Consider the following 57,671-nt stretch of genomic DNA (forward strand, 5'->3'; position numbering starts at 1 on the left):
CACGCGAGGCCATCCCCGCCCTCATCCAGCTCCTGCAGGACGAGAATGAAGACGTGCGCCGGGCCACCGCCGAGGCCCTGGGGAAGCTGAAGGCACGCGAGGCCATCCCCACCCTCATCCAGCTCCTGCAGGACGAAGCGTGGCCCGTGCGCCAGGCCGCCGCCGAGGCCCTGGGGAAGCTAGAGGCACGCGAGGCCATCCCCGCCCTCATCCAGCTCCTGCAGGACGAAGCAGGATTCGTGCGCCGGGCCACCGCCGAGGCCCTGGGGAAGCTGAAGGCACGCGAGGCCATCCCCACCCTCATCCAGCTCCTGCAAGACGAGGATAGAGACGTGCGCTGGGCCGCCGCACAGGCCCTGACTGCTCTGCCGCCGGAAATGGTTCTGTCAGCCCTGCGCCCTCTGTGGGCCCATCCGGACCCATGGGTGCGCCGGGAAGTCATCCCGCTCTACGAGAGAGTGCGCCGAAATGCCGGATGGCCCCGAGAGGGTGAGGCATCTGGCCCCTATCTGGCGCGAGGTGCGCTGCAGGCAATGGTTACGCTAGCGGATGAGACGCTGACGCGGATTCCCAGCTGGCTCCTGGCCATCCGCCGCAAGGCGGAGGCGCTGCGAAGGCTGGGGCACGCGGAAGCGGCGTTGAAGGCTCTGGAGGGGGTGGAGAGCTTAGAAAGAGCGAGCGTGAGCGTAAGCGACGGGGAGCGTGGAGCGTGGGGCGTGGAACGAGCGCTATGTCTGGCTGCACTTGGCCGAAGAGATGAGGCGCTGACGGTGGTCCGCCAGGTGGCGGCCGAGGCCGGCAACGAGCCAGCTATCCTGGCCGACTGTGCAGACCTGTTGGAGAAGCTGGATGTCCTCGAGGAGGCCAAGGCGCTCTATACCCGGGTTATCGAACTCGAGGATTGGGCGAGCTATTACCGCAATCGGGCGGACTTTTACATTCGCCGGGGCCGCCATGCCGAGGCGAAGGCGGACCTGGCCCGCGCCGCCGAGAAGGAGCCGTGGCATCCGGATACCTACGGCCTGCAGGGGCAGCTCATGCTGGCTCAAGGGCAATTCGCTGAGGCTCACTCGGCTCTTGAGCAGGCTGCTCGTCGGGACCCTCACGACGTTTCGTGGCAATACGGCATCGCCTTCGCCCACCTGGGGCTGGGACAGACGGAACAGGGCATGGCCGCACTGGAGGAGGCGCTGGACCGCACGGAGTTGCACGAGGACGTGGAGGATGCGTTGCAACTGCTGGCATTATTGGAACGGGCGCAACCAGAGTTACCGGACATCGCGACGGCCCGAGAGCGCATCCTGGCCCGTAAAGCGTTGCTGGATCAACTGGCGGCCCAGGGTGACTGACGCGAGGCTGCGAACAACTCGACGAAAAGGATCGGGAAGATATCCATGCCGCGTTAGTGTACGCGGTGGAGGTAGCCGGTCGACGACAACATGACGTCGCCACCCGCTGGAACAAGCTCTTCCCGGCAAAACCATAGCGGCAGCATGGGAGCTGCCGCTGCTGTAGTCAAAGGACACGTATCGCCCAAGTTAGCAGGCTGAGCTCCCATGCTCAGCCTAGCGGCAGCATGGGAGCCGCCGCTGCAGTCGAAGGTCACGTATACCCAAGCCAACAGGCTGGGCTCTCACGCTTAGCCTAGCAGCGGCATGGGAGCTGCCGCCGCTGTAGTCAAAGGACACGTATCGCCCAAGTTAGCAGGCTGAGCTCCCATGCTCAGCCTAGCAGCGGCAGGGGAGCTGCCGCCCTAGGATCGAGGATATGCACAGCATGTTCGATGACGTCAATCTGTTCTACGAGCTGGCGGGGGAGCTGTTCCGCCGCCTCATCGCCCGGCCGGGCGTGATCGAGCAGGTCCGGCAGGCCGGGCAGGTGTTCCGCTTCGTCAGCCGCAAGCCGGCCACCCAGATCACCGTGGACGTGCGGGACACGGAACCCCGCCTGATCCTGGGCCCCTCCGACCTGCCCGCGGATATCACGGTCACGGCTGACGCCCGGACGCTTCATCGCGTCTGGCTGGGCGAGGAACGGCTGCGGGACGTCCTGTTCTCCGGCCGGGTGAGCGTGGAAGGCCCCTTCCTCAAGGCGCTGGCACTGGTGGACCTGTTCCGCCAGGCCGAGGCGCTGTATCCGGAGATCCTGCGCGAGCGCGGGTTGCTAGGCGAGACGACGGACGACGAAAGACAATAGACGAATGACAAAGGTCTTCGTCTATCGTCCATCGTCGATACTGCGAACGTACTCCCCAAACGCCTCCCCTAACGGGGTGATGGCTCGCGTCTTCGGGTCGAACAGGTTGGACGTGGGGTAAACGGTGTCCGCCAGCGAGTACCAGCACCACCGCTGCACCAGCCGGTAGTCATCCCCCGGGTAGCCCAGCTCCTCATCCCGGGCGCTCAGGAAGAAATCGAAGGTCCCCCACATGAAGTCCCGCACGGCCTCGGGCGGGAACCCGTACTCCGGCGGCATCAGGATGCCGTATTCCGATACGATCAGCGGTTTGTCCTGCTGACCGCGCATCCACATCCAGTAGCGAAAGCCCCAAATCTGACGCTGGAAGATCTCCAGATCGTCGTGATCCTCGATCTCATACAATTCCCCCTGCGTGTCATCGAACCCGGGCGGGATGCCCACGCCCCATGAGTCCGCCTCCTCGCGCAGGATGAAGCCGTGGACGTTCCATACATCCACCGGCATGGGCTCGCCATACATCTCCTCGTAGGCCGCCAGCACCCGATCGAGATAGCGTAGCCGCAACGCGGTGGGCTGCGACACCCCGGCGATGGCGATACGCGCCGTCGGGTCGCGCCCCTTGATGAGCGTATACAGCGTATGGTAGTGACGGGCGTAGGCCTCCGGCGTGGTGTTATCCTGCCAGCGCACGTCCGGCTCGTTCCCCAACAGCCACAAGGCCCCAGGCATGGCGTCCACCGCGGCCAGGATCGTCTCCGGATCGGGCCGGAAGCCGTCCTCCTGCACGCGCACCATCGGCGCGTACTCGATCCCGGATACCTCCGACGGCGGGCTGTTCACCTGCCAATCCAGATACCACCCGGGCAACAGCAGGCTCAAATCATAGCGGGCGACATCCCCCAACGCCGCCCCCACGCCAAAACGCCATCGCTCCGGCAGGGCCTCGTCCAGGGGCATGGGCGTCAGCCGGACGGGACGGGTAGGCGCGGGCGTGAGGGATCGGGCCGCGAGCGGCGTAGGCACCAGCGGCTCGGGCGTGGGCGTCGGCCGCGGCGTAGCCACCGGATACGGCGTGGGAGGATAGCACCCGGCCAAAAGCAAGAGCGCCATCAGTAAGGTCATTAGTAGGGGCGACGCATGCGTCGCCCGATGTTGCGCCTTCCACCTATTCTGCAACGGCTCTAACATCAAAGCGGTAGGGGCGCGTGGCCTCCTATGTGGTATCGACATGTTCATTGCCTCACCAAAGTGCCGGGCTGGCATCGCCGGCAAAAGGATGTGATACGGTTGCGCGCCGTGATCTGGGAGATAGGCGTACCACAGCGAGGACACGGAGCGCCCCCCTTGTTGTGCACCGCCAGGAACTCCCGCGGCTTCAGATGGATCTCATCGCCGATCTGAGCACGCACCTGCTCGATGGCCTTTGCGAGCGTGTCACGCATGGCATGATAGAGCCGGGCGAGCTCCTCGTCGCTCAGCTCCGGGCGGCGGCGGAAGGGGTACAACCGGGCGTGCCAGCAGATCTCGTCCGCGTAGGCGTTGCCGATGCCCGCCACGAAGCGATGATTGACCAGGATGCCCTTGATCTCGCCCCGGTGTCGACGCAGTCGCTCGCGAAAGACATCCGGCGTCAGGGCCGGGTCCAGCGCGTCGGGCCCCATCTCGTCCCAGGTGGGAACGGCATGCAGATCATCGGTCAGATAGACCTTGCCCATGTCCCGGCGATCGGCATAGCGCAGCTCCCGCCCGTCGTCCAGGCGCAGGATCCACGCCGTCCGGGGCAGCCGCCTGTCGCTCGGCGCGGCCAGTTGCAGCCGTCCGGCCAGCATGGGATTGACGGCCAGGTGACGCCCGACTCCCAGGTCCAACACGATGAACTTCCCCCGCCGCCACACGCCCGAGATAATCCGCTCGCGCAATCCCTCGACGAAGCCCACCCGCGTCAGGTCCCGCACCACCGTGGGGCGCAGGACCTCCACTCCCATGATACGCCTCCGCGTGATCTCCCGCCCCAGGACCTCGCGCACGACCTCCAGCTCGGGTAGCTCCGGCATGAGCCGCTACCCCCTCTCCAGCTTGCGACGCAGCCGGCCAATGCGATGGTCCAATTCGCCCAGGGTGGCGTCGCGACGATAGCCGGGCGGCCATCCCTCGACGATCCGGCGCGCCCACTGGCTCCACATCAGCGCCGTCTCCAGGTCCCGCTCGTGCCACTCATAATGCTTGGCCAGCTCCACGAAGGGGGTCACATCGTCCCCAGGCGCGCGGTTGATCCACTCCTGCCACAGCTCGGCCGCCTCCCGGCGCCGCCCCTGACGCTTGAGCAGGGTACCCAGCCGAGCAAGGGCATAGTCGCGCACGTCATCGGGCAGAGGATCAGCCAGCGCCCGCCGATACGCCCGCTCGGCCTGGGGCCAGTCACCCGCCCGCTCCAGGGCCCACCCCAATGCTGTGTAATCGATGGGATGCAGCGCGTCATCCTCCTCGGGCACGCTACAGGCCCGACACAGGATCGTCGCCAACGCCACCATGGAGAGCACATCCTCCCGGTTGTGGTAGAACACGCGGGCCATGGGAGTGACTTCGCCCTCCCACAGGTACCGCTGATAGAGCGTGGGGATGAGCCAGCCTGGCACATCGTCCACCGAGCGGGAGAACCGCAGGACCTCGCGCTCGAGGTTCGTGAGCGTGCACGAGTTCAAGCGGCGACGCCACACCCGGCGGGCGGCGGTCAGCAGATCGAAATGGGGAACGCCGATCAGCGACATCTCCAGCCGGGCCAGGCGGAAGCGCGTGGTCAGTAGCGGCAGGTCAAAACTCCGACCGTTGAAGGTGACCATCGCGGCGGCATCGGCCATCGCGTCCAGCACCTGATCCAGGAGGGCCCGTTCCTCATCGGGCCGGCGCATGAAGAACTGGCGTACCACGAAATGATCGCCCTCAAAGCGGCCGACGCCCACCATGAAGACCAGGGTGCCGGTCCCACCGGACAGCCCCGTGGTCTCCGTATCGATGAAAGCCGCGGAGCGGAAGTCGAACGCATCCAAATCGGGGTACGGGTTGAGCCGGGTCACGGCCGCGCCGGGGAGGTGAAGCAGATCGCCCAGGCGCACATGGCCGCGCCGCTCCTCCAGGGGATAGCGCCGCTCGACGGTCAGACAAGAGCCGTGGGGGGTGGCCACGATCCGCCCGCCGACCAACCGCTCCAGAGGTGCCCCCTCAGCCGAGATCGAGACAGGCGGAATCGCCAGGGCACGCGGCCGGCGCGCCTGGTGGGGACGCAAGACCCGGTTGAGCCGCTCACGATCCAGTTTCATCGTCCCAAGAGCACCCCTCTCACGCGGCGTTCACCTCGCGCGCCATGAAGGACCGCCAAGCCACGGGGAGCGCCGCGGGAAAGTTCACATCCAAAATATCCGCGCCCCCGGCGTCTTCGCGGTGCCCTCCCGGCATACCCCTAGGCGATCCAGATGGGCGACCCCCACGCCCACTGATCGTTCTTCTGGCGAACGCGCACGTAGTAGCAGTCGTACCCCTCCGTCCTCTCCGCCGTATCCTGGAGCGAGATGCGCCATTCATACTCCTCGGGCAAAGGGCATCGGTGGAAGCGATACGCGGGGGTGAGGAACCCGCCCAGGTAACCCGCCCGGCTGCCGACGAGCAGGTCGCGAAGCGCGTAGGCAATCGTCCTCCCGTTGATCTCCGCGATGACCTCGCCGTCGGCCGGCATCTCGACCTCCAGCGCCATCCCCTGATTGGCGTTGGTGGAGCTGGTGGGATTGCCACGAGTTCGAGTCCTGAACCGGAGAGCCCGGTCACCCTCTCGCCACCACGAGCTGTAGTGATGCTCGCCCTCGGTCTGCCCTCGGGGGGCTACGATATGCCCGCCGCGAAATCGTGGCTCGATCGAGAGGATCCTACCCCGATCGATTCCCAGATACACCTCCCAGGGATGCTCGACCCTCTCCCCCCAGCCGAGCTCCAGGAAGATCCTGGTTCTGACGATCTCGCCCGGCTCCGGCACCACCCGATCCGTCGCATCCACCCGATGGATGACGCGATTATTCCGCACCAGCTCCACATAGTCGATCGGAGCGCCGCCCCTGACGAACAGCTCGATATACCGCTCCGGCGCGCGCTCCGTGAGGACGGACCCCATGGGATGGCCGTTGATTGCGAACTGGAGCTCGATCCGGTCCCCAGTCAGGGCATAGGTCCGGCGCGACTGGAAGGCCTCCCATATTCCATCGCGGGTGAGCGAATCCGCCCAAACGGCAGTCCGCCCGCCCCCGTAGCTGCCGGGATGGGCGCCATGGTGATCGGTGTTGCCCACAAACCCGAAGATATGGCCCAGCGCCAACCCGCGCTGAGCCGTGCTGTCATGATCGCGTGGGCCCATGGTGTGAAGCGGCGGATACGGGGCGTCATCGCTCTCGCTGCAGCCGTGCAGCGAGACGATCTCGACGATGGGGGTAAAGTCCGGGGTGAAATCCGCCCAGTTGATGCCGCGATACCCGGCCGGATAACTGATGTGGTGGGGCATGGCGATGGCATCGACGCCCCTGCGTTTCCACTCGGCCAGGGCCCGCTTCAACTCGACCAGGGTCGCCGCGGGGATGATGTCCCCCTCGCTGCCCTTGTAGACGATGGTGTAATCCCCCGAGCGCATGCAATGCCACTCGTAGCTGAGGAACGTGACGAACTCGCCGTCCCGGTTGTTCGCCTCCGTGACCTCCCTCGTGTGCTCCCAATTCTCGCGGAGTTTGGCGAACCCTTTCTCGTGATAAGCGACCAGGTATTCCAACCGCTCCTCGCCGCGCGGCATGTCGGGCCAATGCCCATGCCCGGTGACGGAGCAGAAATCGAGCTGCAGCCGGGCGTTGGCGAACGCATCCTCGATGGTCCCATGCCCATAGGAGATTCCACAGTGATTATGGATATCGCCGTAGTAAACCTGAAGGCCCTCATATCCACGAAGCATGAATCACCTACCCCCTTGCGAGTGCGCTTCAGCATGGGTTCTCGGCTTCAGAAGGCACAAGACGTCCGTGCAGACATGCGAATTCTACAGAGCCTTGCTCGACGATCAGACATCCAACCCTAGGAGATCCACATTCGGAGGACCCTCATCCCCCCGTCCCCCTTCTCCCAAATCTAGGAGCGTGTCTGAAAATTCACCGGCACGATGTTCTGAGGGATCTCCCTCAACGACCAGTTCCACAGGGGGGGGTGTGGAGGGGGCCTCCCCTCCACGAAAATCCCACTTTTCCGGCCTGTACCTGCCTCTCTCGGCCCTTTCCGAAGGCCCCAGGCCGAGGCCAGGCAGGTCGAGGGCAAAAGAAGGGCTTTTTCCGGAGGGGCTCCCCCTAGCATAAGCAACATCTCAGACACACTCTTAGGCCAACAACCGGGCGGCCGTCAGCGCGTAAACCGCCGTACAGGAGTAGATATCCTCAATCCGGACGAACTCGTCGGGCCCGTGGGAGACGGAGAGAAGCCCCGGGCCGTAGGCGAAGGCCGGGATGCCCTGCCGGGCGTAGAAGCGGATCTCCAGAAGCCCGGGACACATCACGAACGAGGGGGAATTCCCGGTCACCTCCCGGATACTCTCCACCAGCGCCCGCGCCACGGGCTCGTCCTCCGAGAGGCCCGCGGATTCGCCCTCCTGAAAGATCTCGACTTCCAGATCGATCCCGCCCTCCCGAAGCCTATCGAAGAGGGCAAGTAACCTTCCCTTCTCCGTCTCCAGATCTTCCTCGGGATTGAGCCGCCGGTCCACCGTGAAGGAACACTCGGCAGGAACGAGGTTGAAGTTCGTGCCTCCTTCGCATCGCCCACCCAGCAGGAGGATGGAGTTTCGGGCCGCATCCGGCTCGATCCGAAAGCTCGTCCTCCTGGATTCCACCTCGGCCTTCAACTCGAGCAGCGCGTTCGCCACGACGAGCATGTGCTCAAAGGCGTTGACGCCCTGATAGTGCAGACCGACGTGGGCGGGCCTGCCCCGCACGATCACGCGCAGCGAGATGGCCCCACGATTGGCGTTCCAGATTACCCCGCCCGTCGGCTCCGGCATGAGCATCCCGATGCCACCGACCCCCAGCAGCCCCGCGTCGGCAAGGTATTGCGATCCCAGGGCGCCGCCGGTCTCCTCGTCCGGCACGAACGTCAAACCGATCCGCCCATCAAGCTTGATCCCACACTCCTGGATGGCCCTGACGGCGTAGATCATGGCCGCCAGGCCGCTCTTCATATCCGAAGCACCGCGCCCAAAGAGCTTCCCATCCTGCACGTACGGGTGGAACTGCACATCGTCCGACGCAGGCACGACATCATAGTGCCCATGAAAGTACAGCGTCCTCTCGCCCTCGCCATAGAAGCTCTCGAGGCAATAACGCGGATAAAGCCCCTCATGGCGGCTCGACGCCTCCGCAGCCCGCCCCGCGCCGTCGGGGACCTCGAGCATCGTGTAATCCAACCCGATCTCGCTCAATTTCCTCGCGATCGCCTCAACGCACGCCTGATAGAGGGTCCCCGGAGGATTCTCCGTCCGTATGGCCACCAGCTCCTGGGTGAAATCGAGGATCTCCTCGCGATAGGACGCGATCGCCTCCTCGACCCGGGACTTCATCGATCGAAAAACACGGCGGGAGTCAGACATCGTCTTTTCGCTCCTTGGGTGAGCCACATCGCTTGCGCGAGCCGCCCCAGCCCTCTTCCAAAGCCGGCAGGCAACCACGACGGATCCCGACCGGCCCTATTTCGGCGGCAGGAGGAGCAGGTTCAGCGTATTGTAGCCGAAATGGATCAGCATGCACGCGGTCAGGCCATAATGTCGCCGGATCACCCCCAACGCCAACCCGATCACGAACACCTCCAGGACAGCGGGAGAGAAGCCATACTGCACGTGCGAGACGGCGAAGAGCGCCGCGGTGAGCACCAACCCGAAGCGCGGCTGCAACGCGCCGCGGTAGATGATCTCCTCGCTGATGGCGGCCGTGATCCCGATGGACAACGCCCCAGGCACGTTCATCATATCCGCGAAGAGCACCTTGGACACGCGGCTGACCGCCTCCATCCCCTGCGGATCCAGCCACTCCCATGCGCGCGTCCAGGCCAGATCGAGCCCCATGAACAGCGCGATGGACACGGCGGACACGAGCCATACCCGGCCGGTCGGCGGCCTCAGCCCCAGACGCTGGGCCGTCTCGCGCAGGCTGCGCCGCGTCCACAGCCCGATCCCGGCCAGCCCCACCAGCGTCAACCCAATGCCCTGCGCCCACACCTCCGCCAGGCTCAGCCGCACGCCCTGGTCCGCCAGGCGCTCCAGGTCCCCCAGCAAGGCCAACTGCGTGGTCGTCAGCCCCACGAGGAAAGCGGCGAAACTGAGGCTGACCGCGTGAAGCGGGTTCTGGGCATCAAAGGATGGCAGCAACCTCTCCGCCCACATCCGCACGGGGCGACTCAAAGCCAACAGGGCGCCGATCCCGGTGACGATCCCCCATATCCCCAGCCAGAGCCAGTTGGGAGTCACGCCCACCCCCAGGCCCAACATCTGTCCGGTGGCTCCCGGCGTCCAGGCGAGGCCCAGCCCCACCAGCCCCAACAACAGAAAGCTGCCGCTGATCATGGTGACCATGCCGAACGCCAGCCAGCGCAGCGCGGGCATCCGAATGCTCCAATTGGCCACGGCCAGCGTGACGACGAACGGCGTGAGAAGCGCCAGCAAAGTGATCGCCTGGGCCCAATCCTGACCTGCACGAAAGACGTCTTCCATCCGAGCTCCTATCTCCCGGCCGCGCGGCCCGGCCAGCGTTCCAACGCCCGCGCAACATTCTCGGGCAATGCATCCCCCACACGATCCCGCAGGAAGGCCAACACCCGCCCGGCTGTGATGCCCTGGGCCTCCGCACGGCGCAGAGAGCGGCGCGTGATGCGATAGCGGAACGGCTCATCCGAGCCAATGGCAGGCGACGCCTCCCAAAGGGTGAAGCGAGCCACGCGCAGGCGATCGAGGCAGGAGATCGCCCTCGGCACCAGGACGGCGAAATCCCGGGTGACGGTGATAGCCCCCGGAGGCTCGCCAGGGGGGCTCTCCCCCTGAATCAATGCCCGCCCCGCCTCGGTCAGGGCGAACCGCTCGCCCTCGGGGTCCAGGGCGACGAGTCCAAACCAATGGAATGGCCCCCGCAGGAGATAGCGGGCCAGCCGCCCCTCCACATCATCCCAATGCTCAAACCCGCGCAGATAGCCGCTGCCATCAGCCGGCCGGATGTACCAGGAGTCGTAGTCCCCATCCGGCCGCAGGAAGTCGGGAGCGGCCGTCTTGATGGCCGCCACCCAATCGTCCACCCGATACCAGACGCCCGGCTGCAGCCGCCCCATCTGGGCCAGCAGACGCCGACGAGCGCCGGCCGGATCATCATGCCATCCCCCCTCGCAGACCAGCTCCGGCAGCCGGCGCAGATCGTCCCAAGCGTCGTCGTCCCGCCAGGCCATCCACAGCGCCCTCCACTGCTCGGGGCGATCCGCCTCCAGCCATCCACGCACCCGAGACGCCCGCAGACGTACGCTCCCATCGTCGCCCTCGTGCACCCACTCGAGCCGATCCAACAGGTGCAACAGCAAAGCCAGCCGGCCGCCCCCCGACAGGTCGAACGGCGGCATCTCGGGCGCCAGGAGCCGCTCCGCCAGGGCCTTCAAATCCGCGGGGGCCCACTCCCCTCGCCGGGACCGGATCCCCTCCGTCGAGATCATCGCCAGGGCCGTGGTGACGTCCTGGACCAGCGCGTCGCCGTGGTCTACGGCCGCATCCGGAGCCGATGCCACAGGCACCTCGAGTGCGACGCTCGCATCCCCCGGCAACAGCCCCAGGACCTCATCCGGGATATAGATCACCTCCGTGATCGTCCCATCCACATCGACGAAGCCCCGAAAGATCCACCCGCGGTACCACAACTCCTCGGCAGGGCCGGTGGGCGACTCCCAGGGACGCTCCCGGGCCAGCCGGCCGGGGCCAATGGGACGGATCTCCCCATAGCGCTTCTGGAACAGCGTAGCCTGCAGGTATCCTCCCGCCGCGGCCAGCGCCTCCAAAGCGCGCATGGCATCGGGCGAGAGCTCGTCCAGGGCCTGGGCCACCACAGCCGGATCCCCTAACACGGCGGCCAGCTCCTCGGCGGCCTCTCGCTGGTTCTGGCCCTGCAACGATATGCCGCGCAACTCGGCGATGACGCGCAGGAAAGTGAGCGGATAATCGATCAGGCTCTGCTCCAGACTACGCATGACGCCCCTTATCTCCAACGCCCCTGGAGATCCTGCAAGCCACCCCAAGGGATTTCCACCGAAAAGGCTACATCTTTCCTCTCATTACGATCTTGCCAAACCGCGCGGTTCCGCATATAATGAATATAGATCGCCAGGCTCGTGAGCGATTGCGTGAACGGATTGCGGATGACCCACAGGAGAACGCATGGCAGGCTCAGGCAAACGGGGCCAGTCCTGGAACGTGTGGGCCGAGATGTGGCGCACACTGCGTTTGGCTTGGCGCCTGCTGCGCGATCCACGGGTCTCACCGTTCGTGAAGATCCTGGTTCCCGGCCTGGCATTCATCTACGTTCTGCTTCCTGTCGATATTTCGCCCGATCTGGTACCACTCCTCGGGCAGATTGACGATCTGGCAGCCCTGATCCTGGCGGCTCGTCTGCTGGTCGAGATGAGCCCACCGGCGGTGGTGGCCGAACACGAGGCCGAGATGATGGGATTGATCTCCCGCCAATCGAGCGAGCCACCACCGGACGACGTGGTAGACGCCGATTACCGCATTCTCGACTAGCAAGCCGTCGCGTGAGGTCACGTCGTACTGATCATGATAGCACATCTTATACCAGACCCACAACACCAGGAGTGATCCATGAGCGAGCAAAATCTGCGCCGGCCTGCGGAAGTTGCGGCGCGTTTAGGGGTATCTACCTCCACACTGCGACGCTGGTCGCAACGCTTCAGCGAATACCTTTCGCCGGACGCGGGTGAGCCCGCCGGTTCCGGAGATACGGACGGCGGACACCGCCGCTATACGGACGAGGACTTAACGACGCTTTTAACCATCAAGGGGCTCCTGGCTGAAGGGTTCACCTATCAGCAAGTCGAACGACGCCTGGCTGCACTGCGGCAAACGGATGGGGCCGGTGAGACCACGCGCTCGCTGGTCTCCGCGGAGAGCAATCTATCCTCACTGGCTCCCGCGGTCTCCATCCTGGCCGACACATTGCACACTGTCGCGGATGGCCAACAGGCGATCCTGAACGCCCAACAGGCCAACCGCGAATTGATGGGGGTCGTGGTGCAGGACAACTTCAACCTCAAGGAAGAAAACACCAAGCTACGCGACCGGATGTTGGAGTTGGAGCGGGAGATGGCCGAGATGCGCCGGCGAGATGATGCGCATCGGGCGAGGCTGGAGGCGCGCATGCAGGCGGTGGAGTCCACGCTGAACCAGATAGCGGAGCGACTGTCCACCCTGCCGGATAGCTCACAGCGCGGCCGAGGCCTCCTCGGGTGGCTCACCGGCCGCTAGGCTGACGCCCTCCCGCTACCCAAAACAACTGATAAATCGCATAACAAAGGTGGGCTGGCTCAACGCGGGCCCACCTCTTATTTTGCAAGCATTTTTTATCTGGCAAAAAGCGACTCCTCCCCAGGCCGGATCTGTCCTCCCGAATCATGCCGCCGGGCGGCCCCCCACGGGCGCCCGGATACGCCGACACGCATCCAGCAGGCGAGCTATCCTCTGCGTCTCGCGGCGGTAAGTGAAGGCTCCGCCACCAGCTCCCCTTCCAGATCGTACTCCAAAGCGCCTGTGATCCGCACGGGGACGATCTCCCCCACAGGCGCCTGCCCGGGGAACAGGACCAAACCATCGATCTCGGGTGCGTCCCGATACGATCGCCCATAGCAAATCCCCTGGTCCTGCCCTTCGACCAGCACATCCAGAACCCGGCCGACCTGTGCCTGGTTTCGCTCCAGTGAGATGCGCTGCTGGACCTCCATCAATCGCGCCCGGCGCTCCGCCTTCACCTCATCGGGAACCTGATCGGGCAACGAGGCAGCCGGGGTGCCTGGCTCCGGGCTGAACTCGAACACTCCCACCTTATCGAATCGGGCGGCGATCACGAAGTCCAGCAACGCTTGGAACTCCTCCTCCGTCTCCCCGGGATACCCCACGATGAAGGTGGTACGCAGCGCGATATCGGGCATCGCCCGGCGCAGTTTCTCGATGTGCTCCAGAGCGTACCGGGGGGCCGGGCGGCGCATCCGCCGCAGGGTATCCGGGTGCGCGTGCTGGAGGGGCATATCCAGGTAATGGACGATCCGCTCATCGCCGGCCATGGTCTCGATCAGCGCATCCGTGATGTGCCCCGGATAGGCGTACATCAGCCGCAGCCAACGCAGCCCCTCCGCCCGCCGGGTGATGGCATGCATCAGCCGGGGCAGGGCATCCCGCTCGCCCCGATCCCATCCGTACGCGGTGGTATCCTGAGCGACCAGCACGATCTCCCGGGCGCCCGCGGCGGCCAGCCGACAGGCCTCGTCCACCAGGGCTGCGAACGGGCGGCTGCGCATCCTCCCCTTGATGCCCGGGATCGTGCAGAACGCACAGGGGGCGTCACAACCATCGCCGATCTTCAGATAGGCGCTCCCGCCGATGACCGCCGGGCGCTCCCATGCCTCCTCCGACGGGGCCTCCGGGTCTCCCAGCAGCTGGAATCGCTCCTGGCGGCGATGGCGCCCCTCGCGCAGCATCCGCACCAGCCGGGCGATCTCCATCCAGCGCCGCGTGCCCAACAGCCCATCGACCTGGGGCACACTCCGGAGGATCTCCTCCCCGATCCGCTGAGGGAGACAGCCCGCCGCGATCAGGAGCTGGCCGCGCCGCTTACGCGCCGCCAGGTCGCGCAACGCCTCGATGGATTCCTCCCGCGCCGCCCGGAGAAAGCCACAGGTGTTGACGATGAGGACATCCGCCTCCTCCGGATCGGCCGTCGCGTCGTATCCCTGGCGTCGCAGCAGCATCGCCATCGCCTCGCCGTCCACGAGGTTCTTCGGGCAGCCCAGGGTCAACAGATAGTATTTGGTCACACGCCACTCCTGAGTGCAAAAAGCGCCGGCCTCTCAGGGCCGACGCCGCGTCCATCGGATTCGATCGTGGAAACGAGCTCAACCCGCCGGGGTCGGCGTGGGGATGGGCGTAGGCGTGACAGCCACGATGGGCTCCGCTCCGCCGCCCAGGGCCGGGCCCTCCGCGGGCACCGTCGGCTCCTGCTCCACCACCCGGCCGTTGATCCAGGCCCATGTGCGCTCGATGACCTGGCCTGGCTCCCCCATGACGCCCAACTCCTGACCGTCCAACAGGATCACCACGCCCCCCGCATTGCCCGAGCGCACCGTCACGCTCTGCTGCCCCACCCACTCGCGCTCCTCGCCCGGCTCCAGGATCGTCTCCAGAACAACCTGGCCATCCACCACCACCCGCAGCCAGGCGCGCTCAACGATCCGGGTGACGATGCGGACCTCCTGAGCCGGCGCCTGCTCGGTCGCCAGCGGGGTGGGGGTGTACGTGGGCGTGGAGGTGGGTGTGGGCGTCGGCAACAGGAACACGCCCGTTGTCGGGGCAGCCGTCGGCTTGTCCGGAGAGGAAGCCGGCGTGGGCGTGAAGGTGGGGCGCTGAGTCGGCACGTGAACAGGCGCCGAGACCTGCGTGGCGGTGGGCTGCGGACCCAGAGCGACCACCCACTCCGGATGGTAGGTGAGCACCCACCATCCCCCTACGATGAGCGAGACCGCGACCAGGCCGGCCACCACCCACCACAGCCAGGAGAAAATGGACCTCTCCTCCAGCTTCAAGTCGAACTCAATGGGACGATAGTCGACAGGACGCGGCTCAGAGACGATCGCAGGGGCGATCTCATCCGCACACTCGGCCTGCCGGAGAGCCAAAAGCTCGTCCGCATCCAGGCCGAGGAACAGCGCATAGTTGCGTAAAAACCCCCTCCCTACCGTCTCATTGGGAAGGACCGACCAGTCATCCGCCTCCAGTGCGGACAGATAGTGCTGGCGGATCCGGATAGCCTCTTCCACTTCCGCCAGTGACATCCCGCGTGCCTCGCGTGCTTCGCGCAGCCACTGGCCCAAATCGCTCATGCCGCGTTTCCCCTCCACGTCGACTTTCGTCTATTTTTTCGTACTCACTATACTCTCGCCCCCGGCAAAAGTCAAGGATCGCAGTCGTCACCTTGGAACTTCCAGCCAACGATTTCTTGACGGTTACACATCGATCGTCTTCCACCGCCCCTTGCGATAGAAGTAGGCCGTCAGGATCGCCCGCCCGCTCCAGTCGATGACGGTGCTCATCCACACGCCCGCCAGTCCCAACCCCAGGATGATCGCCAGGAAGTAGACGGCGGGGATGCGGAGCATGAAGATGCCAGTCACCGAGACGATCAGTGGGGCTCGCGTATCCCCGGCCCCCCGCAAAGCGCCGCTCAGCACCATGTAGATGGACATGCCGATCTGCTCGAACGCGCCGATGCGCAACGCCAGGGCGGCCAGAGCCACCACTTTCGGCGTGGCCCCGTACAATTGAGCCAGGGGGCGATTCGCAAAGAAGAACAGCAACCCGATCGCGCTCATGATGAGCAACGCATATCGGAGGGCGATCATCGTCGTGCGCTCGGCCAGATGAGGCTTTTTCGCCCCCAAAGCCTGCCCCACCAGGGCGCCGGTGGCCACGGAGAGCCCCACGCCGGGCATGAAGGAGAGGGATTCCATGCTGACGGCCACCTGGTGCGCGGCCAGGACGGTGGTTCCCAACAGGGCGATGATGCGGGCGAAGATGGCCCAGCCAGCCCGCTGCACCAGATATTCCCCCGCCGCCGGCAACGCCACCCGGATCAGCGTGTGCAAGATGGACGATTCCCAGCGCAGGATGGCGCGCAGCGGCACGCGAATGGGGGTTCCCCCGAGCAAGAGCAACAGGAGGGCCAGCGTGCCGCCGGCCGCCCGCGCCGTCCCGACCGCGATGCCGGCCCCGACGACCCCATACATGGGGAACGGCCCCACCCCGAACACCAGAAGGTACGTCCCCAGGATGTTCCAGACGTTCATGATGAGCGTGATGTTCATCGGGGTGCGGGTGTCCCCGGCCCCTCGCATCACCCCGTTCAAAACGGTGAGGGGAAACCCCAGCAGGGAGAACCCGATGGCCCAACGCAGATAGCGGGCGCCTGCCTGGGCGACCTCAGGGGCAGCCCCCATGAGATGCATGTACCACTCGGCCTTGGGAAAGAGCAACGCCACCACAACGATCGATCCCAGATAGCTGATCAGGATCGCCTGCCCCGCGGCCATCTGGGCTCGTCGCCTGTCCCCGGCTCCCCAGGAGCGCGCCACCACGGCCGTGGCGCTGATGGACAGGGCCATGAAGAGCGCGTCCGCAGCCCACATGAAGACGCTCGCCAGGCTGACGGCCGCCAGGGCCGTCTCCTCCCTCAGCCAGCCGATGATCAGCGTGTTGGCGATGAACACGGCTGTCATCAGCATGTTCTCCACCACGGCGGGGACCGCCAAGCGGATCAGGTCGCTGTGCAACGACTCCTCGGACAGCACCAGATCGCGCTCGGCGCCCGATCGACGGCCGAACCACACCCAGCGTAGCGCTCGCAACATCGCGTTTCCCTTCATCACCGGATCGCCGGAGACCACACTCGCGCATCGACGCCCATGGCCCCTCGCCCGCCCTCAGGCGACCAAAAGGGCGATCAACCCCAGGGCATAGCCCACCTTACTGATCCGCAACCCCACGCGGGCGTTCATCGGCGATGGCGCCCGCGCGACAAGCAGCGCACTGTAAACCAGGCCCAGGTCCATCACCGCGACGACGACCAGATAAGTCGTTGAGAACTTCGCTATCCAACGGACGGCCAGGGAGATGACGACACACCCCAATGTCAGCAGAGCGAATACACCCCCTGCCCGCTGGGCCCCCCAGGCGGTCGCGATGGTCCGCAGCCCGGCGCGACGATCGCCCTCCACATCCTCGATGGTCTTCAGGACCTCCCGCGCCAGGATGAAAAGGGTCACCAGCACGCCCGGCCACACCAGCCGCCAGGGCTGTCCCACCGTATATCCGCCGACCCCCAGCGCCGCGCCGGAGAGCAAGGCGATCAGGGCATTCCCCACCAGCACGGTGTTCTTCAGGCGGACATTATAGCCCACCAGCGCCGCCAGGGCGAGGCAGGCGGCCAGGAGAGCCAGCGCATCGATGGAGCCGGCCAGCCCCACAGCGAGAGCCGCCAGGACAACGCTGGCGGCTCTCGCAGCAGAGCAGCGGATGCGCCCGGAGGGCAAAGGGCGATCCGGCTTGTTCACCCGATCAATCGCCACATCGCGGAGATCATTGGTCACGTAGCCAAAGGAGGTGATGGCCCACATGGCCCCCGCGGCCGTCCACGTGGCGCGGGGCCACGGCCATCCCCCGACCAGATGCGCACCTAACAAAACCAATCCGGTGGCCGGCAGGCTGTTGGTGGGACGCAACAGCCGCAGCCATGCCCAAAAGTCCATCGTCGCTCAGGAGAGCACCCGAAGCCGCCGGGGCCAGATACGCACTTCCAGGCGACGGGCAGCCGTGTGATAGACCTCGCCATCGACGTGAACGGGCAGGCCCTCCTCCGCCTCGATCAGCACGTGCGGGGTTCGAGCCATTCGGACCGGCGGCTTGTCCACGTGGGTGCCACGGATGAGGTGAGGGATGATGCGGAGGATCTCAAAGCGGCTCATCTGACAGGCCACGCACAGGTCCAGCACGCCGTCATCCACCCGGGCATCCGGAGCCATCAAGAAGCCGCCGCCCGTGCGCGGCCCATTGGCGGCCGACGCCAGGGTAATCGGCATGTGGAAGTCCACCCCCTCGCCCAGGATACGCGCGAGCGGCATTCGGTAGTCCAGCGCCAGCGTGCGGAACACAGCGACGAGGTAGAGCAGGAAGCCGCGCACCCGCTTCAGCTTGCGAGCTTCGATGTTCACCGCCGCGTCGAAGCCCGCGCCCAGATTGTTGCAGAAGAACAGCCCATGGGACCGCTCGTCCACGACATGGACCAGGTCCACCAGCCGGGAGTTCCCGGCGGCGATGCGCTCACACGCCCGGGCGATGTCGTTCGCGCGCAGCCCCAGGGCGAACGCGAAGTCATTCCCGGACCCGATGGGGATCACGCCCAGCACGCCCGCCGCCTCTCCATTCTCCCATCCCCCGTTGCCCTGCGCCGCGGCGACCAATCCGTTGGTCACCTCGTTGATCGTGCCATCCCCTCCCACCGCCACCACGCAATCATATCCGGCCGCTGCTGCCTCCTGCGCAAGCCGGGTGGCATGTCCAGGGCCCTGGGTGATGCTCAGATCGAAATCGATGCCCTGTCGCTGCAACTCGGTCTGTACACGAGGAAGCGCCCGCCGTCCGTTGCCTCGCCCGGTGGTGGGATTCAAGATCACTTTTGCCTTCATACCCCCCTTCCCGCCTACGAAAGTTTCCTCCCGCTCCTGCGTGACGCCATGCCACACCCGCACAGGAGCGCTCTCCTTTATAACACCGCAGACGCCCCAGCGTGCCACCCGCCCACGCAGCTCCATCGTATGAGCCGGCGCCGTCACTCACCGCTCGGGGAATCCGCGTCGCAGAGGATATCCTCCCATACGCGCCGACGCTCCTCCTCGCTATCAAAGGACAGGTAGATCGTCTCCGGGCGTTTCTCGCCCCGGTAGGTGATGCGCAAAGCCGGACGCCGCCGGGTCCCGAAGACCAGATCTCCCCATTCCAACGAGATCACCTGCCGCGGCAGGAAGAAGATGTACCACATGCCCACCTCGTGGCCAGGCCAGCGCCCGATGCCGAGAAACCGGGACTTGGGCACATAGGCGATCACGGCATGCTCGCGGGTGGCGAAGGTGCGAAAGAACGCCTGCAGATCGGCGAAGAACCGGCGGCGCCCCTCGACCTCGAAGTGCCCCGTAGCGCGGATCGCGATCTTATCCTCGGGCGACAGCTTCTCTCCCCTTTGCGGGGGCGTCTGAGCGTCAGAGGGGGTAAACCGGACGTATGCGGCGCGGCGGGCCCACACTTGAAAGGCGATCAATCCCACCAACAGGAGGGCGGCCACCACCGCCACCCATCGCCCACCGGGTAGCCATCCCCAGGCCCATAGCAGGCCGACGAGGAACAGACAGATCCCCAGCCAGCGATCCAACGCGCGGCCGCTGACCTCGTGTCGATGCAGCTGATAGGCGAACCTGAGCAGACGACTATCCAGGCCCACGCGCATCCTCACACAGAGGGTATGACACGCCCCCCAATCCCCAGTGCCTCACGAGCGCGTACCGCCGTTGCGCTGCGCGAGGGTCAAGCCGGTCAGGATGATCACGCCGCCAATAGCCTGCAAAATACCGAACGGCTCCCGCAACACGGCCCACGACAACAGGCTGGCCACCACGGGAACGCCATTGGAGTAGATGGCCGTACGCGCGTTGCCGATGCGCTGCACAGCGGTGAACCAGATGAGATAGGCGACGACAATGGAGAACACGGCGGAGTAAGCCAGCCCGGCCCACGCAGCCGGGCCCACGGATGCCCAGGACTGCGAGACCAATCCTGGGAAGGCCAACACGACCAACACAGCCGTCCCGGGGACCATGGTGATGGCGGTCAGATGCAGGGGGGTATATCGCACGAGCATCCGCTTGCTGGCCACCGTGTACACGGCCCACGTCACCGCCGCGCCCAGCATGAGCAGATCCCCCAGCAGATGGGCCGTGTCCAGGCTGATCTTCCCGCCCCCTCCCATGATCACCAGCACGATTCCCAAAAACGAGAGCAGGATGCCCGCCCAGCGCTGCAGCGTCACACGCTCTATCCTCAAGACCACGCTGAAGAGCGCCACGAAGACGGGGACAGTCGACATCAAGATGGACGCGTTGGCGGCCGTTGTGTGGGCCAGCCCCTGGATGAAGAACACCTGATACAAGCCATGTCCCACGACGCCGATGGCGATCACGCGCCAGACATCACCTCGTGCCACCCTCAACGGATGGCGTTGCCACCGCAGAATGCCGATAAGCAACGTCGTGGCGATCAGGAAACGCAACGCGTTGAAGGTCAACGGGGGCAGAGAGCGCAGGGTAACCTTCACGATGCTGAAGTTCGCCCCCCAGACGAACACCATGCCGGCCAGCAACAGCTCCGTCTGATGCGCGGCCACCCCCTGCCACCACGCGTTCGGTTTATAACGGCTGTCCGTTCGCAATGTCATGAGCGTTGCACCCGCACAAAGAATCGGCCGATTATATCACCGGGGACAGGGATTCCCAAAAGGGCTCCCCGGCGGCGGCGATCTTTGACCCCAGGCAGGGCCGATGCTATGATGATTCCTCGGAAGGGGCCGCCAGCGCGCCCACGGCGAGGAAGGCCAGGATATACCCCAGGTAGTTCTCGTTGAGGAAGCGAGATGCGAAGAGGAACCCCATGAGGAGCACGCCGTATCCCCAGCAGGCCGTATCCAGCCGATTGTACCGCATCTGCTGGCGCAGGGTAAGGGCCAAAAGCGGGACGGCGATCAAAAGCTCGGGGATCCAGAACGGCCAGTAGCTGAGCCGGCTCTCCACCAGGCCCAACGCCAGCACGAAATTCGCCAGCCCCCAGCCTCGGATCTGATAGGGGACCTCGGCTGTGCCGCTGGACCAGCGCCACACATCATCGATCAGGGCGTTCACGTCCCATATGAGATAAGGGATCAGGAGCACCAGGAAGACGAGGATAGCCGGCACGGCGCGGCGCAACACAGGGCCGATCTGGCCGGGCAGATCCCGCCACTCGATCGAGGGGACATCGGTCAAAAGCAGCGCGTAGAAGGGGGCCATGAACCAGGCCGTGGGCTTGGAGGCACAGGCCAGGCCATAGGCCACGGCGGAGGCCGCCCACCACCGCCGACGAGCGGACGGGTGCTCCCGGCCACGCTGCCATAACCACAGGCTGAGCACGATCCAGAACAGGATGAACGAGTCGTTCTGGCCGAAGATCACATCGGACGCCATGATGGGGTTCAGGCCGATCAGCATGACCAGCATCAGACGGCGCTGGGGGCTCCGGGCGAGACGGGGCACAAGCGCCAGGGTCAGAGCGAACAACAGGAGGTATACGAATCGCTGATCGTACCACCCCAGCACGGCCTGGCTGAGCAGGTAGAACGGCGTGGAGAACACGAACGTCCAGGGCAGATAGGGGAAATGATACAGCGCCGTCCGGAAGTCAATGCCCCACTCGGCCATGGGGGTGTTCAGATAATCCTCGACATAGGGATTCTTCCCCTCCAGGAAGAACTGAATGACGGCCTCCGTCTGAATGACGCCGCCGTCATGGGTGTAACTGGCCGGGCCAGACTGTTGGCGCAGCAGGATGAGCTTCCCGGTAGGCGCGAAGACGATCACCAAAATGATCGCCCAGATCAACGCCAACTTGATCCGGTAGGTCGTCGCCGGCCCCAGGCGATCGGCGATCTCGTTGACGACCAGGTAGAGGACCAGCCCGGTGAAGGCCAGGCTGATCAAGACCAGCGACAAGGGATCGGTCAGCCAGTCGGCCAGCAACTCCATCCCCTTCGGGGAGAGGATATGCCCTAAGACCGGATGCCTTGCCACATCCTGGTGGCGCGTGGGCAACACGAGATCCGCCAGCGTGTCGATGCGCACGCGGGCGATCAGCAAGAGCGCCAGGAGGAGTGCATCCAGCCTGCGCGGCGATGGGATAGCAGGAGTCGGCCCTCGCTCGTTCATGGCGTACCTCACACGGAAAGATCGCCGCATTATAGCGTAAGGCTCCCCAGGGCCGCAATTACGTGGGTCGTCGATTCCCACACGCCCGGCCAGGCCCCGGCGCTCCAGGAGCGAACACAACCATCCCGATGAAAGTGAGGAGTGATCCACCGTGCGCGGCGCCGTAACCCTTGTGGTGGTGACCCTGATGCTCGCCGGAGTGGCGATCGGCGCTTACGTGGCCACCGACCGGCTTCTGGCATCCGCATACGCGCCCCGGCCTCCCCTGGTCAGCCTAGACCTGGAGCCGGGCGAGAACGGCCCTCCTCTGGCCAAACGCCTGGTGGTCGTCGTGGTGGATGGCTGGCGCAGCGATACGCTCTCCGCCATGCCATTTACCGATGAGCTGTGGGCGAGAAGCGCCAGCGCCGTGCTGCGCCTGACGCCGCCCGCCAACGCCACGGCGGGCTGGTACACCCTCCTCACCGGCGCCACACCCGAGCTGCTGGGCATGCCCCTGCTCCCCAGCGCCGACTGGCCCGGCCCGCCGCTCCCGCCGGGATCCCTGCTGGCCATGGCGGTGGCAGCCGGGCGCCCCTGTGCGATCGCGGACCACGCGACGTGGCAATCCCGCTATCCGGGCGACTGGTGCGCAGCCCGCCTGTTCGTCCCAGGGGAGAGCGCCACCGCCGACGCCCAGATCGCCGCAGGCGCCCAGGACATGGAGCAGGGCCAGCCAGCGCTGATGCTCGTCCACTTCCGCCACCTGGCCGACATGGGGCGACGCTACGGGGCGACAGGCACTCGCTACCGGCAGGCCGCCCAAACGCTGGATGCCATGATCCGCCAGGTCGTGGAGCCGGCCCTGGCGAATGGGGCCGCGGTGGCGGTGATCGGGAGCCACGGGCTGAGCGACGGGGGGAGGATCGGCGGGGCGGAGGCGGCGATCACACAAGTGCCCTTCTTCCTGATGGGGCCGGGAGTGGTCCCCGGCGGCTATGGCACCATCGACGACGTGGACGTTGCCCCTACCCTGGCTGCGCTCATCGGATTGCCCGCGCCCGCGCTGGCCCAGGGTCACGTGCGCTATGACATGCTCGCGGGCGACGCCCTATGGCAAACCGGGCGACAACTGCGCATGGCGACCCAACGTGTAAAGCTGGCGGAACGATACCTGGCCACCCTCGCCTCCCGACAAAACGCCCTGGCTGACCTCCCGCCGAGGATCGCTCAGGCGGAGACGTCGTTTCAGTCCGGAGACGCGGAGGCGGCCCGGCAATCGGCCAGCGGCGTGTTGAGGGAAGCCGACGAGGCGATGCGGGAGGGAAGGGCGAGGCGACTGGCAACCGCTCGCGAGATCCGGCTGGCGCTGGCCGCGATCGTCCTCCTCCTGTGGGAGCTCATCTGGCTGCTCTGGCAACGCCGTCGGATCCCGCGAGTGGCCGGGGCCGCGCTCCTCGGCGTTCTGGCCACCCATCTCGCGTTCTGGATCAGCGGTGGTCGCTACTCGCTATCGAGCGTGGGACAGGTGGAGGACTTCCTGATGGCCGCGCTGTGGCAGGCCGGGATAGGCACGATCGTGGCGGCCTGTATGCTGGCCATCTGGCGGATATGGCGCGCGGATCGCGACTCGAACGCGGCTCAAGAGCTCCTGGGAACGGCCTGGGCCATGATCGGCGCGTGGGCGATCCCGGTAGCCGTCGGCTATGGCCTGCACGGGGCGACGATCTCCTGGCACACCCCCAACGTCACCGCCCTCTTCTGGCATCTATGGGGGCTAACCCAGCTCTGGTCGATCCCCCTGTTCGCCATCCCCATCACATGGCTGTTCGCCCTGGGAAGCGTCCTGACGCGGCGCGCATCACTCCGAGATGAGGGGTGACGGATGGGAGGTGGCATCCGGCCATCAGCAATTGATACCATCAGAACGTGTCTGAAAAACACACCACGAAGCCACGAAGACACCAAGAAGAGCATAAAAATATCGAGGTTGCTTCTTACACTCGTGGGCTCTCCATAGTGCACTTCCGCCTTCTCTATCTTAGGGTCTCAGTGCCTTAGTGGTTCCCATCGCATTTTTCGGACACACTCTCAGAGGAGCGGCCTCCCCTCCCCGGCCTTTGAAAAAGCCCTGTTAACGCCCAAACAACGCTTCTCTCCCGCACCCAATTGTGGTACAATTAAATGGATAAACGAGCCGCTTTGAACCCAAACGGCGGTGCCACGTATGGACACAGAACAGATCCTGGAACGCCTGAAGGGCTTCCGCCTCTTTCAGGGCCTCCCGGACGAGGTGCTGCAGGAGATCGCCGAGGTCGGGGAGGTGGTCAAGGAAGCCGGCGGGCGACGCCTGTTCACACAAGGAGATCCCGCCCTTGCGGCGTTCTTCCTCCTGGACGGTGAGGTGGTCGTCTGGAGGATGGACCCGGGAGGCAGGGAGATCTTCCGCCGCACGGTGAGGGCCGGCCAGGCCTTCGGCTTCCGCAGCCTCCTGAAGGGGGATGTGCGGCTCTCCACGGCGGAGACGGTGCGCCCCAGCACATTGCTACGCCTGCCAGCCTCTGATTTCGCCCGTCTGCAGGCGAAATACCCGGAGATCGTCGAGCGGCTGCTGAGACCGGACATCGTGCGCCGGCTGCGCGCCATGCCGCTCCTGGGCAGCCTGACAGACGAACAATTGCGCTGGGTCGTGGACCTGTTCGAGCGCCTGGACGCGGAGCCCGGCGAGATGATCCTTTCCCCTCCCCGAAGCACGACCAAGGTCGGCCCCTCCTCCACAGACCGACGCCCCCCACAGCTGGCCCTCTACCTGATCGACCAGGGGCAGGTCGCGATCCATGGGAGGGCGGCCGGACACATGGTGCTCACAGCCGGGCACTACTTCGGCAGCCACAGAGCGCTGGGGGTGCGCTACGCCCAGACGGCTCGGGCCGTCACGAGGGCCACCCTCTATGGCCTGACCCATGAGGACTTCGACTGGCTGCGTTCTGCCTTCCCGGGCGTGCAGGAGATCCTGAATCGGCCGCCAGATATCATCCGGCGCCTGCACGAGGTGAGGCTGTTCTCTCGGCTGTCCCCCGCGGAGCTGGAGGCTCTGGCTGGATATGTGTGCTGGGACCACTATCCGGCCTACAGAACGGTGACGCAGCAGGGCGATCCCGGCGACGCGTTCTACATCCTCGACCGCGGGGAGGCGGTCCTGCGCGTGGCGGACGAGGACGGGCGAGAGCAGCTGCGCAACTACCTGGTCGAGGGCAACGCCTTCGGCGAGACCTCGCTGATCCTGAAGGACACCCGCGATGCCACCGTGGAGTCGCTCACGCCGACCGATTGGCTGGTCCTCCACCACGACGACTTCAGGCGCTTCCTGGAGGGACATCCGGACGCGGAGCGGAAGCTGGTCCTCCGTGAGGAGACGAGGGAGAAGATCCGACACAGAGCGAAGATGCGCGAGGAGGGGGAGGAGACCATACTGTTCCGCACCAGGCGTCACTGGTGGTCCCTCGTCAAGCGGATCGCGTTCGCCTCGTTGATCTTCGTCGGCCTGCTGATCCTCCTGGGCGTCGCCTTCGGGCTACACGCGGAGCCCGCATTCGAGCTGGCCGTCCTCCTGGGGACGATCATTCTGCTGGGCTACATCATCTGGCATGTCATCGACTGGAACAACGACTGGCTGATCGTCACCACGCGGCGGATCATCCACCAGGAGCGCGTGATCCTGGTCTCGGAACGTCGCATTGGCGCCCCGCTGGAGAAGATCCAGGACATCAGCGTGATCCGATACCTGTGGGCGAACCTGCTGGGATACGGGCATCTCATCATCCAGACCGCGGCCACAGAGGGCCGGATCGAATTCCGCTATGTGCCTAACCCGGAGGCGATACGGGAGCTGATCCAGGAGCGCAGGGCGCGAGCCCTCGCCGGGGCCAGGGCGGCGGGTTGGAAGCGCATCCGCCGTGAGCTGGAGGAGCGATTGGATCTGGGGATCCCGCCGGTGACGCCCTCCTCGGCCATACCACAGGAGCCGCCATCGTCTGAGGAGCAGCCTCAGAGAAAGCCCTGGTGGCGCCGGTGGCGCCCGCGACTCCGCATCTTCGCCGTGCGCGAGGAGGTGGGGGACCAGGTCATCTGGCGCAAGCATCCGGTGAACCTGCTTATGAGGATCTCCCGGCCGCTGATCACGCTGATCGCCGTGTCCGTGGTGGGCTGGCTTCTGTATCGCTTCGGGGGGATGCTGCCCATCGGCCAGTCCATGGCGGGGCTGTGGTTTGGGGTGATCCTGCTGGAGATGCTGGCGGCGATGTGGCTGCTGTGGGAATACGAGGACTGGCGCAATGACCAGTACATCGTGACCAGCGACCGCATCATCGACATCGAGAGGAAGCCCCTCTTCTTCGCCGAGGATCGGCGGGAGGCCGGCCTGGGCATGATCCAAAACGTCACGTCGGACATCCCCAATCCGATCGCCTACATCCTGGGATACGGGAACGTCACCATCGAGACGGCCGCCGAGATGGGCATGTTCGACTTCGTCTTCGTCCCCAACCCTCGTGAGGTGCAGGCGGAGATCCTGCGCCGGGTGGAGGCATTCCGGGCGCGACAGGCGGCCCGAGAACGCGCACAACGGCACGCAGAGATGGCCGCCTGGTTCGAGATGTACAATCAACTGCAACGCGAGCAGCCCGGGTAAATCAGAGCCCCTCCGGGAACATTCACCCTTCTGCCCCCACCCGCTCGAGCCCGGCCGGAACTCTCAGAGCGCGTCTGAAAATTTACCGGCAAGATGTCTGAGGGGTCTCCCTCAACGACCAGCTCCACAGGGGGAAGTGTGGAGGGGAGGTCCCCTCCACGAAAATCCCACTTTTCCGGCCTGTACCTGCCTCTCTCGGCCCTTCCCGAAGGACTCAGGCCGAGGCCAGGCAGGTCGAAGGCAGAAGCAACGGCATTTCTCAGACACACTCTTAGGGTCTTAGTGCCTTGGTGGTTCCTATCGCACTTTTCAGACACACGCTCAGCATCGCCATCTTCCACCACACCCCCCCCGAAACGGCCACGAAAAAAGCCCCGCCGGCCGGCGGGGCTTCGTTATGGAACCCAACGCTATCGCTGGCGCCGTCGCCGGAGCCAATGGATCAGCAAGAGCAACAACACGAATGGGATGGCGATCAGGGTCAAGATGGGCACAACGAACACGACAATCCAGATGATCAAATCGACCAGGCGCTCCAACGCGCGAACCAGCGCGCGGAACGCGCTACGTAAGGTCTGTAAAGGGCGCCAGCCGGGCTCGATCACCGGCTGGGAGAGCGCGTCCGGGATCAGCTCGATGGTGATGGTGGCCAACGCCACCAAATTGTCCAGATATTGCTGACGTCCCTTCAGCCGCTCGATCTCCTCCCGCACCTCCGTCAGGCGGCGATGGACGCTCAGGATATCCTCCGCGGTGGCGTTGGGCCGCTCTCGAACCTCTCGCAGCAAAGCCAGGAGCTCCTGCTCCGTGGCCTCCAGGTTGCGCAATCGACTCTCGATGTCAGTGTACTCCGCCGTCACGTCCTCGGTGGAAGTCTGCTCATGCTCCACCCGCACGGCCATGTCCTTGATCTGCTCCAACACGCGGTCCAGCTCGGATACCGGCACGCGCACGGTCACGCTGGCCTGCATCTGCTCGCCGACGCGGTAGGCGTTGGACTCGGAAACGTATCCGCCCACTTCCTCGACCAATCGGCGGATCTCCTCCATGGCCGCCATGGTGTCCTGAACGATGAGACTCAGGCTGGCGCGCCTGACGATCATGCGAGGCATAGGGCCCAGATCCTGGCCCGACGCGGCCGTCTTCTCGGCGATCATCTCGCCTTCGGCCACCATCGCACCACCGGCCGGGGCCGCGGGCGAGGCCTCTTGCACAGCCGGGGCCGGCGCCCGGAATCTCTCAACCTCCCGGGAAGACGCGCAGGAGATCAACAAGAAAAGGGCTACGCCCAACAGCAGAATCGCGCGTCTCATGATCCCCTCCTGTTCGCCGCACGGATCGAAAGCGACAAGATCACGCTTCAGAGACGCCGCGCCCGGTCGCCAGGTTCCCTCACCAGCCATAGGACAGGCGGGCGATCAACCGCTCGGGCAGCCCGGCCTCGCGCATCTTCGCCTGGGTGAGCTCAATGGGATACGGCAATCGGCGATAGAGCCAGATGTCGTCTTCCGTGTCCAGCAACGCATAGCTGGCCCGGGGGTCGCTATCCCGTGGCTGCCCCACGCTGCCGGGGTTCAAGATCAACCGATGGGGGCCCTCCAACCGGATGAACTGGTCCTGGGCGGGGATCAACGCCTGGCAACGCTGGCCTTCCTCCTCTCCCTCGGCCAGCCGGTAGATCACGGGAACATGCGTATGTCCCACCAGGCAATAGGGGGTGGAGAAGTAAGCGAAGTTGCTCTGAGCGATACTGGGGGTGAGGATATACTCCCAAATCGGTCCCCGGGGGCTGCCATGGGTGATCGTATACCGCCCGAGCACCTGAGGATCATCTGGAAGCCCCTCCAGCCATACCCGATGACGGGCGGTCAGCTCCGCCCGGGTCCACTCCACCGCGCGGCGGGCCTCCGGGTTGAAATCGTCCACGCTCAAGCGCTCCAGGGCCGCCCAATCGTGATTGCCCGCCACACACACGAGCCTGCCGGGGAGGTTTCCCAAACGCTCGATGCACTCGTTGGGGTCCGGCCCGTAGCCGACGATGTCGCCCAGGCACCAAGTCTCATCATAGCCCAGCTCCTGAGCATCCGCCAACACGGCCTCCAGGGCAGCCAGATTCGCATGGATATCGGACAGGACCAGCACGCGCATGGACACCCTCCACGACGTAAAGTAAGGAGATCATACCACAACCCCAGCCGATCTGCCAGGTGTTTTCAGCAGCGAGCTTGAGAAAGCCCCGTATGGCCCCCTAGGGCGCTTGCCAGACCGGCCGAGTGGCGCGAGAATGGGGTAGGAGGGCGCGTCGTATGCAGTCAGCCAATTTCTGTCCGCAATGCGGAACCCGCCTGGAGAGACGGGAGGTCGGCGATCGCGTTCGCCCGGTATGTCCCGCCTGTGGCTTCATCTATTACATGAACCCGGTGGTGGCCGCCGGGACCCTGGTGGAACAGGACGGGCGCATCGTCCTGGTCCGACGCGGGGTGGAGCCGGGGAAGGGGCTGTGGGGGCTCCCAGCGGGCTACGTGGAGGCCGATGAGAGCGCCGAAGAGGCGGCTATCCGGGAGACCCGGGAGGAAAGCGGGCTGGAGGTGGAGCTGGACGGGCTGATCGGCGTGTACTCGTTCGGCAAGGATACCGGATCACGGGGCGTGTTGATCCTCTACGCCGCGCACGTGGTGGGCGGGACGCTCCATGCGGGAGACGATGCGACCGAGGTGGCCTGGTTCGCGCCGGACTCGCTCCCACCGGATGACCAGATCGCGTTCTGGACCCACCGACAGGCGCTGCGCGAATGGCAACGAGCCCGGGCGATCCGCTACAAGCTGGCCACGCCCGAGCAAGCTGCCGCCGTGCGGCAGCTCAAGCAGATGTACGACGCATCCGAACGTGAACTCCTGGTGAACGAGTCCATGCCCGATGGAGCGCTGATCGTGGCGCTGGACCGGGACGAGGTGGTCGGATACGTGGACGTGGTCATCGGGCGATCGGAGCATCAGGCCTGGCTCCGTCGCGTGTTCGTCCTGCCCAACCATCGCCGGTGGGGCATCGGAACACGGCTCATCGAGCGAGCCATCGCATTTGCCCGGGAGCACAAGATCTCACGCCTGCTGGCGGAGGTAGATCCGGGGAACGTGGGCATCGGCGCCTATCTGAAAGCGGGGTTTCGCGCTTGTGGCTTTCTCGATCCTCCCTGCCCGCAGAATGGCGCCCATCTGTGCGGCCCCGTGCTGATCCTGGCCCATGACCTCTCCTCTGACGAGGGCGAGGACACGCGCCCTTAGCCCGGCACCACCCACGCTCACGCCTCCGCCTTCACAGGGCCGCCGATCCGCCGGTCCCCGCCCGAGCCCGGCCTGGGTCACCATCTTCTCCCACATTGCATTATGTGCGAAATCACCGATCCTTTACAGTATAGGATAAATGAACGCATTGTTGACCTTCCAACCGCATTTGACGGCGCTGTATATGGGTGCTATAATGGTAATGCCGTCCACCGCCTGGGGAGCGGGTTGCCTACGGGCCCCGCATAGGTGTCCCACGATATCTGGCGTGTGCGAGCCGGGGCGTATAGATGAGTTGCCCCTGACCGCTGTCGCTCCGACCTCGCCGGACTAAGCTCCCCTCTATTGGCGTTATTCCCAGCTCGAAATCTGATCGTTTATGCCTGATCGCTGAGATATGGCTATCGTTACCATATCTCGCAGCTTCGGTCACTAAAGACTCATAGACGAGCGCGACGCGAGGGCTCGGAGCCTCTGGTGTCTAGAGTCGCGTCCGCGCGTGTATTGGGCAGGGATCGGACATCTACTCAGTCTGATTATCGCAGAGAGGTATGGAAGTGAACATCGTAGAATTGGAAACTCGGACACTGGACGAACTGCAAGAGATGGCCCGGGAGATGGGGATCACCGGCTACACTCGTCTGAAGAAGTATGATCTCATCATGCGCCTGCTGCGGGCCAACGCGGAACAGCAAGGATACATCTTCGGCGGCGGAGTATTGGAGATCGTCTCCGACGGCATCGGCTTCCTGCGCTCGGACCATCTCCTGCCCGGCCCGGAGGATGTATACGTCTCGCAATCGCAGATCCGCCGCTTTGGCCTGCGCACGGGGGACTTCGTGGTGGGGCAGGTGCGTCCCCCGAAGGAGACGGAGAAATACTACGGCCTGCTGAAGGTCGAGGCGGTCAACGGGCTCGATCCGGAGGTCTCCAAGCAACGCCCGCAATTCGAGCGGCTGACGCCCATCTTCCCCAATCAGCAGCTCAAGCTGGAGACCGAATCCAACATCCTGGCGACCCGCCTGATCGATCTGATCGCGCCGATCGGCCGGGGACAGCGCGGCCTCATCGTATCACCGCCCAAGGCAGGGAAGACCACCATCCTCAAGCGCATCGCCAACGGCATCACCACGAACTACAACGATATCCACCTCATGGTGGTCCTCATCGGCGAGCGTCCGGAGGAGGTCACGGACATGGATCGCTCGGTACAGGCCGAGGTGGTCAGCTCCACCTTCGACGAGCCGGTCCAGAATCACGTCCGGGTGGCGGAGATGGCTCTGGAGCGCGCCAAGCGCCTGGTGGAGATCAAGCGAGACGTCGTCATCCTGCTGGACTCGATCACCCGGCTGGCGCGAGCGTACAACCTGGTGGAGCCGCCCAGCGGCCGCACGCTCTCCGGCGGGATCGATCCGGCGGCGCTCTATCCGCCGAAGCGATTCTTCGGCGCCGCGCGCAACATCGAGGAGGGCGGCAGCCTGACCATCATCGCCACCTGTCTGGTGGACACCGGTAGCCGCATGGACGACGTCATCTACGAGGAGTTCAAGGGCACCGGCAACATGGAGCTCCACCTGAGCCGTCGCCTGGCGGAGCGCCGCATCTTCCCGGCCATCGACATCGAGCGGTCCGGCACACGCCGTGAGGAGCTCCTCCTGGATCAGGAGACGCTCAGCCGGGTGTGGACAATGCGTCGCATGCTGGACGCCCTGCGTCAGGCAGGCGAGGAGCCGATCATCCCCGTGCTGGAGCGCATGGCGCGCACCCGCAACAATCGCGAGTTCCTGGCCACACTGAACCGTGATCTCTCATGAGCCCACCGGCCGCCCGCCCTCGCGCCGTCATCCAGCCGACCGGCAGAGGCCATCCATCTGAGTTGACATCCCATCTCCACGGTGCTATACTCATGTCAACCGAATAACCCACGGCGGCAGAGGTACCCGACGCCCGGATGCTAGGGTCTAAGGGGGGAAGCCGGTGAGAGTCCGGCGCTGTCCCGCAACTGTAATCCTGCGCCCACCGCGGCAGCAGGAGAGCCAGGTCGCCCGCCTCTGCTGAAGTTCTCGGCCCACCTTCGAGCGAAAGGGGGGCGGGAGAGCGACAGAAGTCGCATTTCCAACCCCTTGTCGGCTCCGGCAAGGGGTTTGTAACGCTATGCGAGCTCCTCCGCCACGAAGGGTGGAGGAGCTTTTCTCATGTTGAGGGCGCCTCCGAGAGGCCCTGTCGCTCCCGCTACGGGGAGGCCCAGAGGAGCGAAGCCCCCCGGAGAGGGCTTCCCGCCGCCGTCGACCTGCCGGGCCTCGGCCAGGTCCCCGTGGAAAGGCCGAGAATGACAGGTGCGGGCTGGAAAAGAGGGGATGGCGCCGCGAGGAGACGCGAGTGGAAAAGGACGGCGTAACGCTAACGAGCGAGAATCGTATGGTGAAGCGATCATTTTGGTGGGTGGTCCTTGTCCTCGCCGCGCTGGGATGGAGCCTTCCAGTCAGCTCAGGCGAGGCGCCTCCGACCACGGCCTCCGTCCGACAGGCCGCGGTCGCCAGGGCGATCACCTGGCTGCACACCCAACAGCAGGCGGATGGCTCCTTTGGCGTGCTGACCAGCACCGCCGACGTCGTGTACGGGATCGCCCTGGCCGGCGAGGACCCGTCCGATCCCGCCTGGACGCCGGCGGGGCGCAGCCTGCTGGACGCGCTGAGGGCGCTCTCCCAGACACAGGCCACCAACGCCGGGCGCATAGGCAAAGCGCTCCGGGCGCTGGGCGCTGCCGGACAAACCACGACCGATCCCACCGTGTCGGCGCTGGTGACCAAATTGGACGCCCTTTATGACCCGTCCACCGGCCTGTATAACCCAACGCAGGGATTCTACCACGCACTGGCCGTGGAGGGGCTGGCACGGGTCGGGGCCTCTGTCCCGGCCGCGGCGATCCAGGCGCTGATCAGCCGCCAGAAGCCCGATGGTGGCTGGGGGTGGCAATTCGGCAAGCCCGAATCCGCCAGCGACGTGGATACCACCGGCCAGGTGATGCGGGCGTTGCGAGCCGCGGGCGTCCCGGCCGATCACCCGGCGATCACCAAAGCCGTAGCCTACCTGGCCGCCCGCCAACGGGAGGACGGCGGCTGGGCGTGGGGCGCGATCGCGACCACCAGCGACGGGAATGCCACGGCGATGGCCCTGGCCGGGCTGATCGCGGCCGATGTGAACCCGCTCGCCCCACCCTTTGCCAACACTCCTCCGACCGCCTTGACCTTCCTTTTGAGATTGCAGCAGCCCTCGGGGGCCTTCGCATATCTGCCCGACCAGCCCCAGGACGACTTGCTGGCCACCCTGGACATCATCCCGGCCCTAAGCCCGGGCTGGCCCGGCGATCGCTCCCTTCCCATCCGGGTACTTCTGCCCGACATCATCCGGAACCCATCCATTTCATCAGGAGGATGAGAGATGCGCACACTGCCTCGTCATCGGATCTACCTCGTAGCCGCCCTCGTGCTGCTGTTGCTGGCGGTCAGCAGCCTGGCCGTCGGCGCGGCCGACGGGACCAAACGCGTCGGCCTCGTCATCCGATACAGCGACGGCTCCGTCCACACCGAGGTCGTCACGGTTCCAGCCGACGCGACCACCTTCGAAGTACTGCAAGCGGCCAACATCAATCTGGTCTGGTCGGACTCCGGCTTCGGCCCCGCCGTCTGCAAGATCGGGAACGACGGATGCCCCGCCGACAACTGCTTCTGCGACCCGGCGCACTTCTGGGGATACTGGCATCTGAACGCCGCCGGCACGGACTGGGAGAGCTCTACCGTCGGCGTGGCGGGATACACGCCCAACGACGGCGATGTGGAAGGGTTCGCCTGGACGGGGTTCGATGCGAATTACAACCCGGTGGTCAAGCCGCCCGTGTACACCTTCGCGGAGCTGCTGGCCATGGCCCAGGCGCCGGTCCAGATACCGGAGCCGACGACGCTGTTGCTGGTGGGAGGCGGCCTGGCCGGCCTGGTCGGATATGCGCGCCGCCGCCGGAGCTGAGGGATACAGGAGCGTGACCATGAACCGATCAAGAACCTCCCTTCACCCAACGATCCGGATCGGCGCGGTCGCGCTCCTGATCCTTTTCGTCTCCCTGGTCGCCGTCGGGCCGGCCGCCACCCAGGGGGCTCCCCACCGGGTGGGCCTGGTTGTGCAATTCCCCGACCGCACGGTCACCACTTGCGTGACCTTTGATGAGCCTGAGATCTCCGGATATGAGGTGCTGGCCCGCTCCGGCCTCAACTTCAACGCCGACCTCACGTCGAACATGGGGGCGGCCATCTGCAGCATCGAAGACGTGGGCTGCACATATCCCGTACAGGATTGCTTCTGCCAGTGTCAGGGGGGAGATTGCCTCTACTGGTCCTACTGGCACCTACGGGACGGGGAGTGGGAGTACTCCCAGCTTGGCGCGGGCAACTACACCGTGCGGGATGGCGACGTGGAGGGATGGCGCTGGGGACAGGGAGAGATCAACCTCTCGGCCCAACCGCCGCCCGTGTATACCTTCGACGAGCTTTGCGCCGCGCCCACACCGACGGACACCCCCGTCCCGGTGCAGATCACGTTCACCGCGGACGACCAGGAGATCGACGAGGGCCAATGCACATGGATCCGATGGCAAGTCCAGGGAGCCCAGCAGGTCTTCCTGGATGGCGAAGTGGTGAGCCCTTCGGGAAACCGCCAGGTCTGCCCGGCGGTCAGCACCAGCTATCGTTTGCAGATCCAACACGCGACGGGGGAGCTGGAGCGCCTGGTCAGCGTGAAGGTGCGGCCGTCGGCCACGCAGCCGACGCCCACCTTCACGACCGCCTTCCAGGGGACCTCTCCCCTGCCAACGCCCACACCCACCACGGCGCTTCACACCACTTCGCCCCTGCCGACGCCAACCGTCGCGCCCACGCCAACGCCTCCCCCCACCCCCACATTCACGCCGACGCCCACGGAGGAGGCAAGCCCGACCTCCGTAGCGGAGTCCAGCCCTACGCCAGCCGTGCCCACGCCAACGCCTCTCCCGGCGGAGAGCGAAGAGGTGGAGCCCCAGGCGACTCCCACGACCAAGACCATCACGACGATGCCGCTGTCGGCCGGCGGGGCGGAGGCGAGCCCCACCGCGCCCCCGGAGGAGGCGCAACCCACCCGCGGCGACACGACGGCCGGACAGCGACCGGAGGCCGTGAGCTCGCGGGTCACCCGGTCGGAGGTCCTCCGGCTGCTGGCCTTCGGGCTGGTGGGGATCTTCAGCGCGGCCGCGTTGGGAGCCGTCAGCCTGTTCCTGCGACGCCGCGAGGGATAAAGCCCCCGACAGGAGGGAACCCGATCTTGCCTGAACCCACCCGACGAACGCCTCGCTTCCACCCTTACACCTGGCTGGCCTGGCTGGCCGCAACCGCCGCGCCCGCGCTGCTCACGCGCAACCCGATCTACCTCAGCGTGCTGCTGCTGGCCGTCGGGTTGACCTACCGCACGCTGGCCCGGGAGCATCCGGAGCATCGCGGGTGGGAGTTCCTTATCCGGCTGGCGGTCCTCCTGTGGCTGTTCACGACCCTGTTCAACGCGCTGACCGTCCACGCCGGCGCCACCGTGATCTTCCGGCTGCCCACCCGCTGGCCCGTCATCGGCGGGCCGATCACCCTGGAAGCCGCGGCATACGGCCTGGCCAGTGGGCTCAGCCTGCTGACGATCCTGGTCACGTTCATCACGTTCCACATGGCGTTGGACCCCGGACGCCTGTTACGCCTGGTGCCCGCCGCCCTCTTCCAGGCCGGCGTGGTCACCGCCATCGCCATCACCTTTGTGCCACAGATGATCCGCTCGGTCCAGGAGATCAAGGAGGCGCAGGAGATACGCGGGCACCGCTTCCGCGGTGTGCGCGACCTGCTCCCCCTGTTCATCCCGCTGCTCACCACCGCACTGGAGCGCGCCATCCAATTGGCCGAATCCATGGAAGCGCGCGGCTTTGGCGCCTCCACGCGCCGTCGAGCGAATCGCACAGCCATCGGGGCGCTCACCCTCACGCTCCTGATTCTGCTGGCGTTTGGGCTCTTCGCATACGGGTACTGGCGCGCGTACCGATTCGAGTCCGGGCTTCTCATCTCCATCGCGCTGGGCGGACTGATCGGCATCTTCTGGGCGATCGGGCGCCAGGCGCCGCGCACGCGCTACCGCCGATGGCTCTGGCGCCCATGGGACACGCTGGTGACCACGGCCAGCCTGCTGGCCGCATCGGCGATCCTGGCCACGCGCCTCATCGACCACGCGGCGCTGATCTACTACCCCTATCCACCCTTCGGCCTGCAGCCCGACATCCGACCCTGGCTGTGCGCTCTGATGCTCGTGCCCGCGCTTCCCGCGGCGGTTATCGCATACGGCCGGCACAAGGCGGCCCGGCACGAGCGGTCCGGCGACACCCGCCGCCATCCGCTGCGAGATGTGGCCGATGGCGTGGCCGGGTAGCGCTTTCCACCACCGAGGCAGAGGAGCCCAATGATCACCTTCGACGAGGTCAGCTACCAATACCCTGACACCTCGCGGCCGGTGTTGCAGAACCTGTCCCTCCGCATCGAGGAGGGGGAGTTCCTCCTGGTCATCGGCCCGTCCGGCGCGGGGAAGTCCACTTTCCTGCGCTGCATCAACGGCCTGGTGCCCCACTTCTACGGTGGCCGGTTCAGCGGGCGGATACGCGTCGCCGAGCGGGACCCAGTGGCCGTGGGGCCCCACGGCATGAGCGATCTGGTGGGATTCGTTTTTCAGGACCCCGAGGCCCAGTTCGTGGTGGACACGGTGGAGGACGAGCTGGCCTTCGCCCCGGAGAACTTCGCCCTGCCGCAGAACCTCATGCGCAAGCGGGTGGAGGAGGTGCTGGACCAGCTGGACATCGCGCGGCTCCGATACCGTCGCGTGCATTCGCTCTCCGGCGGCGAGAGACAACGGGTGGCCATCGCCGCCGTGTTAACGTTGCAGCCGCGCATCCTGGTGCTGGACGAGCCCACCTCCCAGCTCGACCCGCAGGCGGCCGAGGAGGTGCTGATCGCCGTGCGCCAGCTCAACGAGGATCTGGGGCTCACGGTGATCCTATCCGAGCATCGGCTGGAGCGCGTGGTACAGTACGCCGATCGCGTGCTGTACCTTCCCGGCCAGGGCAGCCCTCCCATCCTGGGCGACCCGGAGGAGGTGTTGGCCCAGGTCGATCTGACCCCGCCGCTGGTCACGTTGGGAAAGGCCCTGGGCTGGCAGCCGCTGCCGCTCACCATCAAGGAGGGACGGCGCTTCGCCCGCCGCCTGGGCGCCCTGGGAGAGCACGCATCGCGGGCTGTCCCGCCTTCCGAGCGTAAGGACAGCCCCATCGTGGAGGCCGGAGGCGTCTGGCACACCTACGACACAACGCCCGCGCTGGCCGATGTCTCCCTGGATGTACGCCCGGGCGAGTTCGTCGCCGTGATGGGGCGAAACGGGTCCGGGAAGACGACGCTGCTCAAACACCTCGTAGGGCTGCTGAAGCCCCACCGAGGGCGGGTCGTGGTGGCCGGACTGGATACTCGCTACGTGGATACTCACGAATTGGCCAAGCGGGTGGGATACGTGCCGCAGCATCCGGACGCGCTGCTCTTCGCCGACACGGTCGCACAAGAGCTGGCCTTCACCCGGCGCAGCCAGGGAATGCCACAGGCCCCCGACGAAGATCTCCGGCTGTTGGAGCAACTGGGCCTGGGGAGCCTGGCGGACCGGTACCCCCGCGATCTGAGCAGCGGCGAGCGACAGCGGGTGGCATTGGCCGCCGTCCTGGTCGGAGATCCCTACGTCGTCCTCCTGGATGAGCCCACGCGAGGGCTGGACTACCCGCAAAAGGAGCGCCTTGTGGAGATCCTTCAGGCGCTGCGTGCGATGGGCAAGGCCATCATCATGGCCACCCACGATGTAGAGCTGGTCGCACGGTGCGCCGACCGGGTCGTCCTGATGGCTGAGGGGCAGATCATCGTGGACGGGCCGGCCCGGGAGGTGATGTCGGACTCGCTGGTATTCGCCTCCCAGGTCAACAAGCTGTTCCGGGATCCACGACTGGTCACGGTAGACGATGTGCTACAGGCGATCGAGCGGCGCCGGGCGGCCGAGCCAATCCCCCCGGAGATGGGACGATGAGCCGAACCCGCCGGGAGCGCTGGCTGAACGCCGGCATCCTCGTCGCCGCCACCCTGGTCGGCGTGATCGCCTTCCTGTCCCCCTTCTTTGCGACGCCGGAGCAGACCGCCGCGCAGTCGCCCATGGCCCACGCCCAGGATGCCCCCTTCGTGCTGGGCGTCCTGGTCATCATCTGCCTGGGCGCCGTGCTGGCCAACCTGACGGCTGGCGGCATGAGCGCCAAGACCACGGCCGTGCTGGGCGTGTTGACAGCCGTGAGCGCGGCCCTGCGGGCGTTGCCAGGGCCGCAGGGCTTCTCCGCCATCTTCTTCCTCCCCATCCTGGCCGGATACACCTACGGAGCGACGTTCGGATTCCTCCTGGGGACGTTGGCGCTCCTGACCTCGGCGCTCCTGGGCGGCGGCGTGGGGCCCTGGCTGCCCTATCAGATGTTCGCCTCCGGGTGGATGGGGCTTCTCAGCGCGGGGCTCCCCCGCCGATGGCTGCGCTCACGGCCTCGTCTGGAGGTCCTCATCCTGGCCATGTGGGGCTTCCTGCTGGGGCTGATCTTCGGGGCCATCATGAACCTGTGGTTCTGGCCGTTCCTCTTTCAGCCGGGCGAATCGGCGATCTACTGGCAGCCGGGCATGACGCTGGCCGAGACGGCGCGACGCTACGCCCTCTTCTATCTGGTCACCTCTCTGGGATGGGACCTGTGGCGAGCGATAGGCAACGCCGTCCTCATCCTGGTGTTCGGACGCCCCATCCTGCGGCTCCTGCGGCGCTTCCAGCGTCGCTTCCACTTCGACGTCGTCCCCACCATCGTCGGAGATCAGACGAGCGCGAGCCCGCCCGCAGCCGATCACTCCCTCCAGGCCCGCAGCCTATCCTACGGGCCACCCAACCATGGAAGGCCACATCTCCCGTATCCGCTCCAGATCGCCATCCGCCGCTCCCAGGGCCACCATGAGCGCGATGCGGGCCTTTGGCGCGTTTAGCTCCCCGGCGAAGAGGCACCCCCGTCGCCTGAGATCGCTGTAACACCCAGGGAAGCCGTACGGATCCCCCACGCGGCCCTGCGGCACTCGCGTCGCGATGACGACCGGCACACCCTGCCGCACGGCGTTCGTGATGGGCTCCAGCCAGGAGACGGGCACGCGGCCGCCCCCCATGGCCGCCAGCACGATCCCCTTTACCCCCCGTCCGATCAGATACTCGAACAGCTCCGGGGAGACGCCCGCCGCCAGCATCAGCAGGGCCACATCAGGCTCCAACCGCGGGCAGGACACCGGCCTCGGGGTGACCCGCTGAGCGATGTGAATCCCCACCGCGTCGACCACGCCCAGAGGGCCGAACTGTCCCGAGCGGAAGGTGGACAGCGCCTGCGTGTGCGTCTTCGTCACGTGACGGGCGGCGTGAATCGTATCGTCCAACACGACCAGGGTGCCCAGGCCGCGCGCCTCCGCCGAGGCGGCCACGCGAATGGCCGCGGCCAGATTCGCGGGGCCGTCGTAGGACAACTGCGAGGCGTGGCGCATGGCGCCGGTGAACACCACCGGCTTGGGGCTGTCCAGCGTCAGGTCACAAAGCGTGGCGGTCTCCTCCAGCGTGTCCGTGCCATGCGTCACCACCACGCCGTCCACATCGGGACGAGCCAGCAGCCCGGCTACAACCTCCCGGGCAGCCCACATGGTCTCTGGGGTCATGTGTGGGCCCGGGAGATTGCAGACGGCCGTGCTCTCCAACGTCACCGGCAGATCAGGCAGGAAGCGGATCAGATCCTCCGCCTCTAACGCGGGGACGCCGCCCCCCGCCTGGGGATCATAGCGCATGGCGATGGTGCCACCGGTGGTGACGATCGCCACATGAGGGGATTTCGTTCCTGTCATCGTATGCTCCTGGTCACGGTATGAAATGATCACGATGGGGGAGCTTGAGCAACCCTGCACGTAACCGTAGACGATCGTTTTTCCACATCGGCACGATTACGCGCGATGCTACCGGGGCTTTCTGCGTTCATCGAAAGGTCTGTTATAATCTGGCCACCATGGCTCAAGAGATGGAACGACTCAAGCGCGGCGCGCAGCAGATGGGCATTCCCCTCACGGAGGCCCAACTGGAGCGTTTTCAGCGCTATCGCGCGCTGCTTCTGGAATGGAACCAGCGATTCAACCTGACGGCCATCGACAGCCCGGAGCAGGTGGAGGTACGCCACTTCCTGGACTCGCTGAGCTGTCTGAGCGCGCTGGCCGAGTTGGCCGGGCACGAGGGCGCGGTGCGGCCGGGGATACCAGCGCGAGCCATCGACGTGGGCACCGGGGCCGGGCTGCCCGGGCTGGCCTTGAAGATCGTCTGGCCGGCCCTGGAACTGACACTGCTGGAGGCCACGGCCAAGAAGGTGCGGTTTCTGGAGCACGTCATCGCCGAGTTGAACTTGCAGAATGTAACCGCTATCCACGGCCGGGCGGAGGAGCTGGCCCACGAGCCGGAGCACCGGGAGGTTTATGACCTGGCGCTGGCCCGGGCGGTGGCCCCGCTGGGACCGCTCCTGGAGCTGACCCTCCCGTTTCTACGCCACCGGGGATGGCTCCTAGCCCAGAAAGGTCCGGCCGTCGCCAAGGAGGTCATGGCGGCAGAACGGGCCCTGGCGGTGCTGGGAGGGCATCTGCACCGCGTGATCCCGGTGGAGGTCCCCTATCTGGCGGAGGATCGCTTCATCGTCGCGGTGTGGAAGGAGCGCGCCACGCCGGACCGTTTCCCCCGTCGGCCGGGCGTGCCCGTGCGTAAGCCGCTATGATCCCCGAGCGTGCGCCTCCGCCATCTCCGCAGAGAGCTCCTCGATCTTCCCATCCGAGACACGCAACAGGCGAGCCTGCGCTCGAAATGCGGGGGAGAAGTCACCCCAATCCGTCGTGGTGACCACGGCCTGGGACACCCCCTCCAGGGCGCCCAGGAGCATTCGACGGCGGGTAGCGTCCAGCTCGGACATGACGTCATCCAACAGCAGCACGGGTGGCTCCCCCGTCTCCCGGGTCATCACCTGCACCTCCGCCAGCTTCAACGCCAGGGCGGCGGTACGCTGCTGCCCACGGGACCCGTACACGCGCAGATCGTGCCCGCCCACCGTGAAGCGCAAATCGTCCCGATGTGGCCCCGTCAGTGTCATGCCCGCGGCCACGTCGCGCTCCCGGCTGGCCTCCAGATGGGCCGCGAAGCGCTCCCGGAGCTCGTCCACATCCGACAAGAGGGCCACCGGATCGCGTTCAATCTCCAGGTCCAGAGGAGGCTGTCCACCCACCGGGGATGGGAGGGTGGGGTCGAAGCTGGGGAGATAGCGCAACTGCAGCCGCTCGCGCCCCTCCGTCAGCTCCTTGTGTCGCGCCCGAGCCTCCACGTCCAGATCCAAGACGAGCCGCTGGCGCTTCGCCATCAGATGCGCGCCGAGCTCCGCCAGCTGCTCGTCCCAGAACCGCAGCTGCCCCGGGGGACCGCCCTGCTCGCGCAGCGTGCGCAGCAACGCATTACGATGGGTCAGCACCTGATTGTATCGTGCCAGCGCGCGGCAATACGCCCGATCCATCTGGCAGAGGGCGACGTCCAGATAGCGCCTGCGGTGGCCGGGGGGACCCGCCACCAACTCGATGTCCTGTGGGACGAACAGCACGACGCGCAGATGCCCTACCAGGTCCAGGGCACGCCGGGCGACGCCGTTGATACGCACCTGCTTGCGGAAATTCGTCTGGCGCCCCGGGCCGTTCACCGGCACCAGGGTGATCTCCAGCTTCTCCTTCTCGTGATCGTGGGTGATCTCCGCGGCCACCCGGGCATGCGGGAGCAGATCCTCCAGGGCAAGCCAATTCACCAGCTCCCGTTCCGCCCCCGCCTGAGGCGCCCTCCCCGTCGCCAGGTAGTGAATCGCCTCCAGGAGGTTGGTCTTCCCCTGAGCGTTGGCCCCCTGGAGCAGGGTGATCCGGGAGGGGAAATCCAGCTCCAACCGGACGTAATTCCGGTAGTTCACCAAAGACAGATGGTGCAGTCGCACGGCCTTTTTCCAAGTGGAAGGTTGGATGATCACCCGCCAGCGCCACACGAAAACATGGGATACGACCCCAGCGGGTTGAGAAAGGCCCTCCGTCTCCCGGAGGGCCAAAGCGAAACCCGTGTGTGCGAGCCTCGCGAGGGATCAGCTGCTGATGTGCATGGGCATGATGACGTGCGTGAACTCCTCCGGTCCCACGCCAACCGGGCGGATCACCCCCGGAGCGCTGGACCGCGTGGTCTCCAGTGCCACCTGGGAGGTATCGATGACGCTGAGCACATCGATCAGATAGCGAGCGTTGAAGGCGATCTCGATGGGCTCCCCCTCCACCAACGCCTCGACCTCGCTCACGTTATCGCCGTACTCCTGAGAGGTCGCGGTGATGGTCAGCACGCCAGGGCGATCGGAGCTGCCCGGGGCGATCTGCAACCGCACGATGTTGGCCGCCTCCCGGGCGAACAGGTAGGCGACACGAACGGCCTTGAGGAACTCTGCCGTATCCATCACCGTGCGCGTCGTCCACGATTTGGGGATGATGGCCTCATAATCCGGGAACTGGCTATCGATCAGCTGGGAGACGACATCGACCTGCTGGAAGCCGCCCTTCTCCGCGTCGTCGGCCTTGCCTTGCAGATGGAACAGCACCTGGTTGCGGGCGCGCACGACCTGGATCTGCACGGGATGCTGGTCGTCGGCATCCCCACTGATCCGGGCGATCTCCTGCAGGGATCGCGCCGGGATGATCACCGCCAGGTTTTCGGGCACCGGCTTGCTGAGCTGGGTCAGGCGCACCGAGAGGCGAAACCCGTCGGTGGCGGCCAGGGTCAACCGATCATCCTGGAAGCGCGCATGCACGCCCGTCAGCATGGGACGGCTCTCATCCGTCGCGGCGGCAAAGGCCACCTGGTCGATCATCTTGCGCAGCGTGCCCACGGGGATCTCCACGGCATCGTTCCCCTCGGAGGTGGGAATCAGCGGGAATTCGTTCGCGTCGATTCCCTTGATGTTCGCCTCATAGCGCGCACAGCGGATGTGCAGGCTCTGAGTGCGCACGCTGAGCTCCATGTCGATCCGCTCCGCCGGCAAGGAGTTCACAAAATCGGTCAGGAGCCGGGCCGGAACGGTCGTCGAGCCCTCCTCCTGGATCTGCGCGCCGATCCAGCAACTGATCGCGATCTCCAAATCGGTGGCAGCAAGCTTCAAGCGAGCCTGATCGGTAGCCAGCAAGATGTTCCCCAGGACCGGCAGCGTGCTGCGAGGGGAAACCGCCCGGCCGACGATGGAGAGGCCTTTCGCCAGGTTCTCTTGGAGACAGGACACACGCACGGCTTGACCTCCTGCTTGTTGGGAGTACCGATGTTTGGGACGCCCCGGTACCACGCTGTTGAACAAAGGGATGTCCGGCGAGGCATGTTTCATTGTCAGGCGTGCAATGCCACAAGAAGTATACCACCGAACGCGATGGGGCACAACCTGTGTGGGGTAGGATAGCGAGATATCCTGGCCGGTTCGGCCGCCGTTAGGTGAGGATCCGACCCTGATGGCGATGGTCCTCGCGCTATCGTGAGCAGGACACAGGGTAAAACGATCGGCGCCCCATGATGCAGTGACGGGGCGCCGATCGATGCAGGCGGGAGGCCGGAGAACATCAGTTGGTGATGGTCAATGTCACAGGCTCCGTCGCATACAGCCAATATCCCCAGCCAGGCGACATGGTGTCCAGCGTGCTCTGCCCGGGGTTGGAGGGCTGATAGGACAGCCACTGATCGGTAGTGCCATCGTACGTGTATACCGCGGTGTACTTTCCAGCGATCGACGCCAGGGTGTCGGTGATCGGCCGGCTGGTCAGGGAAGGATAGCCGATCAGATTCCAGCCCGAACACAACGGGATCGAAGTGCTGGCCGGCTCGGCGCCACTGGCCTGCAACACGGCATCGGCCCCCGTGATCCGGATCCAGATCCCCCGGGTACGATCCAGCGAGGAGAGATTGGAGACATAGCTCGGCAGCCCCACGCCATAGCGTTGCCAGCTCTCCGTGCAACCATCGTACGTGACGACCACGTCATACTTGCCCGCCAGGGAGCTCAAGGCGGTCGTCACCGGCGTGCCCGGCTCGGCCAGCGGGAGCGAGATGAGCTGCCAGCCCAGGGGCAGCGACCGCTGCATGCTCAACGGGGTCGCCGTGGGCGTCACGGTGGGCGTGGGCGTAAGCGTCGGCGTGGCCGTGGGAGTAGGGGTCGCGGTCGATGTCGGCGTGGCCGTGGGGGTCACCGTGGGCGTCGGGGTGAGGGTGGGCGTAGGCGAGGGCGTCGCGGTGGCCGTGGGCGTGGGTGTAGGCGTCGCCGTCGGCTCAGGCGGGGCAGCCATGGCGTACTGGCCAAACGTGGTGATCCCGGTCGCCGTGATCTTATTGTAGATGGTATCCAGCGTTTGGGATCCCACCAATTGCCACGCGGACGAAGCATCCGGCCGCCAATACAGCTGCAATCCCGATTCCACCAACCCCGCGATCTCGCCGTTGGCGTAGTAGAAGATAAGCGTGGCCACGAAGTCCGTCTTGGTCGTGGTGATCTCCCACCAGACGGCCGCGGCGTTGGCGAGGTCAGCCGGCACCTCGCGATGTTTGACCACGGTCACATCGCCGGCCGTCCCGGACGAGAAGTCGATCTGTACATTGGTGCTCCCGAAGTCCGTACGGGGAGTATCGCCCCCGGGGATGGTCTGCGTCTGGCTGGCCACGGTCGTCCCATAGGAGGAGAGCAACAGATACGCCTGGCCGGCGCCATCAAAGGACTCATGATCCTCATCCGCGCCCACCAGGAAGTCATCGAAGCTATCGCCGTCCACGTCGCCCACCATGGCCAGGGAGGCGCCCGCCCGACTCCCCACGCGCTCGCCCCAGAAGGAGGCGTCCGCGTTGGCCAGGCTGACGTTCGCCGCCCATCCGGAGGTCTTGCCCAGGATCAGGTACGCCTGCCCGGCCCCCTCGTCGGCCTCCCAGTTCTCCGGCGCGCCGATGAGGAAGTCATCCAGCCCGTCGCCGTTCACATCGCCGCCGCCGGCCAGCGCGGACCCGGCCGTGTCCCAGAAATCCTCGCCGACGTAGCTACCAGCGGCCACCGTGGCCAGGCTTTGATTGACCCCCCAGCCGGTGGCTTTGCCCAGGATGAGATAGATCCGGCCGGCGCCCTCAGGCACCGTCACCCCATCCCCATAGCCGGTGGCGCCGATCAGAAGGTCATCGAACCCATCGCCGTTCACATCCCCCGCGCCGGCCACAGGAAGGCCGGCCGCCTCATCCTGGGTCGCGCCGAGGAACGACGCGTCCGCATTGGCCAGGCTGACGTTCCGCTCCCAACCGCTCGTCTTGCCCAGGATCAGATACACCTTCCCCGCGCCGCTGAAGGCATCGCTGTTCTTCCAGGCGCCGATGAGGAAGTCATCCAACCCATCGCCATTCACGTCGCCCACACCGGCCACGGACTGCCCAGCCAGATCCCCCGCGTTCTCGCCGATGAAGGACGCGTCGGCGTTGGCCAAGCTGGTATCCATCGCCCACCCGGAGGTCTTGCCCAGGATCAGATATACCTTTCCAGCCGATCCACCATAGGTCGGTGCGGCGATCAGGAAGTCGGCAAGTCCATCTCCGTTCACGTCCCCGGCCGGGGCGACGTCGAACCCGGCGCTATCCCCGAGATTCTCCCCCCAGAACGACGCGTCCGCCGTCGACAGGCTCACATCTCGAGCCCAGCCACTGGCGCGACCGAAGATGAGGTACGCCTGTCCGGCCCCAGCCCCGGCCTCGCCATTGCTGGGAGCGCCGATCAGGAAATCGTCAAACCCGTCGCCATTCACGTCGCCCACGCCGGCCACGCTGGAGCCAGCCGCGTCGCTGGCCTGCTCGCCCAGGAATGAGGCGTCTGCGGCGGACAGGGAGAGGTCCTGCACCCACCCGGCGTCCTTGCCCAGGAACAGGTACACCTGCCCCGCGTCCGCGGCGCTCTCATCGTTCCCCGGCGCGGCGATCAGGAAGTCCGCGTAGCCATCTCCGTTCACATCCCCCGCCGCGGAGACGTCCGTCGCGGCGGCGTCGTTCAGGGCCTCGCCCCAGAAGGAGGCGCTGGCGCCTCCCAACGGCGTGTCGGGGGTATAATCGGCGATCACCATCGTCACGAATAAGCCAAGCAGCACAATGGCTGCGATCAGTTTCCGTATCATGAAGCCTCCTCCGGCAACCCTCCCGTGGTATTCGCCCTCGTCCCATTCGTGAGATCCCTGCCCCCGAATCGCGCACGTGAACGAACCCTCTGGCGATCCCCCGGCATGGACCCGGGAAACCGCCCAATCCCTCCTGCGGAGCGCGGGTATACACCCCGCCCTCCTCCTCCCAAGATAGGCAAAGCAGCCCCTAACCTCAATAGGTTATTCTGGCTACAGCATACCCCTGCATACGCCCTCGTTCCTCATTTTAGCATAAACGACTTTCCATCGACTCACGTCCACCTGGAGCCTGGGAGCTCCTCAGCCCGGGACCGGCTCTCTCCCGATCCGAATCGGACGGATAAGGCCGGGCGAGGCGGGTAAGGGACGGGAACAAGCGAATGCCCTTCGAGGGGTTGCGCCCCCCAAGGCTCCTCGCCGTATCTCCACCGAAAAGACGCACTTTCCTCAAGGACAAATGATTGACGCCGACCTGTATCTACGGTATACTTGATTCCGAAGCGAGGCCGGGCTGTAGGGCTCTCGAAAACCCTGACGGACCAGGGGGAACCGGGTGGCCGCTATGACAGCTTCTTCTGCCACACTCCCACGCGGTGGTCGCAAGCACTTCCGATGGCTGGCGATACAAGAGCAGATCACCGGCTATCTCTTCATCCTGCCGGCTGTCCTGCTCATCACGATCTTCGGCCTGTTCCCCATCGGTTATGCCTTCTATATGAGCCTGCACCGATGGCGCGTGCGCAAGGGCGGCTTCATCGGCCTCGCCAATTACGAAAAGGCCATCGGGGACTGGACCGGCGCGCTGATCTGGATAGCCGGATTCGCCTTACTGGCCCTGGCCTACTACGTGTGGAACAACGCCTTTAAGGAGGAGAGCGATCGCAGGCTGATCGCGAAGCTCCTCGCCGCGCTGATCCTGATCGCGGCCGGGCTCGCCATCTCCTCGGGATGGGAGCGCATGCTGGAGGCCGGCGACGAGGATTTCCTGAACTCGCTGCGCATCACCCTCTACTACGCGCTGGGGACGGTGCCGGTTGAGATCGGGCTGGCCTTGCTGCTGGCCTACATCCTCTTCCAGCAGATCCGGGGGCAGGAACTCTTCCGAATGATCTACTTCCTGCCCTATATCACCCCGGTGGTAGCCACGGCGGTGGTGTTCCGCACGATCTTCAGCCCCCGAGAGACATCGCTGATCAATCAGCTCCTTTCCCTTGTGGGGCTGGGACCATACAAATGGCTCTTCGAGCCCAAGCCGTTCACACAGGTGATGTTCGGATGGAGCCTGGAAGGGTTCCTGGCAGGGCCCAGCATGGCCCTGGTGTCCATCATCTTCTACGGGATCTGGACTTACGTGGGCTATAACACCGTCATCTTCCTGGCAGGCCTGGGATCGATCCCCAGCGAGCTCTACGAGGCGGCTGAGATCGACGGCGCCAACGGCTGGCAGCTATTCCGTCACATCACATTGCCCCTCCTCTCCCCCGTCACGTTCTACCTGTCCCTGATCGCCTTCATCGGCACCTTCAAGGCCTTCAATCACATCTACGTGATGCGGATGCCTTCCGCACAGGGCACGGTGGACACGGCCAGCGTCACGATCTTCGATACCTTCTACAAGGCCAACCAATACGGCTATGCCACGGCGGAGGCCTTCCTCCTGTTCCTGGTGATCCTGGGACTGACGCTGGCCCAAAACAAGGTGTTCGGCGAGAGGGTCTTCTATGGCTGATACCGTCCAGCCCCTGGAGGAGGCGCCCGGCCGGCTGGTCCCCGTGAGCATGCGGCGCCATGCGCCGCGCGTGCGGCCGATGCGGCTCGTGCTGTATGGCATCCTGATCCTCGGCGCCGTGGTGGCCATCGTCCCCTTCTTCTGGATGGTATCCACCTCCCTGATGACCCTGGGCGAGACGATCAACCGCCAGTGGCTCCCCAAGAAGCCCCAATTCGACAACTACGTGGAGGCGTGGACCGAGGCGAAGTTCGCCAAATACTTCGTCAATAGCGTCATCATCACCCTCACGACGCTGGCCGGCCTGCTGACCACGTCGATTCTGGCCGGATACGCGTTCGCTCGCATCCGCTTCTGGGGACGGGAGGCCATCTTCGCCATCCTGCTGAGCACGATGATGATCCCAGACTCGGTGACGATGATCCCCAACTTCCTCATCATCCGGGGGAACATCGTCCCCCTGCCCGGAGGGTCCTGGCTGAACAGCCTGCCCGGGCTGACCGTGCCCTTCATGGCCAACGCCTTCAGCATCTTCCTGCTGCGCCAGTTCTTCGCCCAGATCCCCTGGGAGCTGTGGGACGCGGCCCGCATGGACGGGGCGGGCCACCTGCGCTTCCTGATCCGTATCGTGCTCCCCATCAGCAAGGCGCCGGTGCTGACCGTGCTCATCTTCGGGTTCATCGGGGCCTGGAACGCCTTCCTGTGGCCCTTGCTGATCACCACCCGGGACACCTGGCGCCCCCTGATGGTGGGCCTGTGGAGCTTCGTGACAGAGGCGGGACCGGAGACCCACCTGCAGATGGCCGGCGCGGTGATCACGATCTTCCCCGTGCTGATCCTATACTTCCTGACCCAGCGACAGTTCACGGAGGGCATCGCCACATCGGGGTTGAAGGGATGAGCGCCGACGACCTCGCATGCGAACCGCTTAGCCGAACCGACGCGCGATCGGAAGCAGTGCCGCCCACGCCCACGGCGAGCATTGCGATTCAGCGAGTCGGTGATTCCGGAGAGGTTGCACCATATCCCATTACATTACGGAAAGGAGAGATAAGATGAGAGGGAAACGTGTGTGGTTGCTGGTCGTTCTAACGGTCGCTGCACTGGTCCTGACGGCCTGCCCACAGGCAGCACCTGCGCAGCCGGCTGAGGCGCCGGCCGAGAAGCCCGCCGCGGAGGCCCCGGCCAAGGAGGCCGCCCCCGAAGGGCCAGAGGATCCCTGGGCCGACGTAGACCCCAGCGGCCAGACCATTATCTTCTGGCATCAGCACTCCCGGCAGCGCGAGGAAGCCCTGAACGAGATCATCCAGGAGTTCAACGACACCAACGAGTACAACATCACGGTGGTTGCCGAATACCAGGGGCACTACGGCGACATCTTCAACAAGATGTTGGCCGTCCTGAACACCGAGGACGTGCCCGACCTGGTGGTGGCCTACCAGAACCAGGCGGCCACATACCAGCTGGCGGACGCCCTGGTGGACATGACCTCCCTGGTTGAAAGCCCCAAGTGGGGGCTGACGGAGGAGGAGAAGGCCGATTTCTTCCCCGCCTTCTTCAAGCAGGACATCTTCCCCACCTTCGGCAACGCGCGCCTGGGCTTCCCGCCCAACCGCTCCATGGAGGTGATGTACTACAACATCGAGTGGCTGAAGGAGCTGGGATACGATGGGCCGCCCACCACGCCGGATGAGTTCAAGGAGATGGCCTGCAAGGCGGTGCAGCAGCCCTTCAGCAAGGCGACAGCGGAAGGCAGCATGGGCTATGAGCTGAGCATCGACGCCTCGCGCTTCGCCAGCTGGACCTTCGCCTTCGGCGGCGACATCTTCGACTACGAGAAGAACCAGTACACCTACAACAGCGAGGCGGCCATCGCGGCCATGAACTTCATCCAGGACCTGTTCAACAACGGGTGCGCCAGCGTGGTGACGGAGCGCTACGGCGACCAGACGGACTTCGGCGCGGGCCGCCTGCTCTTCACGGTGGGCTCCAGCTCCGGGCTGCCCTACTACCGCGCGGCCGTGGGCGAGGGCGCCCAATTCGACTGGAGCGTGGCGGCCATCCCCCATGTGACGCCCGATCCGGTCATGAACATCTACGGCGCCAGCGTCAGCATGCCCAAGACCACGCCGGAGCGCGAGCTGGCCACGTGGATCTTCGTCAAGTACTTCACCAGCCCCGACGTACAGGCCAAGTGGGCCATGGTCAGCAACTACTTCCCCGTGCGCAAGAGCGCGGCGGAGAAGCTGACGGACTACTTCGAGGCCAACCCGGCCTACAAGACGGCCTTTGAGCTGCTGCCCTACGGCAAGTACGAGCCGCCCGTCCCGGGCTATGACTTCGTGCGGGACAAGGTGCGGGAGGCCATGGCGGCCATCGCCGACGGGGCCGATGTGCAGAGCACCCTCGATCAGCTGACCGAGGAGGCCAACCAGATCCTGGCCGAGCAGATGGCAGAGCTCAAATAACCAGGGCAGGTGATCATCGCACGCGAAAGGGCGGCGCTTCCAGCGCCGCCCTTTTCTCATCCCACGACTCGCCCGCCTCACCGGCCGCGATACGCCCTCCAACCGGCCTCAAACGACGAGGCGTCCACGGTCAGCGATCGGCTAAGGGCGGTGTCCAGATCGATCGACTCGCCCAGCGCGCGCAACAGGGCCGAGAAGGCGTCCGGCCCCCACGTGGCGGCGATATACGCGGCCGCATCCCGCGCCCGACGCCGGGCCAACACATCGCTGGGGTCCGCCTGTAACGAGCGGCCCACGCTCTCCAGGGAGGCCCAGGACAGCGCCGTATTGGGCACCACCTGAGGGGCCGCCAACCACTCCGCGATCCCCACGGCCAGCGCCCAGGCGGCATCCACGTAGGACGCGGATCCCACCAGAGGCCCCAGCCGCGTGCGCACCATGGCCTCCGCGATGTGATGGCGGACCATATCCTCCCACGCATCGGGCGTCTCACCTCGTTCCCCCACGCCACTCCAGGAGGGGGAGGGGGCTCGAACCTGCAGGTCAGGGCCCTCGGGGCTGAACACCTCCGCGGAACGGGGCCAATCCCTCGACGACCGCACCACCTCCAGCCGCGGCCACGAAAGCGGCGCATCCCCCGCATAATGCGCCTGTAACCTCTCCCGCACGATCTCCTGGGCCAGGGGAAGAGGAAGCGGACTCAGCACGAGGATCGTAGGCCCCTCCGGAAGACGGAGCTGCAACAGGGAGGGCGCCGGCTGCACGGCCTGGTGCAATCGCATGTACGCCACACTGGCCGGGGGACCCACATCCAGCGGATTCGCGGAAAGCTCCAGGACGACTCGGCATGTCCCGCCGGCACCATCCAACAGGCGGCAGCCGTTCGTCACGAAACGATCGAGCTGGGGAACCGTCCCTTCCACCGCCTGGGCATCCAGCGCCCGATAGCGAACGATCACATGCTCCGCCGACGACTGCGCGGGTTCCCCCCAGGCGGATACATCGGGGGAGGCGATGAACCATCGCCCCCGACGCAAGGCGAAGTCGAACCGGGCCATTACCGGGTCCACATCGGTCTGCATCAGCACCCACGCCCAGGCGCGATCCCCCTCCAGGGTCACATCCAAGAGCTCGACGGGCAACATGGGCGGAGAAGGGGATTTCTGAAGCGCCTCGAACCAGGCGGTCTGATACGCACGCCACACACCATCCCCGGGATCCATCAGGGCCATGAACCCCTCTCGATCCCCCTGCTCGATATACAGGCGTAGCTCGGCGATCACCGCGTCCAGATCGGACAGCAAGGCCCGCCGCGCCTGCACATATCGCCAGCCGATCCCGACGGCCATGCCCGCTCCAAATGCCAACAGCAACAGCAGGGCCATCCACGACCAGCGAAAGCCCGAGGGGCGTGATCCCCCCTCCGACTCCAGGGCGATCGTCGTACGACCTTCGTCATCGCCGGTCTGCCACTCCAGCCGGATGCTCATGAACACCCCTATCCCTGAGATGTGCGCAATGACACGTCACCGGCCCGGATCACTTCCATCACGCCATCGGCACACTCCAACAGCAACGCCCCCTCCTCATCCACGCCCCGGGCGACGCCGACGAAAGCGCCTCGGGGCGTGGTCACCTGAACCTCCCGCCCCATCCACAGCAGACGCTCCAGCCAGGCGGCGCGGCAGGAGCCACCCGCCAACACCTCCTGGTAGTGGGCCTCGAAGCGGCTCAGGATCGCCACCAACAAGGCGCCCCGGTCCGGGGCATGCCCCGCCACCTCATGGAGGGAAACGGCCTGCCCCTGCAAGTCCGGCAGCCCGGCGAAATCCACCGACACGTTGATGCCGATACCCACGATGGCTCGCTCTACAACCTGGCCGTTCGCGGCCAGCCGGGCCTCCAGCAGGATCCCCCCCACCTTCCGCTCGCGCACGTAGAGGTCATTCGGCCATTTCAGCGCGACGGAGACCGGACACACGGCCTCGACGGCCTCCGCCGCGGCCAGGCCGGCGACCATGACCAGCTGTTGCGCCCGACGCGATGGAAGGCCGGGCCGCAGCAGGATCGAGAACAGCAGGGCCTGACCATAAGGAGCCCACCACGAGCGGCCCCCTCGGCCGCGCCCGGCGGTCTGCTCCTCGGCCAGCACGGTCGTACCGTCCGGCCACCCCAGATCCGAGAGGCGGGCTGCCAGCGCCTGGGTGGATGTCAGGCGTGGCGCGTAAACCAGAGGACGTCCAAGGCGACGAGTCGTCAGCCGGGCGGCTAACGATCGGATCTCCATTCGAGTCATGACGCCGTCAGGGTACTGCAAGCGGCACGAGCTGTCAAGCGTGGTCGCGCTGGGGGATGGGGTTTTTCAAAGTCAGTGATGGAAACCGGGAAGGTTAGGAACCCCTCGCGTGTCGTCCGACGCAAGCCATTCCCCTGGCCGTCAACGGGTAGAAAACGGCCCTCATCCCCCAGATCCCCTTCTCCTGAGTTCGGGAGAAGGGGGCTCAACGACGGATATCCTACCCCGCAGGCCTCAGGCTTAGGGAGACTCGGCTCCCATGGTATAATAGCGCGCAGTCACAAAGGGGACGATCCATGTCCATCCTGATCGCCCGCGATCTGGCGAAATCCTACGGCGCGCTGGACGTCTTCCAAAACGTCCAGCTGCGGATCGAGCACGGCGACCGCATCGGCCTGGTGGGGCCCAACGGCCAGGGGAAGACCACGCTCCTCAAGATCATGGCCGGCCTGGAGCCTCCCACCGCTGGTTCGGTCACGCATGCGCGCGCCCTGCGCATCGGGTACTTGCCACAGGACCCGCCGCCTGCCGGGTCCCGCACGCTCTACGCCGATCTGCTAGAGATCTTCCACGACCTGCGCAGGCAGGCGGAGACTCTGCGCGCCCTGGAACGGCAGATGGAGGCCACGACCGACGAGGCCGAACTGGAGCGGCTGCTGGCTCGATACGGCGATCTCCAGGCGCGCTTCGAGCTGGCCGGCGGCTACGATTACGAACTGCGCATCCGTCGGGTGCTGAGCGGTCTGGGATTCAGCGAGAGCGAATACCACCAACCCCTGGCCCACCTCAGCGGTGGGCAGCGCACCCGGGCGCTGCTGGCGAGGCTGCTCCTGGAGGAACCGGATCTGCTGCTCCTGGACGAGCCGACCAACCACCTGGACCTCGCGGCCGTGGAGTGGCTGGAGGAGACCCTGCTGCAATGGAAGGGCAGCCTGGTTGTCGTGGCCCACGACCGCTACTTCCTGGACCGGGTGGCCACGCGGATCTGGGAGATGGCGCGCGGCCGGGTGACCACCTATCGCGGGAACTACAGCCAATACGTCGTCCTGCGGGCGGAGCACCTGGAGCAACAACGGCGGGAGTGGGAGAAGCAACAGGAATACATCGCCAGGACCGAGGAGTTCGTCCGGCGATACAAGGCGGGGCAGCGCAGCAAGGAGGCGCGCGGCCGGCTCCGTCGCCTGGAGCGATTCAAGCGAGAGCAGGCGATTGAGCGCCCCCAGGAGGGGCGACGCATCCGCCTGGACATGACGACCCAGATTCGCTCCGGCGATCTGGTGATGGCCACTCGCGATCTGATCGTCGGCTATGACCCCAACGCCCCCCTGTTCCGCTGTCCGGACCTGGAGATCCGTCGCGGCCACACCGTCGCGCTCATCGGGCCCAACGGGGTGGGCAAGACCACCTTCGTGAAGACGATTCTGGGAGAGGTGCCTCCGCTGGCCGGCGAGATCCGCCTGGGCGCCAGCGTGAAGGTGGGCTATCTGCCCCAGGTTCCCACAGACCTGGCGCCGGATCAGACCGTATTGGATGCCATCTTAGAGGTCGCACCTAACCTCACCCTGGAGCAGGCGCGTCGATTCCTGGGCCGTTTCCTGTTCACCGGCGACGATGTGTTCCAGACCATCGACACGCTGAGCGGTGGCCAGCGCAGCCGGGTCGCGCTGGCCCGGCTGTCGCTGCTGGGAGCGAACTTTCTGATCCTGGACGAGCCGACCAATCACCTGGACCTGGAATCACAGGAGATCCTGCAGGAGGTGCTGGCCCGATTCCCGGGCACCATCCTGCTGGTCACCCACGATCGCTACCTGGTGGAGGCGCTGGCCACCCACGTGTGGGATCTCCAGGCGGGGAAGCTGAGCGCCTACGAAGGGGGATACACCGAATATCTGGCCCAGCGGGCGGCCGAGCGCGAGGCAGCGTCCGCCGACGGCAAGTCCCGAACCTCCTCAGCCAGGAAGGGTCGAGAGCGAGAACGGGAGGAGCGCCGGCGGCGACAGAGGGAACGCCGCCAGGCCGAGCGAGCGATGGCCATCGAGGAGAAGATCCACGCGCTGGAGGCGGAGCTGGCCCGACTGGGGGAGGAGATCGAGGTCGCCGGCCGGAATCAGGAGGTGGCCCGAGTGGAGGAGCTGGGCATCGCGTATGCAGAGGCCGAGCGACGGCTGCACGAGTTGATGGAGGAATGGGCCGCGCTGGTGTAGCGCGCCGACATCGTCATGACGATCGTGATCGGACTCACCGGGAACATCGCCACGGGCAAGAGCACAGTCACCCGCATGCTGGCCGACCTGGGAGCTCACGTCATCGATGCAGACCAGGTGGCGCACGAGGTGATCGCCCCCGGCGGCGCCGCTTATCAGGCCGTCCTGGAGGCGTTCGGGCCGGACATCGTGAGGGAGGACGGCACCATCGATCGCCGGAAGCTGGCGTCGATCGTCTTCGCCGACCCGGCCCAGCTGGCCCGGCTGGAGGCCATCGTGCATCCGGCAGTATACGACCGCATCCGGGAGGAGATCAGGCGCATCGAAGCCCAGACGGCACCGGACGCGCCGGAGCCCGTGGTGGTGATCGAGGCCATCAAGCTGTTGGAGGCTGGCATGAGCCTCTCCCTGTGCGATCAGGTGTGGGTGGTCACAGCCCGACCCGAGCAACAGCTCCGGCGGCTGCTGGAACAGCGGGGCATGACGGAGGAGGAAGCCCGCCGTCGCATGGCATCCCAGTCGCCGCAGGAGATGAAGGTGCAACACGCCGACGTGGTCATCGACAACAGCGGGAGCCTGGAGCGAACGGCCGCCCAGGTGCGCGCCGCATGGGAGGCCCACATCGCGTCCCGGCGGGGGCGACACGCGGGCGCCAGTGGACGCGGGGAAGCATGATGGGCGATCCCGGCCGTTTCAAAACGGCGCCCTGAGAGGACGCCAACTTCGTGCTATGACAGGGGAACGGAGATGAACGAATTGCAGCGATTCTATCAGGAGCACCCCAACCTCAGCGCCTGGATCGTGCTCTCCATCGGCATGTTGATCATCGTGATCTGGTCCGCCAGGGATGTGGGGTTCCTTCCGGGCCAGTGGATCGCGCTGGGGATCGCTACCATCCTCTTGGCCGGCCTGTGCGTGTGGATTATCAGCTGGGAGGACGAGGAGGACGAGGCACAGTGACGGCGCCGGCATCACAACGCCGGGTGCCGGGAAGGCCGCACACATGAGGCTCCCTCCTGGGAAGAGCGGGCCAGAGCGCGCACCGGACCGGGAGCTTCATAACTGCCGTCTCCCTTCGGCCTCCTCAGCTCGCCGCCGCAAGGGAAGTTCCCCATCCCTTGGACGAGCGCCCATCGCGAGCCTTTCGCCTCCCCCATGAGCTCCGGACCGCGGCAGGCCAACGATCATCATCTTTCCAGAATCGACCGGCGAAGCGACATCGATCCCACAGCCAAGTGAATTATCTCGCGAGTATGCCACGAACTTGACCGATGTGGAGGAGCATGATACCATTTCTTCCCTGAAGGAGGCGAAAGCGATGACATTGCATCCCGGAATCCCGGCGGAGTGCGAGGGCGAACACGTCAACGAGGCCGCGGTGCGCCTCGCTGCACAGGGCCTGCTCGATGAGGAGACGGCCAGCCGGTTGGCCGAGACCTTCAAAGCGCTGAGCGATCCCACCCGGGTGCGCATCATCTCCGTATTGCGAGAGACGGAGCTGTGCGTGGGGGATCTGGCCCGCTGCCTGAACATGGAGCAGTCGGCCATCTCCCATCAACTGCGGATCCTGCGCCAGTTGCGCCTGGTGCGAGCGCGCAAGGCGGGCCGACACGTGTACTACGCGCTGGATGACGATCACATCCACTCCCTGTTCCTGCAAGGGCTTGACCACATCCAGCACGGGTAAACCGCCCCAGGCAGGCCGCCAGACACATCCAACGTTCCCCCCATTCTCATCGTCGAGGAGACCGTTTTCCGACAGCCTATGCGAATTGCGCTCATGGGCACGCGCGGCGTGCCCGCTTCATATTCCGGCTTCGAGACCTGCGTGGAGGAGCTGGGCAGCCGCCTGGCGCAGCGCGGCCACCAGGTCACCGTCTACTGTCGACGGCACCACATCACATACCCCCATGCCACCTACAAGGGCATGCGCCTGGTAAAGCTTCCCACCATCGCCAACAAGTACCTGGACACCATCGTGCACAGCTTCCTCTCCTCCCTGCATGCCCTGAGCCAGGGATATGATGTCTGTCTCTACTTCATCGCGGGGAACTCGCTGGTCACCTGGATCCCTCGCCTGGCCGGACAGAAGACGCTGATCAACGTGGACGGCCTGGACTGGAAGCGAGAGAAGTGGCCGACGCTGGCCAAGCGCTATATCCAATTCGCCGAGCGCATGTCCGGCCGCCTGGCCAACGCGGTGATCACCGACTCCCGCGTCGTGCAGGCGTACTATCGGGATGTCTACGGCATCGAAACCCACTACATCGCTTACGGCGCCGACGTACCGCGCGTGCCCCCCGGCCCGACCCTGGAGCAGTTCGGCCTGGAGCCGAACCGCTACGTGCTCTTCGTGGGCCGTTTGGTGCCCGAGAACTGCGCGCATCACCTGGTGGAGGCGTTCCGGGGCCTGGACACGGATCTCAAATGCGTCATCGTGGGCGACGCGCCTTACGCGGACGCGTACAAGGCGCAGCTGCGGGCAGCGGCCGGGGACGACCCGCGCATCGTCTTCACCGGCTATCAATTCGGATCGGCCTATCATGAATT

Annotated in this window: 46 protein-coding genes and 1 riboswitch (1 of these 47 running past the window's edge); of the genes, 23 read left to right on the plus strand and 23 right to left on the minus strand. The window is 65.7% G+C overall.

The features are described 5' to 3' along the window. Together GXP39_15100 and GXP39_15105 are read left to right on the plus strand one after the other, a co-directional pair. Positions 1-1,349: tetratricopeptide repeat protein (locus tag GXP39_15100; protein ID NOZ29360.1), on the plus strand; the 1,349-nt coding region annotated here is incomplete at its 5' end. A gap of 427 nt (positions 1,350-1,776) precedes the next feature. Continuing rightward, complete coding sequence (locus tag GXP39_15105; GenBank protein NOZ29361.1) at positions 1,777-2,196, plus strand: SCP2 sterol-binding domain-containing protein; 420 nt, start codon at positions 1,777-1,779, stop codon at positions 2,194-2,196. Between the two features lie 21 nt (positions 2,197-2,217). On the opposite strand, the gene GXP39_15110 is transcribed toward GXP39_15105, so the two are convergent. The 7 genes from GXP39_15110 to GXP39_15140 form a co-directional block, all read right to left on the minus strand. Next, positions 2,218-3,309, minus strand: coding sequence for a hypothetical protein (locus GXP39_15110; protein NOZ29362.1), 1,092 nt, complete (start codon positions 3,307-3,309; stop codon positions 2,218-2,220). A gap of 122 nt (positions 3,310-3,431) precedes the next feature. Further along, a complete protein-coding gene (locus GXP39_15115) occupies positions 3,432-4,253 on the minus strand; it encodes an Fpg/Nei family DNA glycosylase (GenBank protein ID NOZ29363.1) in 822 nt (273 codons plus the stop codon). A 6-nt stretch (positions 4,254-4,259) separates the two neighbouring features. After that, positions 4,260-5,516, minus strand: a complete 1,257-nt coding sequence (locus GXP39_15120) for a tetratricopeptide repeat protein (protein ID NOZ29364.1) — start codon at positions 5,514-5,516, stop codon at positions 4,260-4,262. A gap of 140 nt (positions 5,517-5,656) precedes the next feature. Continuing rightward, positions 5,657-7,180: a DUF3604 domain-containing protein gene (locus tag GXP39_15125; protein NOZ29365.1), complete on the minus strand. Its 1,524-nt coding sequence runs from the start codon at positions 7,178-7,180 to the stop codon at positions 5,657-5,659. A gap of 414 nt (positions 7,181-7,594) precedes the next feature. Continuing rightward, positions 7,595-8,857, minus strand: coding sequence for a M20 family metallopeptidase (locus GXP39_15130; GenBank protein NOZ29366.1), 1,263 nt, complete (start codon positions 8,855-8,857; stop codon positions 7,595-7,597). A gap of 96 nt (positions 8,858-8,953) precedes the next feature. After that, positions 8,954-9,973: a CPBP family intramembrane metalloprotease gene (locus tag GXP39_15135; protein ID NOZ29367.1), complete on the minus strand. Its 1,020-nt coding sequence runs from the start codon at positions 9,971-9,973 to the stop codon at positions 8,954-8,956. Positions 9,974-9,981: 8 nt separating this feature from the next. After that, on the minus strand, positions 9,982-11,481 hold the full coding sequence (locus GXP39_15140; GenBank protein ID NOZ29368.1) for a hypothetical protein: 1,500 nt from the start codon (positions 11,479-11,481) through the stop codon (positions 9,982-9,984). A 187-nt stretch (positions 11,482-11,668) separates the two neighbouring features. Here GXP39_15140 and GXP39_15145 point away from each other — a divergent pair, with 187 nt between their 5' ends. Both GXP39_15145 and GXP39_15150 read left to right on the plus strand, forming a co-directional pair. Continuing rightward, the gene (locus GXP39_15145; GenBank protein NOZ29369.1) at positions 11,669-12,031 is read left to right on the plus strand and encodes a DUF1232 domain-containing protein; all 363 of its coding nucleotides are present in this window, start codon (positions 11,669-11,671) and stop codon (positions 12,029-12,031) included. Positions 12,032-12,109: 78 nt separating this feature from the next. After that, positions 12,110-12,772, plus strand: coding sequence for a MerR family transcriptional regulator (locus GXP39_15150; protein ID NOZ29370.1), 663 nt, complete (start codon positions 12,110-12,112; stop codon positions 12,770-12,772). 206 nt (positions 12,773-12,978) lie between these two features. Here GXP39_15150 and rimO read toward each other — a convergent pair whose 3' ends face one another. The 8 genes from rimO to GXP39_15190 all read right to left on the minus strand — a co-directional run bounded on the left by rimO (position 12,979) and on the right by GXP39_15190 (position 22,071). After that, a complete protein-coding gene (gene rimO / locus GXP39_15155; protein ID NOZ29371.1) occupies positions 12,979-14,334 on the minus strand; it encodes a 30S ribosomal protein S12 methylthiotransferase RimO in 1,356 nt (451 codons plus the stop codon). A 78-nt stretch (positions 14,335-14,412) separates the two neighbouring features. Then, positions 14,413-15,396: a helix-turn-helix domain-containing protein gene (locus GXP39_15160; GenBank protein ID NOZ29372.1), complete on the minus strand. Its 984-nt coding sequence runs from the start codon at positions 15,394-15,396 to the stop codon at positions 14,413-14,415. A 123-nt stretch (positions 15,397-15,519) separates the two neighbouring features. Then, positions 15,520-16,920: an MATE family efflux transporter gene (locus GXP39_15165; protein ID NOZ29373.1), complete on the minus strand. Its 1,401-nt coding sequence runs from the start codon at positions 16,918-16,920 to the stop codon at positions 15,520-15,522. A 72-nt stretch (positions 16,921-16,992) separates the two neighbouring features. Then, the gene (gene ubiA, locus GXP39_15170; GenBank protein ID NOZ29374.1) at positions 16,993-17,817 is read right to left on the minus strand and encodes a UbiA family prenyltransferase; all 825 of its coding nucleotides are present in this window, start codon (positions 17,815-17,817) and stop codon (positions 16,993-16,995) included. A 6-nt stretch (positions 17,818-17,823) separates the two neighbouring features. Next, entirely contained in the window at positions 17,824-18,753 is a 930-nt protein-coding gene (locus GXP39_15175; protein NOZ29375.1) for a diacylglycerol kinase family lipid kinase, read from the minus strand. Positions 18,754-18,896: 143 nt separating this feature from the next. After that, complete coding sequence (locus GXP39_15180) at positions 18,897-19,562, minus strand: hypothetical protein (GenBank protein ID NOZ29376.1); 666 nt, start codon at positions 19,560-19,562, stop codon at positions 18,897-18,899. A 48-nt stretch (positions 19,563-19,610) separates the two neighbouring features. Beyond that, positions 19,611-20,552 (minus strand): EamA family transporter, encoded by a 942-nt coding sequence (locus GXP39_15185; GenBank protein ID NOZ29377.1) that lies wholly within the window; start codon positions 20,550-20,552, stop codon positions 19,611-19,613. A 106-nt stretch (positions 20,553-20,658) separates the two neighbouring features. Continuing rightward, positions 20,659-22,071 carry a hypothetical protein gene (locus tag GXP39_15190; GenBank protein NOZ29378.1) on the minus strand — a complete coding sequence of 471 codons (1,413 nt, stop codon included), beginning with the start codon at positions 22,069-22,071 and terminating at the stop codon, positions 20,659-20,661. Positions 22,072-22,222: 151 nt separating this feature from the next. On the opposite strand from GXP39_15190, the gene GXP39_15195 reads away from it, so the two are divergent. Continuing rightward, positions 22,223-23,932: a hypothetical protein gene (locus tag GXP39_15195; GenBank protein NOZ29379.1), complete on the plus strand. Its 1,710-nt coding sequence runs from the start codon at positions 22,223-22,225 to the stop codon at positions 23,930-23,932. Positions 23,933-24,277: 345 nt separating this feature from the next. Beyond that, complete coding sequence (locus GXP39_15200; protein NOZ29380.1) at positions 24,278-26,740, plus strand: cyclic nucleotide-binding domain-containing protein; 2,463 nt, start codon at positions 24,278-24,280, stop codon at positions 26,738-26,740. A gap of 410 nt (positions 26,741-27,150) precedes the next feature. Here the strand turns inward: GXP39_15200 and GXP39_15205 are convergent, their stop codons facing one another. Together GXP39_15205 and GXP39_15210 are read right to left on the minus strand one after the other, a co-directional pair. Beyond that, on the minus strand, positions 27,151-28,053 hold the full coding sequence (locus GXP39_15205; GenBank protein NOZ29381.1) for a DUF4349 domain-containing protein: 903 nt from the start codon (positions 28,051-28,053) through the stop codon (positions 27,151-27,153). 79 nt (positions 28,054-28,132) lie between these two features. After that, the gene (locus GXP39_15210; protein ID NOZ29382.1) at positions 28,133-28,888 is read right to left on the minus strand and encodes a metallophosphoesterase family protein; all 756 of its coding nucleotides are present in this window, start codon (positions 28,886-28,888) and stop codon (positions 28,133-28,135) included. 158 nt (positions 28,889-29,046) lie between these two features. Between GXP39_15210 and GXP39_15215 the strand changes: the two genes are divergently transcribed. The 8 genes from GXP39_15215 to GXP39_15250 all read left to right on the plus strand — a co-directional run bounded on the left by GXP39_15215 (position 29,047) and on the right by GXP39_15250 (position 39,161). Further along, positions 29,047-30,021, plus strand: a complete 975-nt coding sequence (locus GXP39_15215; protein ID NOZ29383.1) for a GNAT family N-acetyltransferase — start codon at positions 29,047-29,049, stop codon at positions 30,019-30,021. Between the two features lie 551 nt (positions 30,022-30,572). Beyond that, positions 30,573-31,835, plus strand: coding sequence for a transcription termination factor Rho (locus tag GXP39_15220; GenBank protein ID NOZ29384.1), 1,263 nt, complete (start codon positions 30,573-30,575; stop codon positions 31,833-31,835). A gap of 103 nt (positions 31,836-31,938) precedes the next feature. Beyond that, positions 31,939-32,089, plus strand: a riboswitch (cobalamin riboswitch). Between the two features lie 350 nt (positions 32,090-32,439). After that, on the plus strand, positions 32,440-33,459 hold the full coding sequence (locus tag GXP39_15225; protein NOZ29385.1) for a hypothetical protein: 1,020 nt from the start codon (positions 32,440-32,442) through the stop codon (positions 33,457-33,459). A 3-nt stretch (positions 33,460-33,462) separates the two neighbouring features. Next, positions 33,463-34,044, plus strand: a complete 582-nt coding sequence (locus GXP39_15230) for a PEP-CTERM sorting domain-containing protein (protein ID NOZ29386.1) — start codon at positions 33,463-33,465, stop codon at positions 34,042-34,044. Between the two features lie 19 nt (positions 34,045-34,063). After that, the gene (locus GXP39_15235) at positions 34,064-35,341 is read left to right on the plus strand and encodes a hypothetical protein (protein NOZ29387.1); all 1,278 of its coding nucleotides are present in this window, start codon (positions 34,064-34,066) and stop codon (positions 35,339-35,341) included. A 26-nt stretch (positions 35,342-35,367) separates the two neighbouring features. After that, the gene (locus GXP39_15240) at positions 35,368-36,501 is read left to right on the plus strand and encodes an energy-coupling factor transporter transmembrane protein EcfT (protein NOZ29388.1); all 1,134 of its coding nucleotides are present in this window, start codon (positions 35,368-35,370) and stop codon (positions 36,499-36,501) included. Between the two features lie 30 nt (positions 36,502-36,531). Beyond that, positions 36,532-38,184: an ABC transporter ATP-binding protein gene (locus tag GXP39_15245; protein ID NOZ29389.1), complete on the plus strand. Its 1,653-nt coding sequence runs from the start codon at positions 36,532-36,534 to the stop codon at positions 38,182-38,184. Beyond that, the gene (locus GXP39_15250) at positions 38,181-39,161 is read left to right on the plus strand and encodes an ECF transporter S component (protein NOZ29390.1); all 981 of its coding nucleotides are present in this window, start codon (positions 38,181-38,183) and stop codon (positions 39,159-39,161) included. The genes GXP39_15245 and GXP39_15250 overlap by 4 nt, the downstream gene beginning before the upstream one ends. Here the strand turns inward: GXP39_15250 and GXP39_15255 are convergent. Next, complete coding sequence (locus GXP39_15255) at positions 39,048-40,052, minus strand: asparaginase (GenBank protein NOZ29391.1); 1,005 nt, start codon at positions 40,050-40,052, stop codon at positions 39,048-39,050. The two genes, GXP39_15250 and GXP39_15255, sit on opposite strands and share 114 nt — an antisense overlap. 158 nt (positions 40,053-40,210) lie before the next feature. Here GXP39_15255 and rsmG point away from each other — a divergent pair, with 158 nt between their 5' ends. Beyond that, the gene (gene rsmG, locus GXP39_15260; protein ID NOZ29392.1) at positions 40,211-40,960 is read left to right on the plus strand and encodes a 16S rRNA (guanine(527)-N(7))-methyltransferase RsmG; all 750 of its coding nucleotides are present in this window, start codon (positions 40,211-40,213) and stop codon (positions 40,958-40,960) included. On the opposite strand, the gene GXP39_15265 is transcribed toward rsmG, so the two are convergent. The 3 genes from GXP39_15265 to GXP39_15275 form a co-directional block, all read right to left on the minus strand. Continuing rightward, positions 40,955-42,205, minus strand: a complete 1,251-nt coding sequence (locus tag GXP39_15265; protein ID NOZ29393.1) for a DNA replication/repair protein RecF — start codon at positions 42,203-42,205, stop codon at positions 40,955-40,957. The genes rsmG and GXP39_15265 overlap by 6 nt on opposite strands. A gap of 141 nt (positions 42,206-42,346) precedes the next feature. Then, entirely contained in the window at positions 42,347-43,528 is a 1,182-nt protein-coding gene (gene dnaN / locus GXP39_15270; GenBank protein ID NOZ29394.1) for a DNA polymerase III subunit beta, read from the minus strand. Positions 43,529-43,850: 322 nt separating this feature from the next. After that, positions 43,851-46,421, minus strand: a complete 2,571-nt coding sequence (locus tag GXP39_15275) for a hypothetical protein (protein ID NOZ29395.1) — start codon at positions 46,419-46,421, stop codon at positions 43,851-43,853. Between the two features lie 565 nt (positions 46,422-46,986). Here GXP39_15275 and GXP39_15280 point away from each other — a divergent pair. From GXP39_15280 to GXP39_15290, 3 genes are all read left to right on the plus strand, one after another. Next, a complete protein-coding gene (locus tag GXP39_15280) occupies positions 46,987-48,153 on the plus strand; it encodes a sugar ABC transporter permease (GenBank protein NOZ29396.1) in 1,167 nt (388 codons plus the stop codon). Next, a complete protein-coding gene (locus GXP39_15285; GenBank protein NOZ29397.1) occupies positions 48,146-49,054 on the plus strand; it encodes a carbohydrate ABC transporter permease in 909 nt (302 codons plus the stop codon). The genes GXP39_15280 and GXP39_15285 overlap by 8 nt, the downstream gene beginning before the upstream one ends. A gap of 154 nt (positions 49,055-49,208) precedes the next feature. Continuing rightward, complete coding sequence (locus GXP39_15290) at positions 49,209-50,621, plus strand: ABC transporter substrate-binding protein (protein ID NOZ29398.1); 1,413 nt, start codon at positions 49,209-49,211, stop codon at positions 50,619-50,621. Positions 50,622-50,698: 77 nt separating this feature from the next. On the opposite strand, the gene GXP39_15295 is transcribed toward GXP39_15290, so the two are convergent. Together GXP39_15295 and GXP39_15300 are read right to left on the minus strand one after the other, a co-directional pair. After that, a complete protein-coding gene (locus GXP39_15295; GenBank protein NOZ29399.1) occupies positions 50,699-52,111 on the minus strand; it encodes a hypothetical protein in 1,413 nt (470 codons plus the stop codon). 8 nt (positions 52,112-52,119) lie between these two features. Continuing rightward, positions 52,120-52,917: a biotin--[acetyl-CoA-carboxylase] ligase gene (locus GXP39_15300; protein NOZ29400.1), complete on the minus strand. Its 798-nt coding sequence runs from the start codon at positions 52,915-52,917 to the stop codon at positions 52,120-52,122. Between the two features lie 296 nt (positions 52,918-53,213). Between GXP39_15300 and GXP39_15305 the strand changes: the two genes are divergently transcribed. The 5 genes from GXP39_15305 to GXP39_15325 all read left to right on the plus strand — a co-directional run. Then, positions 53,214-55,121: an ABC-F family ATP-binding cassette domain-containing protein gene (locus GXP39_15305; protein NOZ29401.1), complete on the plus strand. Its 1,908-nt coding sequence runs from the start codon at positions 53,214-53,216 to the stop codon at positions 55,119-55,121. 15 nt (positions 55,122-55,136) lie between these two features. Further along, on the plus strand, positions 55,137-55,796 hold the full coding sequence (locus tag GXP39_15310) for a dephospho-CoA kinase (GenBank protein ID NOZ29402.1): 660 nt from the start codon (positions 55,137-55,139) through the stop codon (positions 55,794-55,796). A gap of 72 nt (positions 55,797-55,868) precedes the next feature. Continuing rightward, positions 55,869-56,081: a hypothetical protein gene (locus tag GXP39_15315; GenBank protein NOZ29403.1), complete on the plus strand. Its 213-nt coding sequence runs from the start codon at positions 55,869-55,871 to the stop codon at positions 56,079-56,081. Positions 56,082-56,439: 358 nt separating this feature from the next. Continuing rightward, positions 56,440-56,808 (plus strand): winged helix-turn-helix transcriptional regulator, encoded by a 369-nt coding sequence (locus tag GXP39_15320; protein NOZ29404.1) that lies wholly within the window; start codon positions 56,440-56,442, stop codon positions 56,806-56,808. Between the two features lie 78 nt (positions 56,809-56,886). Continuing rightward, positions 56,887-57,671, plus strand: partial view of a glycosyltransferase family 1 protein gene (locus GXP39_15325; GenBank protein ID NOZ29405.1) — the 5' portion only. The gene runs 349 nt beyond the window's last position; only the first 785 of its 1,134 coding nucleotides appear in the window; the start codon lies at positions 56,887-56,889; its stop codon lies off the right edge, out of view.

The organism is Chloroflexota bacterium (genome assembly GCA_013152435.1).
In the GTDB taxonomy this organism is placed as follows: domain Bacteria; phylum Chloroflexota; class Anaerolineae; order DUEN01; family DUEN01; genus DUEN01.

Excerpts from the sequence above, each read along its gene's own strand:
- GXP39_15105 (NOZ29361.1), top strand. The coding sequence starts at position 1,777 with ATGTTCGATGACGTCAATCTGTTCTACGAGCTGGCGGGGGAGCTGTTC.
- GXP39_15110 (NOZ29362.1), bottom strand. The coding sequence starts at position 3,309 with ATGGCGCTCTTGCTTTTGGCCGGGTGCTATCCTCCCACGCCGTATCCG.
- GXP39_15115 (NOZ29363.1), bottom strand. The coding sequence starts at position 4,253 with ATGCCGGAGCTACCCGAGCTGGAGGTCGTGCGCGAGGTCCTGGGGCGG.
- GXP39_15120 (NOZ29364.1), bottom strand. The coding sequence starts at position 5,516 with ATGAAACTGGATCGTGAGCGGCTCAACCGGGTCTTGCGTCCCCACCAG.
- GXP39_15125 (NOZ29365.1), bottom strand. The coding sequence starts at position 7,180 with ATGCTTCGTGGATATGAGGGCCTTCAGGTTTACTACGGCGATATCCAT.
- GXP39_15130 (NOZ29366.1), bottom strand. The coding sequence starts at position 8,857 with ATGTCTGACTCCCGCCGTGTTTTTCGATCGATGAAGTCCCGGGTCGAG.
- GXP39_15135 (NOZ29367.1), bottom strand. The coding sequence starts at position 9,973 with ATGGAAGACGTCTTTCGTGCAGGTCAGGATTGGGCCCAGGCGATCACT.
- GXP39_15140 (NOZ29368.1), bottom strand. The coding sequence starts at position 11,481 with ATGCGTAGTCTGGAGCAGAGCCTGATCGATTATCCGCTCACTTTCCTG.
- GXP39_15145 (NOZ29369.1), top strand. The coding sequence starts at position 11,669 with ATGGCAGGCTCAGGCAAACGGGGCCAGTCCTGGAACGTGTGGGCCGAG.
- GXP39_15150 (NOZ29370.1), top strand. The coding sequence starts at position 12,110 with ATGAGCGAGCAAAATCTGCGCCGGCCTGCGGAAGTTGCGGCGCGTTTA.
- GXP39_15160 (NOZ29372.1), bottom strand. The coding sequence starts at position 15,396 with ATGAGCGATTTGGGCCAGTGGCTGCGCGAAGCACGCGAGGCACGCGGG.
- GXP39_15165 (NOZ29373.1), bottom strand. The coding sequence starts at position 16,920 with ATGTTGCGAGCGCTACGCTGGGTGTGGTTCGGCCGTCGATCGGGCGCC.
- ubiA (NOZ29374.1), bottom strand. The coding sequence starts at position 17,817 with ATGGACTTTTGGGCATGGCTGCGGCTGTTGCGTCCCACCAACAGCCTG.
- GXP39_15175 (NOZ29375.1), bottom strand. The coding sequence starts at position 18,753 with ATGAAGGCAAAAGTGATCTTGAATCCCACCACCGGGCGAGGCAACGGA.
- GXP39_15185 (NOZ29377.1), bottom strand. The coding sequence starts at position 20,552 with ATGACATTGCGAACGGACAGCCGTTATAAACCGAACGCGTGGTGGCAG.
- GXP39_15190 (NOZ29378.1), bottom strand. The coding sequence starts at position 22,071 with ATGAACGAGCGAGGGCCGACTCCTGCTATCCCATCGCCGCGCAGGCTG.
- GXP39_15200 (NOZ29380.1), top strand. The coding sequence starts at position 24,278 with ATGGACACAGAACAGATCCTGGAACGCCTGAAGGGCTTCCGCCTCTTT.
- GXP39_15205 (NOZ29381.1), bottom strand. The coding sequence starts at position 28,053 with ATGAGACGCGCGATTCTGCTGTTGGGCGTAGCCCTTTTCTTGTTGATC.
- GXP39_15210 (NOZ29382.1), bottom strand. The coding sequence starts at position 28,888 with ATGCGCGTGCTGGTCCTGTCCGATATCCATGCGAATCTGGCTGCCCTG.
- GXP39_15215 (NOZ29383.1), top strand. The coding sequence starts at position 29,047 with ATGCAGTCAGCCAATTTCTGTCCGCAATGCGGAACCCGCCTGGAGAGA.
- GXP39_15220 (NOZ29384.1), top strand. The coding sequence starts at position 30,573 with ATGGAAGTGAACATCGTAGAATTGGAAACTCGGACACTGGACGAACTG.
- GXP39_15225 (NOZ29385.1), top strand. The coding sequence starts at position 32,440 with ATGGTGAAGCGATCATTTTGGTGGGTGGTCCTTGTCCTCGCCGCGCTG.
- GXP39_15230 (NOZ29386.1), top strand. The coding sequence starts at position 33,463 with ATGCGCACACTGCCTCGTCATCGGATCTACCTCGTAGCCGCCCTCGTG.
- GXP39_15235 (NOZ29387.1), top strand. The coding sequence starts at position 34,064 with ATGAACCGATCAAGAACCTCCCTTCACCCAACGATCCGGATCGGCGCG.
- GXP39_15245 (NOZ29389.1), top strand. The coding sequence starts at position 36,532 with ATGATCACCTTCGACGAGGTCAGCTACCAATACCCTGACACCTCGCGG.
- GXP39_15250 (NOZ29390.1), top strand. The coding sequence starts at position 38,181 with ATGAGCCGAACCCGCCGGGAGCGCTGGCTGAACGCCGGCATCCTCGTC.
- GXP39_15255 (NOZ29391.1), bottom strand. The coding sequence starts at position 40,052 with ATGACAGGAACGAAATCCCCTCATGTGGCGATCGTCACCACCGGTGGC.
- rsmG (NOZ29392.1), top strand. The coding sequence starts at position 40,211 with ATGGCTCAAGAGATGGAACGACTCAAGCGCGGCGCGCAGCAGATGGGC.
- GXP39_15275 (NOZ29395.1), bottom strand. The coding sequence starts at position 46,421 with ATGATACGGAAACTGATCGCAGCCATTGTGCTGCTTGGCTTATTCGTG.
- GXP39_15280 (NOZ29396.1), top strand. The coding sequence starts at position 46,987 with ATGACAGCTTCTTCTGCCACACTCCCACGCGGTGGTCGCAAGCACTTC.
- GXP39_15285 (NOZ29397.1), top strand. The coding sequence starts at position 48,146 with ATGGCTGATACCGTCCAGCCCCTGGAGGAGGCGCCCGGCCGGCTGGTC.
- GXP39_15290 (NOZ29398.1), top strand. The coding sequence starts at position 49,209 with ATGAGAGGGAAACGTGTGTGGTTGCTGGTCGTTCTAACGGTCGCTGCA.
- GXP39_15295 (NOZ29399.1), bottom strand. The coding sequence starts at position 52,111 with ATGAGCATCCGGCTGGAGTGGCAGACCGGCGATGACGAAGGTCGTACG.
- GXP39_15300 (NOZ29400.1), bottom strand. The coding sequence starts at position 52,917 with ATGACTCGAATGGAGATCCGATCGTTAGCCGCCCGGCTGACGACTCGT.
- GXP39_15305 (NOZ29401.1), top strand. The coding sequence starts at position 53,214 with ATGTCCATCCTGATCGCCCGCGATCTGGCGAAATCCTACGGCGCGCTG.
- GXP39_15310 (NOZ29402.1), top strand. The coding sequence starts at position 55,137 with ATGACGATCGTGATCGGACTCACCGGGAACATCGCCACGGGCAAGAGC.
- GXP39_15315 (NOZ29403.1), top strand. The coding sequence starts at position 55,869 with ATGAACGAATTGCAGCGATTCTATCAGGAGCACCCCAACCTCAGCGCC.
- GXP39_15320 (NOZ29404.1), top strand. The coding sequence starts at position 56,440 with ATGACATTGCATCCCGGAATCCCGGCGGAGTGCGAGGGCGAACACGTC.